Origin of the sequence: Arthrobacter sp. NPDC080073 (assembly GCF_040686575.1) — a bacterium.
Classification (GTDB): domain Bacteria; phylum Actinomycetota; class Actinomycetes; order Actinomycetales; family Micrococcaceae; genus Arthrobacter.
Map to the genome: position 1 here is coordinate 56494 of NZ_JBFBKR010000015.1, position 50956 is coordinate 107449.

A 50956-nucleotide genomic window follows, 5' to 3' on the forward strand; every position below is an offset into this window, starting at 1 on the left:
GGTGTTCACGGGCGTCTCCGGTTCGGGCAAGAGCTCCCTCGTGTTCGCCACGATCGCCGCGGAATCGCAGCGCATGATCAACGAAACGTACAGCACCTTCGTGCAAGGTTTCATGCCGACTATGGCGCGGCCGGACGTGGACCTCCTCGAAGGACTCACGACCGCGATCATCGTCGACCAGGAGCGAATGGGCGCAAACCCCCGTTCCACAGTGGGTACCGCCACCGATGCGAACGCCATGCTGCGCATGCTCTTCAGCCGGCTTGGCCAGCCGCACATCGGATCGCCGCAAGCGTTCTCGTTCAATGTCGCGTCGATCTCCGGCGCGGGCGCGGTCACCGTAGAGCGCGGCGGCACCACGACGAAGGAGCGCCGCAGTTTCAGCATCACGGGCGGCATGTGCCCACGCTGCGAAGGACGCGGCTCCGTCACCGACTTCGATCTGACCGCGCTGTACGACAGCAGCAAGTCGCTCGCAGAGGGCGCGCTCACCATCCCCGGCTACAGCATGGACGGCTGGTTTGGCCGCATCTTCAGCGGCTCCGGCTTCTTCGACATGGACAAGCCGATCAGTAAGTACACCAAAAAGGAACTCCACGACCTGCTCCACAAGGAACCGACCAAGATCAAGGTCGAGGGCATCAACCTGACCTACGAAGGCCTGATCCCGAAGATCCAGAAGTCCATGCTCTCCAAGGACCCGGAGGGAATGCAGCCGCACATCCGTGCCTTCGTGGAGCGGGCGATCACCTTCACCACCTGTCCCGATTGCGGTGGGACCCGGCTCACCGAGGCGGCCCGCTCGTCGAAGATCAAGGGAATCAGCATCGCCGACGCGTGCTCCATGCAGATCAGCGACCTCGCCGAATGGGTGCGGGGTCTGGACGAGCCGTCGGTTGCCCCGCTGCTCAAAGGGCTGCGGCACCTCCTTGATTCGTTCGCTGAGATCGGGCTCGGCTATCTCTCGCTCGACCGGCCGGCAGGAACGCTCTCTGGCGGGGAAGCGCAGCGCACCAAGATGATCCGGCATCTGGGCTCCTCCCTCACGGACGTTACCTACGTCTTCGACGAGCCCACTATCGGCTTGCACCCGCACGACATCCAGCGCATGAACAAGCTGCTGCTGCAACTGCGGGACAAGGGCAACACCGTGCTCGTCGTGGAGCACAAACCGGAGGCGATCGCGATCGCAGACCACGTCGTCGATCTCGGTCCCGGAGCAGGGACCGCCGGTGGCGAAGTGGTCTTCGAGGGCACGCTCGAAGGGCTAAGGTCCAGCGGAACCCTGACCGGGCGTCACCTCGAGGATCGCGCCGCCCTCAAGAAGACGGTGCGGACATCGCGCGGCGCACTCGAGATCCGTGGCGCGAGCGAGAACAACCTGCGCAACGTCGACATCGACATTCCGCTCGGCGTCCTCGTTGTGGTCACGGGTGTCGCCGGTTCGGGGAAGAGTTCGTTGATCCACGGCTCGCTGTCCAAGCGGGACGGCGTCGTTTCGATTGATCAAGGGGCTATCAAGGGCTCCCGGCGGAGCAACCCCGCGACTTACACCGGACTGCTAGAGCCGATCCGCAAGGCGTTCGCGAAAGCCAACGGCGTGAAGCCGGCGCTGTTCAGCGCGAACTCCGAGGGCGCATGCCCCAGCTGCAACGGTGCGGGCGTCATTTACACGGATCTCGGGTTCATGGACACCGTGTCCACCCCCTGCGAAGAGTGCGAAGGCAAACGGTTCCAGGCATCGGTGCTCGAATACCGCCTCGGCGGCCGCAACATCGCTGAGGTGTTGGCGATGTCCGTGAAAGAGGCCGAGGAGTTCTTCTCCGCGGGCGAATCCAGGATCCCGGCGGCCCACGCGATCCTGCAGCGGCTTGCCGACGTCGGGCTCGGCTACCTCAGCCTCGGCCAACCGCTCACGACGCTTTCCGGCGGCGAACGGCAGCGGATCAAGCTGGCCACCCACATGGGCGAAAAGGGCGGTGTGCTCGTTCTCGACGAGCCCACCTCGGGCCTGCACCTCGCCGACGTAGAACAACTGCTCGGCCTGCTCGACCGGCTCGTGGACTCCGGGAAGTCTGTCATCGTCATCGAGCACCACCAGGCGGTCATGGCGCATGCCGACTGGATCATCGATCTCGGCCCGGGAGCAGGTCACGACGGCGGGAAGGTCGTGTTTGAGGGCACGCCCGCCGATCTCGTCGCAGCCCGCTCCACCCTGACCGGCGAGCACCTGGCGGCGTACGTCGGCGGGTGAGCTAGCGGCACGGCTCAGCTCCTGGCAGCGCCCGGTGAATGGATGAAAAGGCTGGCGAGCGCGGTGAGGAGGAGAAGCGACGCCGCGATGATGAAGCTGGTCTGCATCCCGTGGACGAAATCGGCGGGGTCGGCGATGAGCGCGCCGAAGACCGCGATTGCCACCGCGCCGCCCACCTGACGGAACGTGTTGAAGACCGCGCTCGCCGTGCCTGCCTTTTCACTCGGGACGCTCGCGAGCACGACGGCGGTGACCTGCGGCATCGCGATCGATCCGCCCGAACCCGTGAAAACCAGGAAGGTACCGACGAGTAGTGGAGATCCCAGCGGCGCCGCGAGAAGCATCGCGGTGAGTCCCACCACCATGGACGTCAATCCGACGACCACCGGTACCCGCGTCCCGAAGCGGTTCGAGAGGGTACCGCTGACGATGTTGCCGACGATGCTGAACGCCGCGGAAGGAAGGAACGTGAAACCGGCCTGAAGCGGTGTGAGTCCGAGGTGCTGTTGGAGGAAGAGACTGACGACAAAGACGGTACCGAAGTGGCCCACCATGAACGCGAAACCGACCGAGAGCGAGATTCTCATGCCGGTGGAGCGAAACAACTCAAGCGGTATCATCGGGTGCCGGCCGCGTGCCTGGATCACAAGGAAAGTAGCGAGGCTGATTGCCGCGAGGACCAGGCTGCCGATGACGGGCACCGTGCCGAACCCCTCGGTCCCTCCCGTGATGAGGCCGTACATCAACGCCGTCAGGGCAACGATTGCCGCGGCCTGGCCGGCCCAGTCGAACGGAGTTGGCTGTCGAGGGGACGTCGCAACGGAAGCCAGGAGCACCAGCATCGCGACGCACACCGGAAGGTTGATGCCGAACACGAGCCGCCAGTCCAGCGTGGTGAGGAGGCCGCCCACCAAGGGGCCCACTGCTCCGGCCACGGCCCCGCCGACCGCCCAGATCCCGAGGGCATGTGCGCGACGGCGGGGATCGGGAAAGGCTTGCCGAATCAGCGCCATCGACGCCGGCAGCATGATCGATGCCGCACTTCCTTGGAGGAAGCGGGCGGCAATGAGCACTGCCGACGTCGGCGCGAGTGCGCACGCGACCGACGCCACCAGGAACAATGCGATGCCCCATCCCAGCGCCCTTTTAGCACCGATCCGATCCGAGAGGTTCCCTGCGAACAGCAACAACGCGGCGAACATCAGCGTGTAACCGTCGATCACCCATTGCAGGCCCGCCGTTCCGCCCCCGAGTTCCTTGCCGATGCTGGTGAGCGCGATATTGACGATCAGGATGTCGAGGGTAATCAGGAAGAACCCCAGCGAGGCAATGATGAGCGTGAGCCGTGCCCGGGGTGCGTCGCTCATGGCCGAGGGAGGAACCGGAGCCGGCAAAGTGGTTTCGGGACGAGTCATGGTTCAAGGAAACAGCCCTTGCAGAAAACAAGGGAGACTCTGTCCTGAGGGGTACTGGCAGTGACCCCCATCTTTAGCGCCGTTACGGCGAAAGTTGAGCGCCGCCGTCGGGCGTCATGGCGCGTTGCTGCCAGGCCACCGAACCCGAAGCGGCGATCCGCCGGCTACTGTCCGGAGTTCGTCACGATTCACTCGTCCCAAGGCGCTGACACAGCCTCGATGTACTCTTGGTCATCGAGGTGGCGCTCGGCAGCTGCCACGGCGGCAGCCTGCTGGCTTGCTTCAGAGCTTTGTTCGCGCATGCGCTCGCGATACTCGCTGATCCGATCTCTATCTGCCATAGCACTAGGCCACCAGCACCGCGGCAGCACTGTCCATGTGCTCAAGGATGGTCTTGCGCGCCAGCGATGCATCACCGGTCTCGATGGCCGCCACGATGTCGTGGTGCCGCTCGACGCTCATGTTCTTGACGCCCTTTTCCAGTCCGGCGAACATGATGGACATCCGGATGGATCCCTCCAGGGACTCCCAGGAATGGAGCAGGGTCTCGTTGCCCGTGAGACGGCACATCGTACGGTGGAATTCCAGATCGGACTCGATCCGTTCCTCAAGGCTTCCTTTGGCCGCAGCGGCCATGGCGTCGATGGCGGAGCGCAGCGAAGCGATCACCTGTTCGCGGTCGGGCAACTCGCAGAGCGTGCGCGCGGCGAGGGACTCCAGGGCTGCCCGCACGGAGTAGATATCGCGGATTTCCTTGGCATCGAGATGGCGGACGGAGAGCCGTCCGCGCGGACCAGCGGACAGCAGGCCCTCCTGCTCGAGTTGCCGCAAGGCCTCCCTGAGCGTCCCGCGGCTGATCTGGAGCATGTCCGACAGCTCGGTTTCCACGAGGTGCCGGCCGGGCTCCAGCTCGCCACTCGTGATGGCGGTGCGCAGAGCAGAGAGAGCCTGCTCGCGGAGGCTCTTCTTTTCCAGTCCCAGAAGAGGTGCTGTTGCTCCGGCCATCATATCCGTCCTCAATGTCAGTGGTCGACTGTTTACAGTCGGTGTGTTAACTGTTGATCTTACGGCAGGAGCGCGGAACCGGCCCCCGCCCGCTCCGCGCTCCTGCCAACGAATTTGCCAGGCTCAGCCCAGTTCCGCCAGGACCTTCGCGACGATCCGCTGCACCGACAACCCGTAGCGCTCATGTAGGGTGGGCAGCGCACCGGCGTCGAGGAACTCGTCCGGAAGTGCCACGGGAACCACCCGCTTGCCCAGCCCGGCCGTGACCACGGCCGAGGCCACTGTTTCGAACAAGCCGCCCACCACGCTGTGGTTCTCCAGCGTGACGGCCAGGCGGTCGGTGTTCAGTTCCGCCAGGACGGTGGCGGCGTCGAACGGTTTGATGGTGGGGGCGTGCACGACGGCGACATCCACCTTGTGCGCAGCGAGCGCCTCCGCTGCCTGCAGCGCACGCATGGTCATCAACCCGCTGGAGACGAACACGACGTCGTTGCCACCCCGAAGCACCTTCGCCTTGCCGAGTTCGAACGTGTAGTCGTACTCGTCCAGCACGGTGGGGACGTTGCCCCGCAAGAGGCGCAGGTACGTCGGGCCGTCGCTGGCGGCCAGTTGCGGCACCGCTTGTTCGATGTCCACGGAGTCGCATGGATCGACGATGGTCAGATTGGGCATGCCGCGGAAGATCGCCATGTCCTCGGTGGCCTGGTGGCTGGGGCCGTAGCCCGTTGTCAGGCCCGGGAGTCCGCCCACGATGTTCACGTTGAGGTTCGGCTCGGCGATGTCGAGGCACAGGAAATCGTAGGCCCGGCGCGCGGCAAACACGGAATAGGTCGAGGCGAACGGCACCAAGCCGGTCTCGGCGAACCCTGCCGCCGCACCAAAGAGCAACTGCTCAGCCATGCCCATCTGGAAGAACCGCTCCGGGAAGGCCTGCGCGAAGATGTGCATGTCCGTGTATTTGCCCAGGTCGGCGGTGAGTCCGACGATTCGCGGGTCAGCTTCGGCGGCCTTCACCAACGCGTGGCCGAAAGGCGCGGAAGAAGTCTTCTGGCCCGGATCCGCAAAGGACGCGATCATGGCGGACGTTTTCAGCTTGGGTGCGGTGACGGTGCTCATCGGCCGGCCTTCCCGTTGAATCCTGCGGTCAGTTGCGTGCGGCAGAGCTGCCATTCGTGTTCTTCGATGCGCATGAAGTGCGCCTTTTCGCGTTCCTCGAGCAACGGCACGCCGCGCCCCACCTTCGTGTCGCACAGGATCACGGAAGGACGCCCGACGTCGGCCGCCTGGGCGGCTGCGTTGTCGAACGCCGCCAGCAACGCACCGACGTCGTTCCCGTCCACCCGCTGCGTGTACCAGCCGAAGGCTTCCCACTTTTCCGTGACAGGCTCCGTGCGGAGGACCGTGTCTGTCTTTCCGTCCGCCTGCAGGGCGTTGATGTCCACCATGGCGGTCAGCTTCCCCAACTGATGGTGGTGCGCCCCCATGGCGGCTTCCCAAGTGGACCCTTCGTCCAGTTCTCCGTCGGAGAGGAAGTTGTACACCCTCGCACTGGAGCCCTGGTACCGGAGGCCAAGGGCAATGCCGACAGCGATGGAGAGCCCGTGGCCAAGCGACCCCCCGGAGATCTCCATGCCCGGCGTGTACGTCGACATCCCGGACATTGGGAGGCGGGAATCGTCCGAGCCGTAGCTTTCGAGCTCCTCCACGGGAATGATCCCGGCCTCGGCCAGTGCTGCGTAGTGGCCGATTGCGTAATGGCCCGTGGAGAGCAAGAAACGATCCCTGCCCTCCCACTCGGGATCATCGGCGCGGTAGCGGAGCTGGTCCGCATAGACCGCGGCGAGCATGTCCGCAGCGCCGAGCGCCTGGCCGACATAGCCCTGGCCCTGGACTTCGCCCATGTTGAGGGCGTGGTGCCGGATCCGGTTGGCGGCGGCACCCACCCGTTCGATGCGCTCCATCGTGGTCTCTTCGATTCGTCCTGCCGAGCGCTGGTCCTGTGCCACGGTCATTAGACGTTCACCGACTGGGGAGTGCTTTTGGTGGCCTCATCGGCCAATTGGCGCTCCCGCTTGCCCCAGGTTTCGCGGGTGGCCAAAGCTGCCCAGAGACCGATGGCGGCGTACAGGCCGAAGAGCAATGCCGGACCCATCCAGCCCATGGCGACGAAGAGCAGGGTGGTGATGAAAGGGGTAAAACCGGACACCATGGCCGAGATCTGGTAGGCCAACGAAGCGCCCGAGGCCCGGGTCTTCGCGTGGAACAGCTCGGGGAACCAGGCGCCCTGGGCGCCGGCGAGGGAGTTCTGGCATACGCCGTAGGAGACGGCAATCGTGGCAATGATGAAGATGAACAAACCGGTGTTGACCAGCAGGAACATCGGGATGGCAAAGATGACCGCAAAGGCGCAGGACCAGATGTAGACAGGACGCCGTCCGATCCTGTCCGTCAGCCGCGCCCAGGCCTGGGTTGCGAAGATGCCGATGGCCGAAGCGATGCAGAGGGCCACCAGGGTCTGGGTCTTGTCTGCCAGGTGCTGGCCGTTCAGGTACGAAATCATGTAGGTGATGGAGACTGCGTAGCCTGCCGTCTCGGCAATGCGGAGGCCGATTCCCTTGACGATGTTGCGCCAGTCAGTCTTCAGGACCTCCACGATGGGCGACTTCACGATTGCCCCGCTCTCCTTGACCTCGTCGAAGACCGGCGATTCCGGGACCTTGGAACGGATGATCAAGCCCACGACAACCAACACGATGCTGGCGAGGAACGGAATGCGCCAGGCGAGTTCGCCGCCAAGCTGGACGCTGACGAGGAACGTCAGGTTGGCCAGCAGGAGTCCCACGGGGAATCCGGCCTGGACCATGCCCGTGTACTTTCCCTTCTTCTTCCAGGGAGCGTGCTCGTAGCTCATCAGGATGGCGCCGCCCCACTCGGCTCCGAAGGCCAGGCCTTGGACGATGCGGACGAACACGAGCAGAGCCGGCGCCAAGAGACCCACCTGGCTGTACGTGGGAAGAAGGCCGATCAGGAACGTGGCCACGCCCATCAGGATCAACGAGGCTACCAGGACGGGCTTGCGTCCCAGCTTGTCGCCCAGGTGGCCGCCGATGATGCCGCCGATGGGACGGGCAGCGAAGCCGACGCCGAGGGTCGCGAAAGCGGCGAGGGTGCCGGTTACCGGATCGCTTCCCGGGAAGAACGCCGTTCCGAAGTACAGGGCAGCCGCGGTGCCGAAGCCGATGAAGTCATAGGTTTCGATGACCGCGCCGACGCCGGAGCCGATGGCGACGCGCCTTGCGTCTTTGGTGCCGTGGACCGGACCGCGCATGGTCAGAGCTTCTTTGCTCATTGGTGAATCCCTTTCGAAGAGCGACTAAGGCTAGATGCTTCAGCACTGTCGACTGTTAACACATGATATGCCAGTGTGACCGGCATCATCCACCTATGTCAACAGTCAACTTCAAGGGTTGACTGTTGACAGTTAACTTAGCTACCGTGGTTCCCATCACTACGGCCTTCGGGCTCGACTGGAGGAAACGAAGATGTTCAACTCCCGACTCGGTTGCTCGTCCATCAGCTTCCGGCACCAGGATCTACCCACGGCATTGCGCACCATCAATGGCTTGGGCTTTGAGGAAATCGACCTCGGCGCACTGCCGGGCGTCTGCGATCACGTTCCCTACGATCTTGATTCCGACGCCGTCGCCGCCGTGACTGCGGAGGTCGCCGCCTCGGGGTTGCGGGTCCGCTCGGTCAACGGCGACATAGGCGACCTCAACGCGGTGCTCGACGCCGGCCAGCGCGCCGCCCGCCAAAAGCACCTCGATGCGCTCCTCACCCTCACCGCCAACACCCGCGCGAAAGCCCTGGTCCTCCCCTGCGGAGCGCTATCGCACGATCCGGTCCGCAGCCTCGACGAGGACCTGGACACCATCGCGGCCCAGCTCATCGGCGCCGGACAGCGCGCGGCGGAGTTCGGCGTCGAACTCTGGACCGAATCCCTGCACTTCCTCCGGTTCTGCTGGAACCTGGAGCGCGCCGAACAGTTGGCGGCGCGCCTGGCGGACTCCGGCGTCGGGATTGTCATGGACTTCAGCCACATCGTCGCAGCGGCCGAAGAACCACTCGAGTACATCGAACGCCATCAGGGCCGGATCGCCCACGTCCACCTCAGGGACGGGGTTCCGGGCAACATCAACCTCAGCATCGGAAACGGCCAGGCTGACTTCGCTGCCGGACTCAGCTCGCTGGCAGCCATCGGCTACAGCGGCCATTTTTCGCTCGAACTCGAAACCCGCGACGTCACCCACGACGAACGCCCGGCGGCAGCCGCAAAAGCCGCCAGCTTCATCACAGACCTCATCCAGCTACCACCAACGAACAAAATCCAAGGAGCATCATGACCACCACCATCCAGCGAACCGCTGTCCTCACCGGGGCAACCTCGGACCGGGGCATCGGCATCACCACCGCACGCCGCTACGCCAGCAACGGCTGGGCCGTGGTGATCCTGGACCTCGACGGCGAGAAGTCCGCCAAGGTCGCAGCGGAAATCGGCAACCAGTTCAACGTCCCTGCGTTCGGTTACGAGATCGATGTCGCCAACGAAGCTTCCGTCAACGCGGCATACAAGGCAGTCGCCGCCGAGATCAGCTCAGGCAACCTCCCCGCCGTCGGCGCCCTCGCGAACATCGCGGGCATCACGTCCCCTGTCCCGTTCCTCGAGACCACATTGGAACTGTGGCACAAGATCATGGACGTGAACGCCACCGGCACCTACCTCGTGACCAAGGCTTTCCTGCCGGACATGATCGCCAGCGGCTGGGGCCGCATCGTGAACATGTCCTCCGTCTCCGCCCAGCGCGGCGGCGGCGTGTTCGGCAAGGTTCCCTACTCCGCCGCGAAGGCAGCAATCCTCGGCTTCACCAAGGCGTTGGCCCGCGAAATCGGCGCAACCGGCGTCACCGTGAACGCCATTACTCCGGGCGCCGTGGACACCAACATCCGCGTCGGCAGCACCGACGAGCAGGAAGCCGCCATCAACGCGGGCATCCCCTTGGGCCGCAACGCCACCACCGAGGAAATCGCCGCCGTCATCACGTTCCTTTCTTCCGAGGAATCCGCCTACCTCACAGGCACCACCATCGACATCAACGGTGGAAGCCACATCCACTAGCAGTCCCCCGCATCCGTAGCCGAAAGAGCCCACGATGACCAAAATCTTCAACGATCCCGCCGATTTCGCAGACGAAGCCCTCGCCGGTTTCTGCGACCTCCACTCCGGCCTGGTGCGCCAGGTTCCCGGCGGCGCAGTGCGCCGCCACCGTCCCGAGCAGCCCAAGGTCGCGGTCCTGGCCGGCGGCGGATCCGGGCATTACCCGGCATTCGCCGGACTCATCGGCGCGGGACTCGCCGATGGCGCCGTCGTGGGCAACATCTTCACCTCCCCGTCCGCGCAACAGGCCTACTCCGTCGCCAAGGCCGCGGATTCCGGCGCCGGCGTGGTCTTCACTTACGGCAACTACGCCGGGGACGTCCTGAACTTCGGCATGGCAAGCGAGCGCCTGGCTGCGGAAGGCATCGCCGTGGAAAACGTGCTGGTGACAGACGATATTGCGAGCGCGCCGCCGTCGGAATCCGCCAAACGCCGCGGCATCGCGGGTGACTTCACGGTCTTCAAGATCATGGGCGCCGCCGCCGAAGCGGGAGCCGGGCTGGCCGACGTCGTGCGCTTGGGCCGGAAGGCCAATAGCCTGACCCGTACCATCGGCAGCGCCTTCCACGGCTGCACGTTCCCCGGCGCCGAAGCGCCGCTGTTCACGCTCAAGGACAAGCAGATGGGACTTGGCCTGGGCATCCACGGCGAGCCCGGTTTGTTCGACACCGATCTTCCGCCAGCCAGGGAACTCGGCCAGGAACTCGTCGCGCGGCTGTTGGCGGAAACCCCGCACGGGGCGGGCAAACGTGTCGCCGTGATCCTCAACGGACTCGGTTCAACCAAACACGAAGAACTCTTCGTCCTATGGCTGACCGTGGCTCCGTTGCTGCGGGCAGCCGGTTACACCCTGGTCATGCCGGAGGTCGGCGAACTGGTCACGAGCCTGGACATGTCCGGCGTCTCCCTCACCATCACGTGGCTGGACGAGGAACTTGAGCCGCTTTGGACGGCCCCCGCTGAAACGCCAGCGTACCGGCGCGGCAACGCCGCCCTGCTCACCGGGGGCCAGTTTGCGGAGGAAGCGTTCGACGGCGGCCCTGTCGCCATGGAGTTTGCGGCCACCCCGGACTCGCGCAACTATGCCGCGAGCTGCGCGGACGCGCTCGAGGCCGCCCGGAACGCATTGCACGACGCCGAATCGCACCTTGGCGACATGGACGCGGTAGCGGGCGACGGCGACCACGGCCGCGGGATGGTCCGCGGCATCGATGCCGCCACTGCGTCCGCCGCGAAGGCCCTCGGCAACGGCGCCGGAGCCGGCGATATGTTGGGTGCCGCCGGAGACGCCTGGGCGGATAAAGCCGGCGGAACGTCCGGCGTCCTGTGGGGCGCAGGCCTCCGGGCATTCGGCGAATCCCTTGGCAATGAGCAAAGGCCAGGACCTTTGGAGCTTGCCGCTGCTGTGACAGCGTTCGCCGCGCGGATCACCGGACTGGGCAAGGCCGAGATCGGGGACAAAACCATGGTGGATGCCCTGCTCCCCTTCGCCGAAACCTTCAGCAAGCGCGTCTCCGATGGCGTCCTTCCGGATGTTGCCTGGGCCGAAGCTGCCGGGGCGGCCACCTCGGCTGCGCGAGCCACCGCCTCGCTCCGTCCGCTTAAAGGACGGGCCCGGCCGCTCGCCGAAAAAAGCCTAGGCACAGCCGACCCCGGAGCCACTTCGCTGGCAATGATCTTCACAGTCATGGGCCCGCACCTTGTGAGTGCTGGGAAGGTCGCAGCATGACCACGAACGGTTTCCGACTCATCCTGGGCGCCGATGAAGCAGGCGTCGACTACAAAGACCGCATCATGGCGGACCTGCGGGACGATCCGCGGATCAGCGAAATCATCGACATAGGCGTCAACCGCGGTGACGCTTTGGATGATTTCACCAGGCCTTACCCGTACGTCGGCATCAAGGCGGGCGAACTCATCCGGGATGGCCATGCTGACCGGGCAATCCTGTTCTGCGGTACGGGAATCGGCGTGGCCATCGCAGCGAACAAGGTGGACGGCATCCGCGCCACCACGGCCCACGATTCCTTCTCGGTGGAGCGATCCATCCTGTCCAACGATTGCCAGGTCCTCACCATGGGCCAGCGCGTAGTCGGGGTGGAGCTGGCCAGCAGGCTGGCACGGGAATGGCTCGGCTACGCCTTCGACCCGTCCTCGGCGTCGGCCGACAAGGTCAAGGTGCTCACGGATTTCGAGGGCTGCTGAGTCTCGTCGAGAACTTCGGTCGCCGCCACCGGGTGTGATGAGACTCACTAGCAACAAAGGCCGTCTCGGCTTGAGCCGCTTGCGCCTGCCTGTGCACTATGGAAAGGCAGGCTGGGTCACAGTGACCCGGCCTAGTTTTAGCCATCCTGGTGGACGCAATGAGGCCAAACCGGTGAGCTCGTCGAGCCGCCTTGAGTCTCAGGGCGTTCATGGATTGCCCGTACCGCGGCTTTCGCACTGGCGCGATAGCCGGACACCCGGATTCATGAATGGAAGCACTGAACAATGACGTTTGAAACTGCCGACTCCGTAACCCTCAAGATTTGGGACCGCTCGACCACCCACCACACGCTGGACGCGCTGGTGCACGACTTCTCGGTGCGCCACAACACCTCCAAGGCCAGCATCGCGGTCACCTGCAGCGGGCCCAACACCTTCACCGTCAGCCTTAGCGGCAGCGCGGCCAAGGCCACCGCCTTCGACGCGCACTCCCTGTAACAGCGCCCTTTCGGACGCCAAGCGACGACGACGGCGGGAGTCACCTCCCGCCGTCGTTCGCTGTTTTTCTCCTAATCAGGCGCGGGAGTGCTCGGAAAGGAGCGCGTCGATCTGGCCGGCTGCCTCCTGCATCCCCTCTTCCATACCCATGTCGATCATCTTCTTCATCTGCTCTTCTGATTCGAAGGTGGACATGATCGTCATGCGGGTGCGGTCGCCGATCTCTTCGAGGGTCACGGTCGCGTGGCCGGCCCCTATCTCCTCGACGGGAGCTCCGTTTTCGTCGGCAAAGCCGTCGTCGAACTCCAGCCTGTTCGGAGCCTGGATGGCCGTGATGCGCCACCAACCGCCGGCTTTCTCGCCGTCGGGACCGGTCATGTAATAGCTTGCCTTCCCGCCCGGTTCGAACTCGAACTGCTCAAAAGTAGCTGGCCAGCCGGGCGGACCCCACCAGCGCTCAAGCTGGCGTGGGTCTTCCCAGATCTGCCAGACCTGTTCGGGGCTGGCATCGAACTCGGCGACGAGCGTCAAGCTCAACGCTTCGGGATTCTTGGTGGAACTGATAACCGGCATTGCGGAACCCTTCCTATTTTTCGGCAAGGATGTCTGCGATCCGCTCGACGCGCTGCCGCCAGATCGCTTCGTACTCATCGAGCAGCTGGCGGGCTTTCTGCAAGCCATCATGGTTGCCCCGCACGATCTGCTCCCTTCCACGCTTCTCCTTCGTTACAAGGGACGCGCGCTCCAACACCGCCACGTGCTTCTGGACGGCGGCAAAACTCATGGCGTAGAGGGCTGCCAAACCGGAAACCGAATACTCCCCGACCGTCACCCGACGGACGATGTCCCGGCGCGTGGCATCGGAAAACGCCTGGAAGAGGCGGTCGAGTTCGGTTTCACTGAGCTGATCTACAACCATTTGGTTGTAGGATATGCCGATGGCTGAGCGGAGTCAACGGAACTGCAACAGCGAGTGTCACGCGAGGCAGGTTTTTGGCCGCGGCCGGCACGCAGACTCCTGGATTTCCGGGCTTCGCCGTGACCCGAGGCCCCAAAAGGTTGCCCGGCGTGACACAGCTACGCGGCGGGACGGGCTATGTTCCCGCGCCCAAGGACCGCAAGGACCTCCGCAACCATGGTTTCTGGCTCATGGACCACGTCCGAGTAGTAGTAGCGGAGCACCGTATAGCCTTGAACCACGGACGAGTTGTTGCGGCGATGGTCCTTCTTTACCTGCCGCCACTCCGCATGGCTGCGGCCGTCGAGTTCCACCAACAGCCAACCGTCCAGCAACAGGTCCATGTAGCCCACGCCGTCGAGATAGAACTGCGGCTGGACGTGGATTCCGGCCCTCCGGAAGTAGGTCCGGGCCAGCGTCTCCAACATCGATTCAGCCCCGCGATCCACCCAACGTAGAACCTCGCGAGCCTTGCCGTTCCGCTTCCCCGGCAGCCGCTCCCGCAGGAATCCCACCGTCATGTCACCCCGGGCCACAGCACACTCCACCATCACCAAGGAATCCTGCCAGGGCAGGCAGCGCAATGCGTGGATCAGGACATCTGCCAGGGCGGCCACTGGTCTGTGCGGATGCGCGGGAAGCAGCAATCCACCGTGATGCAGGACATCGCAGGCGCTTTGGTTGCGCCTGTGGTGCACGTGCAGCGGGCCGGACTGGTCGATGACCCACAAGCCGTAGAACGGGGCGGCACTGACGCAGGTCCGTATTTGGCGGTTCCGGACCAGGGCCACATCGGCGATGGATGCCGAAGCCAGCGCGTAGACCCCGCGCGCTGGTTGTTCCACGCCACGGCGGACCGCCTTCCTTAGCTGGCCGTCGGTGATGCCAAGACGGGCCAGCACGGGCCTTCGCGCTACGCCCCCGCAGAGATTAAGCGCCTTTTCGACATCCATGTAGCCATCGTGCCGGGCCCGGGCAGGTCTGCGTCACCCCCGGCACACCCTATGTGGAGAAGTAAGCGTCACGCTTGGCACATTTTCAGCAGCCCGCTAGCACCAAGACCCCGGATTCCGGGCTTCTCCCTGACCCAAGGCGCCAAAAAGTTGCCCGGCGTGACAGAGCCCCCTAGACCTCCGCCACCGGCGCCGCGAACTGGGCCTCATACAGCCTTGAGTAGGCCCCACCCGAAGCCAGCAGCTCCGCATGGGTGCCTTGTTCCACGATCTGGCCGGCTTCCATCACCAGGATGACGTTGGCGTCGCGGATCGTGGAGAGGCGGTGCGCGATCACAAAGCTCGTCCGGTCAGAGCGCAGGGCACTCATGGCTTTTTGAACCAGAACCTCGGTCCGGGTGTCCACGGAGCTCGTGGCCTCGTCCAGAATCAAGACTGACGGACGGGCCAAGAACGCACGGGCGATGGTGAGCAGCTGCTTCTCACCGGCGGAAACGTTGCTGCCTTCGTCGTCGAGCACTGTGTCGTACCCCTCGGGGAGGGAGTGCACAAAACGGTCCACGTACGTTGCTTGCGCTGCTTCCAGAATCTCGGCTTCGGTGGCGTCGGGCCGTCCGTAGGCAATGTTGTCCCGGATGGTCCCGCCGAAGAGCCACGTGTCCTGGAGCACCATGCCCATCCGCGAGCGCAGCTCGTAGCGGGACATCGAGGCGACGTCGACGCCGTCGAGCGTTATCCGCCCGGCGTCAAGCTCGTAGAAGCGCATCATGAGGTTCACAAGGGTGGTCTTGCCTGCTCCAGTGGGTCCGACGATCGCAACAGACTGGCCGGGTTCGGCCACCAGGCTCAGATCCTGGATCAGCGGCTTGTCGGGCGAGTAGGAGAAGGAAATGTTCTCGAACGTCAAGCGCCCGCGCGTCACTTCGGGAACAGCCGAGGGCTCAGGATCAGCGCTTTGCTCCTCGGTATCGAGCAGCGCGAAGACGCGTTCAGCGGATGCCACGCCCGATTGGAGCAGATTGGCCATTGAACCGAGCTGGGCCAGGGGCTGCGTGAACTGCCGGGAGTATTGGATGAAGGCTTGGACGTCGCCCAACTGCATGGCACCGGAGGCTACCTGAAGGCCACCCACCACGGCGATCCCGACATAGACCAGGTTGCCGATGAATGTTAGTGCCGGCATGATCAAGCCGCTGATGAACTGGGCGCCGAAGCTGGCCGAGAACAACTCTGCATTCTTCTCGCGGAATCGCTCCTCGACTTCACGCTGGCGGCCGAACACCTTGACGAGCGCGTGGCCGGTGTAGGTTTCTTCGATCTGCCCGTTCAGCTCGCCGGTGTTCTTCCACTGGGCCACGAACAGCTTCTGTGAGCGCTTGGCAATCAGCATGGTGGTCACGAGCGTCAACGGCACGGTGACCAAGGTGATGAACGCCAGGATCGGCGAGAGCAGGAACATCATGAAGATGACCCCCGCCACCGTGAGCAGGGACGTGACCGCCTGGCTGATCGACTGTTGGAGGCTTTGCGAAATGTTGTCGACGTCGTTGGTCACGCGGCTAAGCAGCTCCCCGCGCTGCACCGAATCGAAATAGCGCAACGAGAGCCGGTTGATTTTCGCTTCGATCTGCTCGCGGAGCCGGTACACCGTCCGCTGCACGACGCCGTTGAGCACGTATGCCTGAATCCAGCCGAACGCCGAGGCCAGGACATACAAGACCAGCACCCACAGCAGGATCGAGGACAACGCCCCGAAGTCGATTCCGACGCCGGGAGTCAGGTCCATGCCTTTCAACATGTCCGCTTTGGAGCCCTGGCCGGAAGCGCGCAGTCCCTCGATGACCTGTTCCTTGCTCACCCCGGCGGGAAGTTGCTTGGAGACGACGCCGGCGAAAATCAGGTTGGTGCCCTCGCCCAGAAGCCGGGGACCGATCACGGACAGGGTCACGCTCGCGACGGCGAGGAGGAGAACCAGCGTCAGCCACATGCGCTCGGGCCGCAGCGTGCCCAGGAGCCGCTTGGCCGAGGGCAGGAAGTTCATGGCCTTTTCGGCCGGGATGTTCATTCCCGCGAAGGGTCCGCCGCGGCCTGGCCCCATCGGGGGACGCTGCGGGCGGTTGGCGGTGCTGGGTGCGCTGCTCATGCCGCCTCCTCCGCTGCCAGTTGCGAGGAAACTATCTCGCGGTAGGTCTCGGAGGTCTCCAGCAACTCGTCGTGGGTTCCGCGCCCCACTAGCCGCCCGTCGTCGAGCACCAAAATCTGCTCAGCATCCGCGATGCTGGATACCCGCTGCGCAATGATGACCATGGTGGCGCCCGAAGTGTGGCGCTTGAGGGCCTGGCGGAGCCTGGCGTCGGTGGCGGTGTCCAAGGAGGAGAAGGAGTCGTCGAAGATGTAGAGCTCGGGCTGCTTTACGAGTGCCCGCGCGATGGCGAGTCGCTGGCGTTGTCCGCCGGAAACGTTGGTGCCGCCCTGCGAGATCGGAGCATCCAGGCCGCCCTCCATCTCCTCGACGAAGTCCTGGGCCTGGGCGATGGAAAGCGCCCGCCAGAGTTCTTCCTCCGTGGCGTCGGGCTTGCCGTAGAGGAGGTTGCTGCGCACCGTGCCGGAGAACAGGTAGGGCTTTTGCGGGACCAGTCCGATGTGCCCCCACAAGAGGTCCGGGTGCAGTTCGCGGACGTCGACGTCGTCAATCCGCACCGAGCCGCTGCTCGCGTCGAAGAGCCGTGGCAGCAAGTTCACCAAGGTGGTCTTGCCCGCGCCCGTGCTGCCGATGATCGCCGTCGTCTGCCCCGCGCGTGCCCGGAAGCTGATGCCGCTCAGGACGGGCTGCTCGGCACCCGGGTAGGCGAATCCGACGTCGAGCAATTCCAGCTCACCGCGGCCGGCGGTCTCCGTCACCGGATTCACGGGAGGCCGCACGCTCGATTCGGTCTCCAGCACCTGCCCGATACGGTCCGCCGAAACAGCAGCGCGCGGGATCATGACGGCCATGAACGTCGCCATCATGACGGACATGAGGATCTGCATGAGGTAGCTCAGGAAGGCGATCAACGTGCCTACCTGCATGGAACCGTCGTCGATCCGGAACGACCCGAACCAGATCACGGCCACGCTGGAGACGTTGAGCACCAGCATCACTACCGGAAACATGAGCGCCATGAGCCGCCCGGCGCGCAGCGCCATCTCCGTGACGTCCTGGTTTGCCGAGGCGAAGCGTTCTGTCTCCATGTCCTCGCGCACGAAGGCGCGCACCACTCGGATGCCTGCTAACTGTTCGCGGAGCACGCGGTTCACTGTGTCGATCCGGACCTGCATCTTGCGGAACAGCGGCACCATCCGGCTCACGATGAGGCCCACAGCAACGAGCAACACGGGGACGCTGACGGCAATCAGCCAGGACAACTGGGCATCCTGCCGGACCGCCATGATCACCCCGCCGATGCTGAGCATGGGCGCCGCAACCATGAGCGTGCAGGACATCAGGACGAGTTGCTGGACTTGCTGCACGTCGTTGGTTGAACGCGTGATCAGCGACGGCGCACCGAAGCGGGTGACCTCCTGCTCGGAGAACTCCCCGACCCTCGTGAAAATAGCGCCGCGCAAGTCCCGCCCCAAGCCCATGGCGGCTTTCGCGCCGAAGTACACGGCCGTGATCGAACACGCGATCTGGAGGAGGGTGATGAGCAACATGAGGCTGCCGGTGCCCAGGATGTAGGCGGTATCCCCCTTGGCCACGCCTTCGTCAATGATGTCGGCATTCAGTGTGGGCAGGTACAGGGATGCGATGGATTGCGCCAACTGGAAAATGACGACGGCGATCAGCAGCCGCCGATGGGGCCGCAGGTACCGAACGAGAAGTTTCCAGAGCATCGTTCTCCAACTCACGTAGTGATTCGAAGGCCAGTCTACGACTGGTTGCTGGGGGCAACTAGAGCTTTCCCTCAGGGCGAAGCGTGGCGGGGCCGTGCCACCCTCGCGCCCGACAGTAGGCTGGAAACGCTCGGCAAGATCCGCTACGAAAGGACCGTAGTCATGGCTTACATCACCGTCGGAAATGAAAACAGCACCGAGATCGAGATCTACTACGAGGACCACGGAACCGGCCAGGCAGTGGTCCTTATGCACGGCTATCCCCTGGACGGCTCGTCCTGGGAGAAGCAGACCGCGGCACTGCTCAACGCAGGGTACCGCGTCATCACCTACGACCGCCGCGGCTTCGGCAAGTCCAGCAAACCCACCGTCGGTTACGACTACGACACCTTCGCGGCGGATCTGAACACCCTCCTGGAAGCACTGGATCTCAACGACGCCGTCCTCGTGGGCTTCTCGATGGGAACCGGCGAAGTCGGCCGCTACCTTGGCACATATGGCTCGGCCCGGGTGGCGAAGGCCGTGTTCATTTCGTCCTTGGAGCCGTTCCTCCTTCAGACCGAGGACAACCCCGGAGGCGTCCCGCAGTCCGTGTTCGACGTACTTTCCGAAGCCGCCATATCCGATCGCTACGCCTTCTTCACCGAATTCTTCAACAACTTCTACAACGCCTCGACTTTCCTCGGAACGCGCCGCCTGAGCGATGAAGCAGTCACCGCCAGCTGGAACCTGGCGGCCCAGTCGGGGGCGCACGCCTCAGTGGCGGCGCAGCGCACGTGGCTCACCGATTTCCGCGCCGACATCCCCAAGATCGACGTGCCCGCCTTGATCATGCACGGCACCGCGGACAACATCCTCCCCATCGACGTCACCGGCCGGAGGTTCGCCGAAGCTCTCCCCGGCGCCGAGTATGTAGAGATCGACGGCGCCCCGCACGGCTTGCTGTGGACGCACGGCGCCGAGGTCAACGAGGCCTTGCTCGGCTTCCTTGCAAAGTAGCTCGAGATTTTTGACAAAAAATTAGGACGAAACTAACTAAATATCGCGGGAACCTTAACTCCTTGGGTCCAGTCTTAATGCAAGCACAGGCGGAATCCACCCGCCGGCGAAAGCACCAAAGCTGCAAGGGGAGCAGGACCGGCCATGAAGACAACTACAGCCCTGGACGAGGTTACCGCCATCAATGGCGTGATCACAGATCAGCAACCCGTTGACTTCCATGCCCTGGGGCTCGCGGGCTGCATCGACCGATTGGCCGCACCGCTCCGCCGCCAAGGGACCGAAATCCACTGGGAGACGCCGCACCACGGTGTCGAAATCTCGTCCGGCTCCGCTTCCTTGCTCTATCACGCCGCCAAGGAAGTCCTCAGCAACGCGTTCAAATACGCGCACGCCCACGACGTCACCGTACGGCTCGCCGCCGTTTACCACGGGATCCGGCTGACAGTCACGGACAACGGCGCAGGCTTCGACAGCCAGGCAACGCCCGCCGGCGCACACCACGGATTTGGTCTCCGCCTCATGTCCATCGCTGTCAGCCAAGTGGGCGGGGATGTCTCCGTCGTCTCCAGTCCAGGCAACGGAACCTGCGTAACCGTCACTTTGCCGCTCGACTGATAGGTGTCGATGCCCGACGGCGGCAGGCACCCGCCGTCGTCACGGCACGCACCTTTTTGCTCGCCCGCGCCTCCCTCCGCCCCGGAATTCCGGGCCGATCCAGGTGCCGCGCCGCCAAAAACGTGCTCAGCGTGACACCTGAGCCTTCGTCCGCTTGAGGCTGAAGTAGTGCACATCCCGACCCTCGCTCACCTATGCCGCCGTTTCGGCCGACCCTCGCTCACCTATGCCGCCGCCTGTGGGCCGCACCCGGTCCAAGGTGTTACCAGCCGCGGCTTTCCCAGGCAGCCAAGTCCGGCCGTTCGATGCCCAAGGTCGTGCTCCGGCCGTGACCTGGATGCACCAGCGTGTCGTCTGCCAGTCGCTCGAAGACCCGTTGCACCACGTCGGTGAAGAGCATCCCGAAGCGTTCCGGGTCCTTCTCGGTGTTGCCGATGCCGCCCGGGAAAAGTGAGTCACCGGTGAACAGGTGGGCTGGGCCGTCCGGATCGCGGTAGAGAAAAGCGATAGAACCCGGGGTATGGCCGCGGAGGTGGAGAACTTCCAGGCTAAAGCCCTCAACATTCAGGGTGTCACCGTGCTCGAGCAGGACATCGGTGGGTACATCGATGGCTGGGGCGTCTTCGCTCCCGGCCGCGGTCCGGGCACCAGTGGATTCGACGATCTCGCGAAGGGCACGGACGTGGTCCCAATGGCTGTGTGTAGTGGCCACGTAAACGACACGGGTCCCTGCGCGGGACTCCCCACGGGCTGCCTCAATCATGATCTGAATGGCGGTGGGGTCATCCGCGGCGTCGATAAGCACCTGCTCTCCGGATCTCTTGGAAGTCAGCAGGTAGCTGTTGTTGTCCATCTCACTGACGGAAACGCTGTGGATCGTGATCTCAGTGAGATCGATCATGCGCATTGGCATAGTGTTCATTCCTATCTGGGATCGGTCCTGGTTCCGGCGCCGGGCTTAGTTCGCCAGAAGATGTGTTCCGCGCAGCGCCTTGCCCACTTTGTCTGCTGCGTCTCGCAGCATTCCTGAGACGTTCGTTGCCCTTGCGGCAAAGTCTGCAGGACTCATGGAAACCGCGACTGATCCGATCGTTTGACCTGCCGGATTGGTGACTGGAGCAGCCAGGCAGGACGCTCCCATAAGAAATTCCTCGCGTTCGACGGCGATGCCGCTGTCCCTGACCTCGCACAGTTGAGCTTCCAGCTCTTCTATGGTCTGGATCGTCCGGCTTGTCATTTCGGGCAGGCCATGGCGTGCCAGGTAGGACCGCCGATGCTCCGGCTCCATCGCGGCAAGCAGCACTTTGCCGAAGGCCGTGGCATGTGCTGCATCGTTGAACCCGAAGCCCATGGGTGTGATGCGCGGCCGGGCGGCAGACTCGACTACATGGGCAACGATAATGTCATCACCTCGGTGCACCGCATAATAGGCGGCGGCATCCGACCGGACATGCAGCTCCCTGATGATCCGGGCCACGGCCGGCGGCGTGCCGACCTGGCGCCGCAGCGAAGTGTCCAACGCATGCAGTTTGTAACCTAGCCCGTATCGGCCCTGGTCCTTGAGATGAACCAGATGTTCGGACGCCACCAACGTCTTCAGCAACCGGTACACCGTAGGCAGGGGCATGTCCAAGGCAGCCGCAATGTCTTTGGCGGACACGCCACGGCTGTTGGTTGCGACGACGTCTAGCATGGCAAAGGCTTTGCGGACCGATGCCGTTCCCGTAAGTGCACCATTGCGTCCCATGTAACAAGTTTGTCCTGCCAAGAACGCACAAACAAAGAATCTGGCAGGATTTACCCGACGGTGAGTTCGCCCATGCGGTCCCAGTCACTGCCCTCGATCTGGCGGCTGATGATCTTCGGCGTTTCCACCAAAGCCGCGGCCATGTCCTTCATCGCCTGTCGGAAGTGGTCGCTGTTGACGTGATCTCCTGCGGCGTCGTCCTGGAACGCCTCCACGAGCACGAACTCGTTGGGGATTTCCGTGCTGCGCGACCATTCGAACCACAGGTTCCCGGGTTCGCGGCGTGTGGCCTCGGTAAACTCACGGGTCAGCTCTAGCCAGCGGTCGGACCAGTCAGGCTTGACGTTGAACTTGACGACAATGAAGATCATTGAATGTCCTTCCAGGGATGCCGGTGGCCCCGCGTGAGGCCGGGAGAGAGTGGGATTCTTCTGTCCAAGTCTTGCCCGGCCGCCGGGCCGCATCCAACGGGCTTTCTCGCAGGGTGATAAGGGCGGCAGATTTTCTGACGCAGCCTCCGTACGCTGAGTCACGGTTCGAACTTTGTCTCTGAGGAAAGGCCGTCGATGCTGAGCACCTTTCGCGCTGCGGTTTCTGATCCTGCACGGGTGAAGACCCGCCCGATCGACCTCCACGCCAACGCCCATGATGCCTCGCATTTCCTGCTGATCCCGCAAGCCGTCGTCGTGGCCGAGAATGCGCAGGAAGTCGGCAACTTGCTGCACGCCGCCAGGGCACAAAGAGTGCCGCTGACCTTCCGTTCCGGGGGGACCAGCCTCAGCGGGCAGGCCGTTACCGACGGCATACTAGTGGACGTGCGCCGGAATTTCCGGGATATTGAGGTGCTTGATCAGGGTGCCCGAGTCCGGGTGCAGCCCGGGGTCACCGTGCGCGCTCTGAATATGCGGCTGGCCCGGTACGGGAAGAAGTTCGGGCCGGACCCAGCCAGCGAAGGCGCGTGCACCATCGGCGGCGTGATTGCGAACAATTCCTCCGGCATGAACTGCGGCACCACCGAGAACGCCTACATGACGCTGGAGTCCCTCACCGTTGTCTTGGCCTCCGGGACGGTGGTCGACACCGGCGCTCCAGGCGCCGATGACCGGCTGCGCCAACTGGAACCAGGACTCTATGACGGCCTGATCCGATTGGCTCGCCGGGTCCGGGACGACCCATTGTCAGCTGCAACAATCCGCAGGCAGTTCTCGATGAAGAACACCATGGGCTACGGCCTGAACTCACTGCTCGATTACGAGCGGCCGACAGACATCCTGGCCCACCTGATCGTCGGCAGCGAGGGCACGCTAGGTTTCGTTGCCGAGGCCGTTTTCCGCACAGTTGAGAGCCCCGCCCACACTGCCACCGGCCTCCTGGTCTTCCCCGACCTCGATGCTGCCAACGCTGCCCTGCCCGCCATCGTGGAAACCGGGGCCGCGACGATCGAACTGATGGACTCGCTGTCCCTGAAGGTAGGCCAGACAGTCAAAGGTGCCCCCGGACCCGTTCGCGACCTGTCGGTGCGGGACCACACCGCGCTGCTCATCGAATACTCGGCCGCGGACACGGAGCAGCTGGCGCAGGTGCAAGATCGGGGCGCCGCTGCCTTGGCTGGCCTGCAGCTTTGCTCGCCGTTGGCCTTCACCCGCGACGCCACCGCGCGCGCCGCACTATGGCGCCTGCGCAAGGGACTCTACGCGTCGGTGGCCGGCGCCCGGCCTCAGGGCACCACCGCGTTGCTGGAGGACATCGTTGTTCCCGTGCCGGCGCTGGGCCGAACATGCCGCGAACTGGCCAAGCTCTTCGACAAGTACGCGTACCGGAACAGCGTGATCTTCGGACATGCCAAGGACGGCAACCTGCACTTCATGCTTACGGATGGATTTGCAAGCAGCGAGGAACTCAAACGCTACAGTGCCTTCACGGAGGACATGGTGGGCCTGGTGCTCAACGAAGGCGGGTCGCTGAAGGCCGAGCACGGCACCGGACGCGTCATGGCGCCATTCGTCCGGCGCCAGTATGGTGACGAACTCTACGATGTCATGCGCGGACTCAAGGAACTGTTCGACCCTTCCGGTGTGCTCAATCCCGGCGTGCTGCTCCATGACGACCCGCAGGCCCACCTGCGCCACATCAAGACCGCACCGCCGGTGGCAGAGGAAGTGGACCGCTGCGTGTCCTGCGGTTATTGCGAGCCGGTATGCCCGAGCAAGGACATCACGCTCACCCCGCGACAGCGCATTGTCACTCTCCGGGCAATCGAGAGCGCGCGCCTGGAAGGCAACCATAAGCTAGCAAGGCAACTGAAGGCGGACTACGATTACGAATCCGTCCAGACCTGCGCTGTCGACGGGATGTGCCAGACAGCCTGTCCGGTCGATATCAACACCGGTCTGCTCGTCAAGCGGCTGCGCCGCGAGGACGCGAATGCGGCCGAAAACGCCGTGTGGAATCTTGCCGCCCACCAGTGGGAGACAATGACGCGCGGGGCCGGCGTAGCGCTCGACACCGTGTCACGGCTTCCCGCCGGGATCGTGACACCGGTCAACAAGGCCGCACGGACCATCCTGGGCGCGGACCGAGTGCCGCTGTATTCCCCGGAACTTCCCCGCGGCGGATCCCCTCGGAAGCGGCCGGCGCCTTCGGGAACGCCGGCCGCCGTTTACTTCCCTGCCTGCGTCGGAACAATGTTCGGTCCGGCCGTGTCCGGAGGGAGAAACGACGGCGGCAAACCCGCCGGCCAAGGCGTCCAATACAGCCTTGAGCAGCTCGCCCGGCGTGCCGACATCGAACTGCTGGTTCCATCCGGCATCGACGGGCTGTGCTGCGGCACCCCCTGGTCCTCGAAGGGCATGGTTGCAGGACAGTCCGCCATGCTGGCCAAAACGGTGGCGGTCCTGCGGGAAGCGACCCGGGACGGGGATCTTCCCATCATCTGTGACGCCTCATCCTGCACAGAAGGTCTGCGCCAGGCAATCGAATCAGCTGAGCTGCCGGCCGGGCTGCGGCCGCTGCAGGTCATTGATGCGGTCGACTACGCCGCCGACCGCATCCTGCCCAGGCTCATGGACCACCCAAAGCTATCATCGGTGGTCCTGCACCCCACGTGCTCCTCAACCCGCCTGGGCATCAACCCCTCTTTGATGGCCGTCGCCGAGGCCGTAGCCGAACGCGTCGACGTGCCGGAAAACTGGGGCTGTTGCGCCTTCGCCGGCGACCGGGGCATGCTCCACCCTGAATTGACCGCATCGGCGACCCGCAAGCAGGGCACAGAGGCCACCGCCTTCGAAGCATCTGCTTACGCGTCCTGCAACCGCACATGCGAACTGGGCATGACCCGGGCTACAGGGCAGGAGTATAGACACATCCTGGAACTGCTTGAGGAAACCACATGCGGGTATTCGTGGCAGTTCAGGGGGCGTCGCTGACCTCGAACCGCGGCAGCTTGTCCAACTCAGATTTGGGTGTGTCTTTGTACTCGGCGAAGATCTTGGGCTGCAAGGCCGTGATGCGGGCATTGACCATATCGCTGAGTGCCAGGGCGATGGCCCCGGTTTGGCGTACTGCGAGGTCCTCCACCAGCGGCTGCCGCGCGCTGGTGATGGCGATCCCATTTGCTGCACCGTCCGGATCCTGCGCCAACCCTACCGAGAACAGTTCCCGGGGATTGGTGGTCCGACTGGTGTAGTGGTCCCGCAGCTTGAGCAGAACCTTGTGCCAGTCCGGTAGATCGCCCTTCAAATTGGTCGCCGCCAAGTCATTCTCGGTCAGATTCGCGCCTGCGCGGCCGTAGGAAAAGCATCGCCCGTAAGAGAGGAGAGCTGTCGTCCAGACCGCTTCGATCAGTACATCGTCGGGCGGGTCATCGCCTGGCGTGAGTGCCGACACTAGCCGCTCGCAGCACCGCAGTACGGTCTGCAGATCCTCAAAGGTCGCGCTGAGGTGGACTAGCGTGGCAGCGTTGCTTGTGTCCAGTCGCCGCAAGGTTGCAGGCTGAGCGGTGGGGGCAGAGAGTGTCATCATCGACTTCCTGAGGTTGAGCATGGGGTGTATTCGGCCCTAGCGCATGGCTAAGGTTGGCGAAAGCCGGGGCGGATCCGTCTGCGACCGGCGTTCCCATGAGGTAAATCACACACCAGACGGTCGCCCTGGGCTGTCTCAATGTGAGATCGAGTGATGCCGCGTAAGAGGAGCAGGCCCATCAGTAACATCAGTAACTCGGCGTAAACGGCGTGGTCACTCCAGGGGTCAGGGCCTGACGCGATCCACACCCTTTGTGCTTTAGTAGAGCCATGGCCGCACCCATAGAGGACTATGCGCTCCTGTCGAATCTCTCTACCGGGCCTCTGATCTCTCGGCGGGGCAGCGTCGACTGGCTCTGTTTGCCGCGTTTCGATTCCGCGTCGATCTTCGGCGCGCTGCTGGGAAGCGAAGAACACGGACGGTGGCTGCTTGCTCCCAGTCAGCCGGATGCTGTCGTCGTAGACCGCCACTACCTGGCATCGACCTTCGTCCTTGAGACAACATGGCAAACCTCTAGCGGGCAGGTCCGGATTACCGACTTCATGCCGGTCGAGGAGGGCCGTTCATCCCTTGTCCGTCGAGTCACGGGCGTGAGCGGGACTGTCGGCCTGCACCAGGAGCTGAGGATTCGACCACGTTACGGCTCCGTATTGCCGTGGGTGAGCCGTAGCCGCGAGAGCGGAGCTGACCTATTGCTGGCCATGGCCGGCCCGGATGCCTGGTCCTTGCGGGGGCGCCACCTGCCTCAACCCCACCATCATCTGCATGCAGGGGAATTCGTGGTGGCAGCAGGTGAGAATGTGGACTTCGAGCTGGAATGGTTCCCGTCGTACCGCCAAGTCCCGCCCGCTCTGGACGTGGACACAGCCCTCGATAATGCCGTGCACTACTGGACGCGGTGGGGCGGCCATTGCCGTCAGGACGGGCCATACGGAGGCGCGGTCAAGCGCTCGCTGCTTGTGCTGCGCGCTCTTACGCACTATGAAACAGGCGGCATCGTCGCCGCACCGACAACGTCCTTGCCGGAGGATTTTGGCGGCTCACGCAACTGGGACTACCGCTACTGCTGGCTCCGCGATGCCGCTTTGACGCTGGAGTCCATGTTGACGCATGGCTATGAATCGGAGGCCCTGAAGTGGCGCAACTGGCTGTTGCGTGCCATTGCCGGCGATCCGGAGGACATCCAGATCATGTACGGAATCGCAGGTGAACGGGACCTGCCGGAGAAAGAACTGGGCCACCTGCCCGGCTACCAAGACGCGAGACCGGTCCGGATCGGCAACGCCGCGGTCTCCCAGTACCAGGCCGATGTAGTGGGCGAAGTCATGGTTGCGCTGGAAAGATTGCGCCTGGCCGGCGGCAAGGAAGACCATTTCTCCTGGGCCTTACAGTATGCACTCCTGGGCTTTGTGGAGAAACACTTCGATGACAAGGATTTCGGTCTTTGGGAGATGCGCGGGCGTGCCCAGTACTTTACACATTCCAGAGTCATGATGTGGGCGGCATTCGACTGCGGCGTCAGAGCGGTTCGTGATCACGGTCTCCAGGGCCCCTTGGAGCACTGGAAGGAACTCCGTGAACGGTTGCGGACGGAGATCATGGAGCAGGGCTTCAACCGCGAGCTCAACTCCTTCACCCAGACGTATGGCGGGACGGAGGTCGACGCCGCGCTGCTGGCCCTGCCTCAGGTGGGATTCCTCGCTTACGCTGACGAGCGCATGCTCGGTACCGTTTCCCGGCTGGAAAAAGAGCTCCTGACCGATGACGGGCTGCTCCTTCGGTACCGGACCGAGACCGGCGTCGACGGCCTTAAACCGGGCGAGCATCCTTTTCTTGCGTGTTCCTTCTGGCTGGTGGAGCAATACGCCCGTACCGAGCGCTGGACTGATGCCCGGATACTGATGGACAAGCTCGTCGGGTTCTCCAACGAACTCGGTCTGCTCAGCGAAGAATACGCAGTAAAGGAAGAACGGATGGCGGGCAACTTCCCGCAAGCGTTTTCCCACTTGGCTCTTGTGCGGGCCGCGGATGCAATGCACGGAGTCGACCGGCTCAGTCTGGCGGTTACGGAAACCGCCTGAGATCGATGTCCTGGTCCGCGGATGATTACCTGGACCAGGACATCGGGATCAGGCGAGATCGAAACGATCGAGCATCATTACTTTGTCCCACGCGGCGACAAAGTCTGCGACGAACTTCCCGGAGGCATCATCGCTCGCGTAGACCTCCGCAACGGCCCGCAGCTCCGAGTTCGAGCCGAAGACGAGGTCGGCGCGGCTGCCGGTCCACTTGACTTCTCCGCCGCCATCGCGGGCCTCGAAGTGGTCCTCTTCCTGGGACGTGGCCTTCCACGTGAGCTCCTGGTCGAGCAGGTTGACGAAGAAATCATTGGTCAAGGTTCCGGGCCGCGAGGTCAGGACCCCGTCCGGCGACAGACCCGTACTGACGCCCAGGACACGCAGGCCGCCAACAAGAGCTGTCATCTCGGGCGCACTGAGAGTGAGCAGATTTGCGCGGTCGACCAGGAAATGCTCGGCGGCGGGCCGGTAAGCAGCGCGGGCGTAGTTGCGGAACCCGTCTGCTTTGGGCTCGAGCGGCTCGAAAGATTCGACGTCGGTCTGCTCTTGTGAGGCGTCGGTACGGCCCGGGGTGAATGGCACCTCGATGCTGTGGCCGCCTTTCTCGGCGGCCAGTTCGATGGCAGCACAGCCGCCGAGGACAATGAGGTCCGCGAGCGACACCCCGACGCTGGCACCATGGCTGAAGGCGATCTGGATGCTCTCAAGGGTAGCGAGCACCTTGCAGAGCTGCTCCGGCTCGTTGACTTCCCAGCTCCGCTGGGGTTCCAGGCGGATGCGGGAACCGTTGGCGCCGCCGCGCTTGTCGCTTCCGCGGAAGGTGGAGGCCGACGCCCACGCGGTTGAGACGAGTTCGGCGACCGTCAGGCCGGAGGAGAGGATCTGTTCTTTGAGCATGTCGATGTCCCCGGCATCGATCGTCTCGGCCGGGGAAGCTGGGAGCGGATCCTGCCAGATGAGCTCTTCCCGCGGGACCAGCGGGCCCAGGTAGCGCGTGGAAGGTCCCATGTCCCGGTGGGTCAGCTTGAACCAGGCGCGGGCGTAGGCATCCTCGAACTCCGCCGGGTTCTCGAGGAACCGGCGGGAGATCTTCTCATATTCCGGATCGAGCCGGAGTGAGAGGTCGGTCGTGGCCATCATAGGCGCGTGCCGCTTTGACGGGTGATGGGCGTCCGGCACGGCGTCTGCTCCTGCGCCGTCCCTGGGCTTCCATTGCTGGGCTCCCGCAGGGCTGGTGGTGAGCTCCCACTCGTAGCCGAACAGCGTCTCGAAGAAGCTGTGGTCCCAGGTCGTTGGGGTCGGGGTCCACGCGCCCTCGAGCCCGCTGGAGATGGTGTCGACGCCTTTACCGCTGCCCATGCTGTTGCGCCAGCCCAGGCCCTGTTCCTCCAGGGAAGCGCCCTCCGGCTCAGCGCTGACGTAGTCCGCGCTGCCAGCGCCGTGGCTCTTTCCAAAGGTATGGCCACCTGCAATGAGCGCGACGGTTTCCTCGTCGTTCATCGCCATGCGACGGAACGTCTCACGGATGTCGTGGGCCGCTGCCAAGGGGTCAGGATTGCCGTTCGGGCCTTCGGGGTTGACGTAGATGAGGCCCATCTGGACGGCCGCCAAACGGCTTTCGAGCTGCCGGTCCCCGGTGTAGCGCTCGTTACCACCCAGCCAGGTGTCTTCCGGCCCCCAGTAGACGTCCTCATCGGGCTGCCAGACGTCCTCGCGGCCGCCGCCGAAGCCGAAGGTCTTCAAGCCCATTGACTCCATGGCAACTGTGCCAGCGAGCACCATGAGGTCGGCCCAGGAAATCTTCTGGCCGTACTTCTGCTTGATGGGCCACAGCAGTCGGCGCGCTTTGTCGAGGTTGACGTTGTCGGGCCAGCTGTTCAGGGGCGCGAAGCGCTGCTGGCCGGCTCCCGCGCCACCGCGTCCGTCGTGGATCCGGTAGGTGCCTGCGCTATGCCACGCCATCCGGACAAAAAGGGGGCCGTAGTGGCCGTAGTCGGCCGGCCACCACTCTTGGGACGTGGTCATAGCCTCAACAAGGTCCTTCTTGATCTCGGCAAGGTCCAGGGAGTTGAAGGCGGCCGCATAGTCGAAGCCGGTATCCAAAGGGTTGGCCTTCGCAGGGTTGTTCCGCAGGATCTTCACATTGAGCTGGTTGGGCCACCACTTATGGTTTCCCGCGCCTACGGTCGGGGGCTGGGGGCGTCCAGCTGCGAACGGGCATCGCGCCTCGTTCTCTTCGTTGATTTCGCTCACAACGGCGTCAGCGGTATCAGACACAGGGGATCCTTCCTGGATGAGGGTATTTGCTTCAGGCGGCTGAAGCAGTCAGGCATTCGCGCCCACAAGGACGAGTGAGTTGCCAAAGGGGGGGGCGCCGGCGGGTGTACCGCGGTTTCGAGGAAACTTGACCGGGAAGACAAACCTTCGAAGATGTACTTCGAAGGTCCAAGGTCGTTGGCGCATCTCAAGCTTGACGAAAATTCCAATGCGAATCAAGGAAAAGAGGGATTGGCGCCCTGTCTCAATTTTGGACGGTAACGGCGCCAACCGGCTGCGGTGCGCAGACAAAGAACGGGGGCTGCTCCACCTGGGCGAAGGGCACGACGAGCCACCGACCGGCGTAGAACTCGACATACGACTCCGGGTTGCACTTTGCGAAAGCTTCTTCGCGTGTCATCGTCTTTTCCTTTCACAACTTCTCTTGCATTAGCTGTGCCGGGCAATCTGCCGACAAGCGCCCCGCCTGGTAGGCCACCCACCGGGGCATGTCGGCCCTGGCCGGATGTTGCGTTGTGCAGCGGATTCTGCGTTCGTGGGCTAGTCTGCGGTTCATCATCAGATTCACCCCCCTTTCAGTTCTTCCGGACACTTCCAGAATCAGGGGAGCCGGGGATGACGAGTGTGTCAGTTTGGAACACTCTTTCGGGCTTGGCAGCCCGGGGCGTAGCTGTAGAAGACATCCAACGGTTACGGATCGAACGGGACGCGTCTGCAGGAAGTTCCGACCGCGCAGGAACGGGACATGGCGAACTAATTTGGTGGAAAACCGGGTGTTATTTTACGGCGCGCCGGACCTGCTGACGCCCTTTCGCAAAAGGTGCTAAATGCTGTCCCTAGCTTTCGGCGATGACGTTTTTGCCGATCCTGTGCCGAGGCTGCATGGTGCGTGTCTCAGAGTTGTGACGCGGTGTTTGCCATCGGAGCGACCGCGATCCCATATTCGCGGATCTTGCGGTAGATGGTTGCGCGTGACATACCCAGATGTTCGGCCGCGGCGCTCTTGTTCTCGCGGTGGGTCCTGAGGGCTTCGACGATGGCATCCCGCTCGAGCGACTCCAGGTGCGTGAGTGATCGCCGGACGGTCGACTGGCATTGGGGCGGCAGATCGCCGACGTCGACAAGGCCGGTCCTTTTAGTGCGGACGATTTTGTTGACCACGGACTGAAGCTGGGCGAGGTTCAGGTCCCAGGGTAGGCGGGCGAGCTGGCGTAGCGCCGCAGGTGTGAAGGAGATGTCCTCGCTGTGGGCCGAGCGGTGCAGCAGAGCGGTGGCGAGGGGACCGATATCTTGAGAGCGATGCCGTAGCGGGGGGATCCTGACTGTGCTGTCGAAGCAAGGGACGATCATTGCTTCGACATCGCTTGGCTCCGCGGGCGTGGTCCGGGTCGCCACCAGCCAGCGGACACCGTCGACCTGGGATTCTCCGGTGTGCCCGACGAGCAACTCGGACAAGGCGCCGGCCGCTGCGTTCGGCAGCTGCTCGAGATGTTGGAGCACGAGTGTCCCGGAAGCTTCCTTGAGTTCATCGCGGATCTCGTCCAGCCATGTGTCCTGGTCGTGGGCCGCGCCGCAGTCGATGACGCGCAGGTGCCCGGCATTGCTGTTGGCGTAGTGCGCGGCCTTGAGTAAAGCGAGCTTACCGACACCGTGCTCACCTTCGACGATGACGGAGCGGCCGTGGGCGCGGTCCTCCTGTACCTGCGCGCAGGCGCGAAGCCAATCCGATGATGTTCCGACCAGGCCAGGCAACTTGCCCGCGGCGAGCCGCGGTTGCGCTGGCCGGGCCGCCTCGCGTTCGTCCATGCCGACCTGCACCCGGAAGACGCCGCCGACAATACGGTCGCCGTACATCGTCGGTCGGTAGTGCATGCGAGCGGTCGTGCCGCTGGGCAGGTCGGCAACGACGGTCCGGGAGCTTAGTTCATTCACGGCGTCAGCGGTGTGGGCCAGCAGTGCAGCCCGGTCATCGGGGGCGAGCAGGGCCTGGGCGTGGCGGTTCATCATCACTACTTCACCGTTGAGCGCGAGGACCGGTCCTGTGCTGCGCCGGCATGCGGCCAGATAGTCGCGGAGCAGGGCCAGCTCCCGGGCGCCGATGTGCTCCGTGAGTGCGTCCTGGATCTGTGCGGCCACGCTTTTTGCGGTGGCGAGCAACAGGGGGTTGGCGATCGAGGCGCTGCATGTGAGGTCGACCACGCCGAGGAGGGCGCCGCTTACGGGATGGTGCACCGGTGCGCCTGCGCACGCGAAGACGGACAACTTTTCGTTGAAGTGCTCGCCACCGATGACGAGAGTCGGTTTCGACCCTTCGAGTGTTGTGCCGATCCCATTAGTGCCCACGTCGGACTCGCCGTACCCGAAGCCGGGTGCGAGGAAGACGGATTCGAGGCTGTTGCGAAGCTGGGTGTCGAAGCAGTACCGGTGCATGATCTCTCCGGACGCCGCGGCGAAGATGATGCTGATGGGCTCGTCGGCGAGAATATCTGCGCTGTGTTGAAGGACAGTGGTGATGCCGCGAAGGATCTCGCTCTCCTTCGGTTCCTCATAGCTCGGTACGGCGCCCAGATCCACCGGGTTGATGCCTAGATGGGCGCTGCGGGACCACGAGTCCCTGATGGGAGAGCGCACATCCGCGGTGAGCCTTCCCGAGGTCAAAAACTGTTCGCGGGCGGCCCGGAGCGAGGAGAGCTGCTTTCCGACCGGTCGTTCAAAATATGCCATTGGAATTGTCCGACGATCTGTACTCGCGGCAGGCCTCATTGCCGACCGCTGGTGGTCTGTGATACCCGAAGCCAGACGTGGGGCCGAGGATGTGGCGGGGCGGGGACATAATGTTTAGCCGCACCCGCACGGGTATCGTAAGGCAAATTCTACGAGGGCTGCCTCACGGCAGTCAATCATGCGCGTTGACTCATGGGAAACCTCCGCGTACCTTCCGCAGCCGTTACTGCCGATCCGCGATCTCCCCCTTCTCCCCCGGCCGTGGTGGTCCCCCGCGCCATTCTCAAAGTGAGACAGCTCACAACGACGCGATGGTGTGAAGTTCTATCCACGGGCAAAACGCCCCGCCCGCCTGGCCGGGTCACCGATGTTCCTGCCGTTTCACAGGAGGCACTACACGTATGAGCAGACAGAGCCTGACGAAGGCCCACGAGAAGATTTCTGAACTGACATGGGAACCGACGTTCGCGACCCCAGCGACCCGGTTCGGCACGGATTACACCTTCGAGAAGGCGCCGAAGAAGGATCCGCTGAAACAGATTATGCGTTCCTACTTCCCGATGGAGGAGGAGAAGGACAACCGCGTTTTCGGCGCTATGGACGGCGCGATCCGCGGCAACATGTTCCGCCAGGTCCAGCAGCGCTGGCTGGAGTGGCAGAAGCTATTCCTGTCGATCATCCCGTTCCCGGAGATATCGGCAGCCCGTGCAATGCCGATGGCGATTGACGCGGTTCCAAACCCTGAGATCCACAACGGTCTCGCGGTGCAGATGATCGACGAGGTTCGCCACTCGACGATTCAGATGAACCTCAAGAAGCTTTACATGAACAACTACATCGACCCTGCCGGCTTCGACATGACGGAGAAGGCGTTCGCAAACAACTACGCGGGCACGATCGGTCGGCAGTTCGGTGAGGGGTTCATCACCGGTGACGCGATCACAGCCGCCAACATCTACCTCACCGTCGTCGCAGAGACGGCCTTCACCAACACGCTGTTCGTCGCGATGCCCGACGAAGCCGCCGCTAACGGTGACTATCTGCTGCCGACTGTCTTCCACTCAGTGCAGTCGGACGAGTCGCGGCACATCAGCAACGGATATTCGATCCTTCTGATGGCCCTCGCGGACGAGCGCAACCGTCCCCTGCTGGAGCGCGACCTGCGTTACGCGTGGTGGAACAACCACTGCGTTGTGGACGCGGCCATCGGCACGTTCATCGAGTACGGCACCAAAGACCGTCGCAAGGACCGTGAATCCTACGCCGAAATGTGGCGTCGCTGGATCTACGACGATTACTACCGCAGCTACCTGCTCCCGCTCGAGAAATACGGGCTCGTTATCCCGCACGATCTGGTTGAGGAAGCGTGGAACCGCATCACCAACAAGTTCTACGTACACGAGACCGCGCGATTCTTCGCGACGGGGTGGCCGGTGAACTACTGGCGCATCGACGCGATGACGGATACCGACTTCGAATGGTTCGAAGACAAGTACCCCGGCTGGTACTCCCGGTTCGGCAAGTGGTGGGAGAACTACAACAGGATGGCCTACCCGGGCCGGAACAAGCCGATCGCGTTCGAAGAGGTCGGGTACGAATACCCGCATCGCTGCTGGACCTGCATGGTTCCCGCGCTTATCCGTGAGGACATTGTGGTCGACAAAGTCGACGGACAGTGGCGGACGTACTGCTCAGAGACCTGCGCCTGGACGGACAAGGTGGCGTTCCGCCCCGAATACGAAGGCCGGGACACCCCTAACATGGGCCGGCTCACCGGACACCGCGAGTGGGAGACGCTTCACCACAACAAGGACCTGGCCGACATCATTCAGGACCTCGGCTACGTCCGCGACGACGGCAAGACCCTGATCGGTCAGCCGCACCTCGAGCTCGACGATCCCAAGAAACTCTGGACGCTCGAGGACATGCGCGGCATCCAGTTCATGAGCCCCAATGTTCTCCTGAACGAGATGTCCGACCAGGAACGCGATGCGTGGGTCACGGCCTACCGAGCGAATGACAACATCAGCGTCTAGCTGCCGCGATAGGTGGTGGTGCCGGACTGATTCCAGGCACCACCACCCCGCAAACAGCAGACCATACAAGAAATGGAGGAAGCCATGGCGGACGCCCATCGAATCAGCTTTGAACCCGTGAACATCGAGATGGAGGTGAAGGAGGACGAGAAGATCCTCGATGCGGCCTTCCGGCAGGGAATCCATCTGATGCACGGATGTCGCGAGGGCCGTTGCTCTGCGTGCAAGTCCTACGTCATTGAAGGCGATATCCAGATGGAGGACTATTCGACGTTCGCCTGCAACGATGCGGAAGTCGCCGAAGGATACGTCCTGCTCTGCCGCGCGCATGCCTTCGGCGACTGCACCATCGAGCTCCTCAACTTCGACGAGGAAGAACTTCTGAACTCGATCCCCCTGCAGGAGGTTCGAACCGAGGTGCTCGATATTGTCCAGCACACGCGGGACATTGTCGGCCTCAAGCTACGGCCCGTGGAACCGGCGATGTTCGAGTACAAGGCCGGTCAGTACGCGGACCTTACGATCCCTGGGACAACGGCTTACCGGTCGTTCTCCATGGCCACCACCCCGACGACGACCGACCACATTGAGTTCCTCATCAAGAAGTATCCCGGCGGCAAGTTCTCCGCGTTGCTCGACGACGGCATCCGTGTCGGCGACACGATAAGCCTGCAGGGCCCCTACGGGAACTTCACCCTCAAGAACGGGCACGTCATGCCGATCGTGCTCATCGGCGGCGGCGCGGGAATGGCTCCGGTGCTTTCGCTGCTGAGGCGCCTGAGCGAGACCGGAGACCAACGTAAGGTCCGTTTCTATTACGGGGCCCGCACAGCGCGGGACCTGTTCCACCTCGACGAGATCCGCGCCCTGGGAGAGCAGCTGGCGGACTTCGAGTTCATCGTCTGCCTCTCGGAATCCACCGACGGCATCGACGAACTCGGAGTGCTCGGCTTCCCGGGCAACGTCACTGAAGTCGTCGGGGCGCACGAGCCTGAGCTGAACAAGACCGAAGTGTACCTCTGCGGTCCGCCGCCGATGGTGGACGCGGCCATGGTGCTCGTCGAGCAGCATGGCGTCCCGGCTGACCAGATCTTCTACGACAAGTTCGAAAGCCCCCAGCGCGAGGACTAGTCCTGAAGCGGCACCACGAAATTGCAAGTGACAGACAAAGGCAGTTCCACCAACAGATGGAGTTGAATCACATGGCTGACCGCCCACCGGCTGCGACAAAGACGCGCAGCTTTCCCCGAGTAGAATTCACGGACTCTGAAGCCGGAGCCTTGGAGTTCCCGAGCTCCAGGAGCCGGACCTACAACTATTTCAAGCCGGCCAAACTGCGGGCCACGGTATATGAGGATGTCACGGTCGACGTCCAGCCAGACCCGGACCGGCATCTCACCCAAGGGTGGATCTACGGGTTCGGCAACGGCCCCGGTGGATACCCGAAAGAATGGACCACCGCGAAATCCTCGAACTGGCACGCCTTCCTGGACCCGAACGAGGAGTGGGAACAAACGATCTACCGCAACAATTCCGCCGTCGTCCGTCAGGTTTCGCTGTGTTTGGAAAACGCCAAGCGAGCCAACGCCTATGACCACTGGAACAGCGCCTGGAGCCGGTTCATCTCCCGCAATCTCGGTGCATGGATGCACGCCGAGAACGGCATTGCACTGCACGTGTTCACGTCGATCCAGCGGTCCTGCCCGAGCAATATGATCAACAATGCCGTCGCCATCAACGCTGCCCACAAGATGCGCTTCGCCCAGGATCTGGCCCTGTTCAACCTCGACCTCTCGGAATCGCATCTGGAGTTCGACGGCGCAGCCCACAAGGAGGTCTGGCAGGACGCCGCCGAGTGGCAGCCCGTTCGCAAGGTCGTCGAGGAGCTGACGGCTACAGGCGACTGGGCCGAGCTGCTCTTCGCGACGAACGTGGTCTTCGAGCAGCTGGTGGGACAGCTTTTCCGCAGCGAGCTTGTGATGCAAATTGCCGCGAAGAACGGTGACTACATCACCCCCACGATCGTCGGCACGGGCGAGAACGACTACAACCGTGATCTCTCCTACAGCCGAGTGCTCTTCCAGATGCTCACCCGCGATGAGGAGTTCAGCGCAGAGAACAAGGAGCTCTTCGACGGCTGGCTGGCCAAATGGGTGCCCAGGTGCCTCGAGGCCGCCAACTCGCTGCAGCCGATCTGGTCGCAGCCCGCGGATAAGGTCCGCACCTTTGCGGAGTCGCTCTCGTCCGCGAAAGAGAAATTCAGTCAGCTACTCGGGGAAATTGGCCTCGATGTTCCGAAGGAGTTGAACCAGTGACTATGCAATTCGGTTCCGACGCATCATTTTCGAACATGTGCGGTGTGACCCTGATGAACACACCCATCGGGCGGGTCGTCGCAGACGTCATGGGCGCCAAGGAAGGCGTCGATCTCGTGGAATACCCCTCCATGATCCGTGTAGATGCTGTCCGGCTGCTCGATTTCGACTACGCCGAGCTCAGCGATGCCCTTGGCGAAGAGTTCGATGGCTCGATCTTCGAGGAGATCAGCTCGACCCACTACGGGCGCATGGTCCACCTGGACGACCGGACGATGCTCTTCGCAAGCCCTGAGGACGCAGCACAGTACATCGGCTTCGACCTGACAGCCTCCTGAAGGTGAACCATCGGGGGTGCCGAGTCACGGCACCCCCGATGGACCCTCATTCCAAACAATCTGCAAGAAATAGAAATGAAGTGAAGACGCCATGTATGAAAAAGCTGGAGAGAAGTACTTCATCGTCGACGGCCACGTCCACATCTGGGACGGCCGCGAGTCGAATCTAAAGAACATTCACGGCAAGCAGTTCATTGACTGCTTCTACGACTACCACAAGAACCTCAGCCCCGAGAGCGCGGTGTGGGACTACGACACCTACACCTACTACGGAGGGGAGAGGTTCATGAAAGACCTGTTCCAGGACGGTTACGTCGATCACGCGATCGCCCAGACCACCGTTCTCCGTGACTTCTACAACAACGGTTTCGCCCGGGTGGAGGAAACCTGGGACCTGGCCCAGAAGAATCCCGACCGGCTGACTATGAACCTTGCGTATGACCCGCGCGACGAGCAGGCAGGTCTCGATCGGTTCAAGAAGGCCGCCCAGAAATACCGGCCGAAGGGCGTCAAGCTCTACACGGCCGAGTGGCACGGCGACTCGCGCGGTTACAAGCTGGACGACAAATGGTCCCGGACGTACCTGGAGACGTGCCTTGAACTGGGCATCAAGAACATCCACGTACACAAGGGCCCTACCATCCGGCCACTGGATCGGGATGCGTTCGATGTCGCAGACATCGACATCGTCGCAACGGACTACCTCGACCTCAACTTCATCGTCGAGCACTGCGGCCTTCCCCGTCTGGAGGACTTCTGCTGGATCGCCACGCAGGAGAGCAACGTCTACGGCGGTCTCGCCGTAGCCATCCCGTTCATGCACACACGCCCCCGCTACTTCGCGCAGATCATCGGAGAGCTCCTGTACTGGATCGGAGAGGACAAGATCCTCTTCGGCAGCGACTACGCGCTCTGGACACCGAAGTGGCTGATCGAGACGTTTGTGGACTTCCAATTCCCGGAGGATATGAGCGAGTACGCACCCATCACGACGGATCAGAAGAAGAAAATCCTCGGGCTCAACGCTGCGGCGCTCTACGACCTGGACGTTCCTGCCGAACTCCGCCTGCCCACCAATGCAGGCCAGGCCCAGGCGCAGCCGGCCGTCGGTGCCAAGGAAGGCGCAGGCCTGTCATGACCATCGAAGCCATCTCTCTGGACGCCGAAGTGATGGCGGCACTTGGCTCTGTACTCGATCCGGAACTGGATCAACCCATAACCGGCCTCGGGTTCGTTCGCTCGGTAGCGATCAGCGCTGAAGGGGTGGAAGTTCACCTTCGCCTGCCCACGTCGTTCTGCTCACCGAACTTCGCGTACTTGATGGTCTCAGATGCCCACGACGCCCTCTCGGCGGTGCCGGGCATAGGACGTGTCTCAGTGGAACTGGACGAACATCACGACTCCGAGAAGATCAACGCAGGAATGGCCGCAGGCCTGGGCTACCGCCAGACGTTCGGCGCCGAGGCCGAGGATAGCCTGGAAGGCTTGAGGTCGACGTTCCAGCGCAAGGCACACCTCGCTGCGATGGAGCGCGTCTGTGTCGAGATGCTGCGGCGGGGAACCTGGACCCTTGAGGAGCTGCCGCTGCTCGAGATCTTCGACCTGCCCGAAGACAGCCGCAAACATGCGCTGCAGCGACGGCGGGAAGCAATAGGGCTGCCAAATTCCCCTCACTCCCTGGTGCTTGTCAACGAAAGCGGAGAGTCGCTTTCGGCGGAAGAGGTCCCGTTGCGGCTGCGCTTCGCAAGGACTACACGCATCTCCATCGAGGGGAACGCTCATTTCTGCCGCGGCCTGCTCGCAACCCGATATGCCGACAACGGCGAAGCAGGACCCGACGGCGCGTTCACTACAGTCGTCACCAATACCAGGAGAGCATCATGAAGGCCGTTCGGCTGAGTGCATACGACAAGACGCCCGAACTCGTTGAGGTCCCGGATCCCAAAGTGGAGGGCCCGTTGGACATCGTCGTCAAAATCGGCGGCGCGGGTGTCTGCCGGACTGACCTGCACATCATCGAGGGACAGTGGGCGGAGAAGTCCGGCGTGGCACTGCCCTACACAATCGGTCACGAAAACGCGGGCTGGGTCGAAGCCGTCGGCTCTGCGGTGACCAATGTCAAGCCCGGCGACCCTGTGATCCTGCATCCATTGGTGACCTGCGGCCTATGCAGGGCCTGCCGCTTCGGCGATGACGTGCATTGCGAAAACTCCCGCTTCCCCGGTATCGATTCAGACGGTGGATATGCCGAGTATCTTCGGACAAGCGCGCGTTCCGCCGTGAAGCTGGACCCATCCCTGGTTCCGGCGGACGTGGCTGCCCTTGCAGACGCTGGACTCACCGCGTACCACGCGGCTGCAAAAGCTGCTCGACAACTGCGGCCCGGGGACAAAGTGGTGGTGATCGGCGCCGGTGGGCTGGGGCACATCGGGATCCAGGTGCTCGCCGCGCTGACCCCGGCGGAAATGATCGTCGTCGATGCCAATGACGAAGCGCTCAAGCTCGCTTCGGAGCTGGGGGCGACCCACACCGTACTCGCGGGCGAAGGAGCTGTCGAGCGCGTACAAGAGCTCACAGGGGGACACGGCGCCGAGGCAGTGATCGACTTCGTCGGCGAAGGCGGTGCCGTCGAAGCCGGTGTGAAGATGCTTCGCCGGGCCGGCAACTACTTCGTCGTCGGTTACGGCGGTTCGATCAACGTTCCGACCATCGACATCATCTCGACCGAGATCAACTTCATCGGCAATCTCGTCGGCAGCTACAACGACCTGGTGGAACTCATGGTGCTCGCGGCTCAAGGGAAGGTCCGGCTCCACACGTTCAAGTACTCGCTCGGCGACTACACCAGGGCACTCGATGACCTCAGCCACGGCAACGTGCGTGGCCGGGCCATTCTCATTCCCTGACCCAAAAACCACTGAAAGACAAAGGAAAGTAGGACGCCATGGCCAAGGAACTTCGCTTCAGCAGAGATGCCCGGAGGCAGCTCGAACGCGGCGTGAACGCGCTAGCTGACGCCGTCAAGGTGACTCTGGGGCCCAAGGGCCGCAATGCAGTCCTGGAAAAGCTCACCGGACCTCCGACGATCACCAACGACGGCGTGACGATCGCCCGGGAGATTCAGCTCAGGGAACCCTTCGCCAACATGGGGGCGCAGCTGGTCAAAGAAGTTGCAATGAAGACCAACGGCGTGGTCGGCGACGGGACAACAACCGCCACAGTGCTGGCTCAAGCGATGGTCCGCGAGGGCCTGAAGAGCGTCGATGCCGGCGCCAACCCGATGCACGTGCGCCGGGGCATTGAAACGACCGTCGAGGCGGTAGTCGAGTCACTTCACACATGGGCATCCCCAGTGACGGGGCGCCAGGAGCTGGAGAAGGTCGCGACCCTTGCCGCAAATGACGACGAGCGAATCGGGCGTGTGATCGCGGATGCGCTCGGCGCTGTGGGCCCGGACGGCGTGGTGGAGGTCGAGGAGTTCGATGAGCCCGGACTGCGCGTGGATGTCGTGGACGGAATTGAAATCGACCACGGGTTCATCTCCCCGTACATGGTCACCGATCGGGAGAGAACGGAGGCCAGCCTCGACGAACCGCTCGTGCTGCTGACCAATCGTAAAATCTCCCAGGTGCAGGATCTCATGCCGACCGTGGAGACCGCCCGCCGCGCCAACCGCCCGCTTCTCATCCTGGCCGAGAACGTCGACGGGCCGGCTCTTCAAATGCTCGTGAGCGGAAATGTGCACGGCACCTTCAGGTCGGTAGTCGTTAGGGCCCCCGGGTTCGGCCACCGCCGAGTCGCCGAACTCGAAGACCTTGCCGCGGCACTCGGCGGCAGGGTGGTAAGCGATGACTCAGGGGTACTCCTCGCCGAGGTCACTGAGCAAGACCTCGGCAAATGCGCCGACGTTACGGTAACTGAAAGCACGACAACGATCACTGGCGGCGCCGGAAACTCAGGACTGGTCCAAGCCCGGATCCGTCAACTCGAAAAGCAACTCGAGCGCGCGCGGATCGAGCACGACCAGGACAGCTTGCGTTTGAGGATCGCCCGGCTGTCAGGGACGATCGCCGTCGTCAAAGTCGGTGGACGGACGAGCGTGGAGCTCAAGGAACGGATGCTCCGGGTGGAGGACTCCCTGGCCGCAGCCAAGGCTGCCATCGAGGAGGGCGTCGTTGCAGGCGGAGGCACCGCGCTCGCGCAGGCAGGCGCGGTAGTAGACAAGATCGAGCTGACTGGAGACGCAGCTGCCGGACGCGACATCGTACGGCGGGCGCTCGGTGAGCCGCTGCGGTGGATCGCAATCAATGCAGGCTTCGACGGCGACCAGGTATTGCAGGACGTCATCTCGGGACCAGTCGGCTATGGATTCGACGCGTTGTCGGGACGATACGGTCCGATGACAGAGATCGGGGTCATGGATGCGGTGAAAGTGACCCGGACGGCGTTGGAGAGCGCGGCGTCGATCGCGGCACTCTTGATAACGACCGAGACCGCCATCGTCGAGGAAATCATCGGCAATCCCGGAGCAATCATCGATCCCGAGTTCGGCGATCTCGCAGAAGGTTTGGTGCGGCCCTCAAACATCTACTAATCGCAGCCGGGAGCATCCAAGAACCCTGCACCCGTCCAAAGCCGGCGTCTGCTGCGGACGGGTGCAGGCTAGAAATCCGAACACCCACGCGCATTCTTACGAGAGAAGAGATCATGCCCACACACCGGGTTCTACCCAAACCGCCTGATCAGGGGGTGTGGTCCGGGCAGGTCCCGGGTCCAGTTCCTCACGCAGAGGAAGAACCGCCAACCCGACAGACCATCAACATCGACGAACTTTCCGCATCCCCTTGGGTCGGCCTCCACTACCGCCATGAGTTCATGTTGCACCACCGGCACGAGCTGTTGGTGCAACATCTCAAGGACTAATATGACCCAGCGCTTCTGCCCAGCGTGACACCTGAGTCGTGACACCTGAAGAAGGCGCCCTAGGAGAACTCCTTCAGTGCCTCCATCAACAGCCCGCCCGGAGAACCCAGCCGCACATGGACGCCGTTTGAGGCCACCAGTTCGCCAGCGATCACGACGGCGGTGACGTCGCTCGCCGTCGCGCTGAACGCGAACTGCTGGGGCATGGAACCGGCGGTCCGCACCGAGTCCGGGGCCACGGCCATGAGGTCGCACACTGCACCTACCTCAAGTGCCGACGCAATGGGCGTGGCCATGGAAGCCTTAGCGCCGGCGGTGGCAGCGCGGAGCAGTTCCTGAGGCGAGAACCTGCCTCGCTGGCCGGAGCCGAGGCGTTCGCCGTGTTCCAAGGCACGCATCTCGACCCAGGGATCGATCACGGCGTGTTGGTCGGTGCCCAGCGCAATGGTCGCTCCGGCGTCGGACAAGGCGCGTGCCGGTCCGATCCCGTCGGCGAGATCGGCTTCGGTGCTGGGACACATCACCACGGTGGCTCCCGCGTCCCCGAGGAGCTGGATGTCGTTCGGCGTCAGGTGGGTGGCGTGGACCGCGGAGAGCCGCGGGGACAGCAGTCCGTGCCGGGCAAGAAGTCCGGCGGGGGTGACGCCATAAGCTTGCAGGCAGGCCTCGTTCTCAGCCGGTTGTTCGCTGAGGTGGATATGGAGCGGAATATCGGCAGGCAACTGCCGGGCGACTGTCTTCAGTGCCTCCTCGGGCACTCCGCGGACGGAATGCAGGGCCGCTCCCACGCCAACCATTTCCTGCGGAAAGGTCCGCGCTACCTCGGCGCGCAGCGAAGCGAGCCGGTCCAACCAGGCCTGCGCATCGGCGTCGCCAAACCGTGCCTGTTCCGGGCTCAGCGGTGTCCCGATGCCTCCCGCAAGATACAAGGTGTCCAGCAACGTCAGACGGATCCCTGCCGCCACGGCCGCCCTGGCCAACGCCAGTTCCATCGCATGCGGCTCGGCGTAGGGCGTTCCTTCGGGCTGGTGGTGGACGTAGTGGAACTCGGCCACGCTACTGAAGCCCGACACCACCATCTCAGTGAAGACTGCCGTAGCGAGCTTCTCGTATTTCTCCGGTGTCAGTTCCGCCGCGCTCCGGTACATTTGCTCGCGCCAGACCCAGAAGTCGCCGCGTCCGTCATGTGTCCGTCCGCGCAGGATCCGGTGGAAAGCGTGCGAATGGGCGTTGGCCGCGGCGGGGAAGACCACCCCGTTCAAGATCCGGTCACCCGTTTCGGGCTCGACGCCGGTAGCGATCCCGGAGATCCGGCCCGCGCGCACTTCCAACCGAACCCCGGTGGCCACGACCGCGCTGCCGCCGTCGGCGTTTACCAAGGCGGTTTCGCACCAGAACCCGCTCACAGGAGACCCTCCAGAACGTCGGCAAGGGCGGCCGCGCCGGCTGAGGCGTCCTCGTCGGCCACGTATTCTTCCGGGGAGTGCGAGATCCCGCTCGGGTTGCGGACGAAGAGCATCGCCGAGGGGACATGTCCCGCCAAGACTCCGGCGTCATGCCCGGCGCCGGTTGCCAGCACCGGCGCGCCGGGCAGGAGCTCGCCGATGCGTCGGCTGAGGGCGGAATCAAAATGCACGGTGTCGCTGTAGGACTCCTCGGTGAGGCTGACGGTGCATCCCTCGCTTGCCGCGATTTCCCGGGCCGCGGTGTAGATCCATTCGATCAGTTGTGCCGTCACGGCGTCGTCGGGATGGCGGGCGTCAAGCCACAGATCCACACGCGAGGCAATCACGTTGGTGCCGCCGGGAACCGGGGTCAAGCGCCCCACCGTGGCCCGCGCATCCGGCTGCTTCGCCGCGGTGTCACGCACGGCCACGACGATCTGCGCCGCCGCGACCATCGGATCGGCGCGGTCGGCCATGAGCGTGGTCCCGGCGTGGTTGCCTTGGCCGCTGACGCTCAGCTTCCAGCGGCCATGGCCGAGGATGGAGCTTCCGACGGCGATGGCCGGCCCGCCCTGGCCCAGACCTTTGCCCTGTTCCACATGGAGTTCGACGAAGTCGCCGATTCGTGCCATGGTTTCCGGATCGGGACCGACGTGCCGGGGATCCAGACCGTTGCTCCGGGCGACGTCGGCGAAGGTGTTGCCGTCGACGTCGCGCAGGTTCAGCGCCTTGTCGACGTCGATGGCGCCGGTCAGCAGGCGCGAGCCCAAGCAGGCCACGCCAAAGCGGGAACCTTCCTCTTCCGGGAAGACCGTGATGGCCAGGGAACGCGCCCGCTCAAGACCGCGGGATGTGAGGATATCGACGGCGGCGAGTGCCGAGGCGACGCCGAGCGGCCCGTCGAAGGCCCCTCCTCCGGGGACGGAGTCGAGATGGCTTCCTGTGACGAGCGCGCCGTCCTGGGGCTTTCCCCGCCAGGCCCAGATAATGCCGTTGCGGTCGGTCTCGACCCCGAGGCCCCGCCGTTGGGCTTGCTCGATGAACCACTGCCTGAGGTCGAGCTCGGGCGTCGAATAGACCGCCCTGGAGTATCCTCCGCGGACCGCATCGCGGCCCACGTCCTTGATGGAGTCAAGGAGCTGATTGACGGTTTCCACGTGTTCCTCCGATTAATGAAGACTGCCACCAAGTAAAAACCACATGCCACCTAATGACAAGGCCCCGGACGCAGAATCACGACAATTAACAGGCCCGAAACACCACCGATACGCCCCGACGTCACAGGATGTCTCAAATCCCGGAACTTCAGACAATTTTCAGAAATCTATTGCCATTCGATGAAAGTTGATTTTTACTTAGTGGCAAGACATGGTGATCCGGACCACTTGAAAGTAGGCCAAGCAGTGGCAGCAGATTCCTCCACACGGACGGTCGAAAGGGCCTTGGCCCTCCTGAGCGCGGTCTGCACCGATGGCTCCATCAGCCTGAGCGACGCGGCACGCGTTGTTGACTTGTCAGCCAGCACCGCACTCCGTCTCCTCCGCACCTTGGAAGGCAGCGGATTCGTGAAGCGGGATCCGGGCGGAAACTTCCGTCCTGGCGCCAGTGTGATCCAGTTGGGAGCCCTCGCGTTGGGACAGGAGTCCCTCGTATCGCTTTGCACGCCACACATGAAGCGGCTCGTGGCTGAAACGGGCGAGTCCTGCTATTTGAGCATTCCCGGTCCTGGGGAAACCGGAATCTACATTGCCATCGTCGAAGGTACCCGCTCTGTCCGGCACACCAGCTGGGTCGGCAGGAGCATTCCGCTGGAAGGATCGGCCGCTGGCAAGGTCCTCACCGGCGGGCAGAACGGCCGCGGCTTCGCCATCGTGCGAAGCGGCGTGGAAGACGACATCACGGCCGTCGCCGCACCCATTGTGATCGGCGGCCGCACCGTCGCAGCCCTCAGTATCGTCGCACCGAGCTACCGCTTGGACGAAGCGAAGGCCCAGACATTTGGCGAGGAACTGGCGAGGGTGGCGAACAACATCCTCGTGGAACCCTCCGGAGACCACGAAGCGCCCCAGGAAAGCATGGAAAAGAAATGATCAAGTTCGAAAATGTCACCAAGGCGTACCCGGACGGGACGGTCGCCGTCGACGGCCTGAACCTCGAGGCGCCCACCGGCAAGTTGACCATCCTGGTTGGCCCGTCCGGCTGTGGCAAGACCACTTCGCTGAGGATGATCAACCGCCTCATCGAACCCACCAGCGGCACCATCTACCTCGATGACCAGCCCACGTCCGGCATGGACGCAGCGTTGCTGCGGCGCCGGATCGGCTACGTCATCCAGCACGCAGGCCTCTTCCCGCACCGCACCATCATCGACAACGTGGCAACGATGCCCGTGCTGCTCGGCGAGAGCAGGCAGCAGGCCCGCATGAAAGCCCTCGAACTCATGGAACGCGTCGGACTCCCTGCGAGCTTTGCCAAGCGCTACCCATGGCAGCTCTCCGGCGGACAGCAGCAGCGCGTGGGCGTGGCCCGGGCTTTGGCTTCGGATCCGTCCTTCATGCTCATGGACGAACCCTTCAGCGCGGTTGACCCCGTGGTCCGCGCGCAACTCCAGGACGAGTTCCTCCGGCTCCAGCGCGAGATCGGCAAGACCATCATCATGGTCACCCACGACATCGACGAGGCCCTCAAGCTCGGCGACCAGGTTGCCGTGATGCGCGTCGGCGGAAAACTCGCCCAGATGGCGACGCCGTCTGAGCTGCTGACTTCCCCGGCCGACGAATTCGTGGCCGACTTCGTCGGACGTGACCGCGGCTATCGTTCCCTCGGTTTCACCAACGCGGCCGGCACGGTAGCTATTGCCGAAGAAGCCGTAGTCACCCTTGGCGCCTCTGCCGCCGAGGCACAAAGCAAGGCCACAGGAGCCTGGGTGCTGGTGGTCGACCCGCTGCGGAGGCCGCTCGGGTGGGCACAGGCGGATCTCATTCGCGGCGAGCTCAAGAGGGAGCACCTTAATCTCAGCGGCACCTCCGCATCATCGTCAGGGACCATGCGCCAATTGCTCGACGCCGCACTTTCCTCCCCCAGCCGTCGCGGCGTCGTCGTCAATGAACATGGCGAGCTCATCGGCACAGTGACTGCCACCGACGTCGTCAAGGCGATCGAGGCTGAGCCGCACCTGGAGACGACGCGATGAACTTTGAATGGCTGGGCCGCCAGTCCGACAACATCGTCTTCCTGCTTGGCTGGCACGTGCTGCTCGCCGTCACTCCCCTCATCCTGGGCCTGCTGATCGCGCTCCCGCTTGGCTGGTGGGCACACCGCAGCCGCCGGATCTACCCCCTTCTGGTGGGCGTGGCGGGCCTTCTCTACACGGTCCCTTCCCTCGCCCTGTTCGTCCTGTTGCCGCTGGTCCTTGGCACCAAGATCCTGGACCCGCTCAACATCGTGGCAGCTTTGACCATCTACACCGTGGCCCTGCTGGTCCGCGTAGTGGCTGATGCCCTGGATTCCGTCCCGGAAGACACCGTCCAAGCCGCCAAGGCCATGGGCTACCGCGGATATCAGAGCCTGGTGAAGGTGGAGCTGCCCGTAGGCGTCCCCGTCATCAGTGCCGGACTCCGCGTCGCGGCGGTCTCCAACGTGAGCCTCGTTTCCGTGGCAGCGTTGCTAGGCATCCCGCAGCTCGGCTCGCTCTTCACCCAGGGCTTCCAGTTGCGGTTCTTCACCCCGATCATCGCCGGCATCATCCTCTGCGTGGTCCTGGCCATGGTCCTTGATGGACTGATCATCCTCCTCAACCGGTGGCTGACACCGTGGACCCCCAAGGTGGTGGCATCATGATCAACTACTTGTTCAATCCCGCGCATTGGAGCGGCGCCGACGGCATCCCCACCTTGATCGGTGAGCACCTCCTGTACTCCCTCATTGCCTTGGTGGTCGCGGCCGTCATCGCGGTTCCGCTCGGCATCTACATCGGTGTCACAGGCAAGGGCGTCTTCATGATCGCGGGCCTGGCCAACGCACTCCGGGCCCTGCCCAGCGTGGGCCTGCTGATCCTCTTGGTCCTGCTGATCTCGCCCGCTTTCCCGTCCAAGATGGGCTACATCCTGCCGAGCCTCATCGTCCTGGTACTCCTCGCAGTCCCGCCGATCCTGACCAACACCTATGCCGGCGTCCGCGCAGTGGACGCTGCCGCCGTCGACGCCGCCAAGGGCATGGGCTTCCGCACCATGAAGATCCTCACGGACATCCAGCTCCCTTGCTCGCTCCTGCTCATGCTGTCCGGCGTCCGCAGCGCACTGCTGCAGATCATCTCGACGGCGACCATCGCCGCGTACATTTCGCTCGGCGGCCTCGGACGGCTGCTGATCGACGGCAAAGCCCAGAACGACTACAGCCAGATGGTTGCCGGCGCCGTACTCGTTGCGCTGTTGGCCCTGTTCTTCGACCAATTGCTCGCCTTCATTACCCGCAGGGTCGTCTCACCCGGACTGACCCGGCGCACCGTCAAGGCGGCCGCCCCGGCCGCTGCGGCCGATACCGTGAAAACCCCCGTCACGGTCTAGCTCCGTACCCCGTTCACACTCGTCGGGCGCCCTGCCCGACGGCAGCATTACTCCCCGGCCCACCCCAGCTTGGCCACCGCATGCCCTGCAACGGCCCTCCCCAGAGAGATTGACATGAAAAAGTACCTGACTGGTTTCGCCCTGGCGGCAGCCACCGCCATCGCCCTGAGCGCTTGCGGCGGTGACCCCATGAGTTCCACCAACAACAACTCCCCGGCCGCCGCGGGTTCCACGGACAGCATCATCGTGGGCTCCGCGGACTTCCCGGAAAGCCAGCTCATCGCGAAGATCTACGCCGAGGCCCTCAAAGCCAAGGGAGTCCAGGTCACGGAAAAGCCCAGCATCGGCAGCCGCGAAGTCACCATCCCCGCATTGAAGGACGGTTCCATCGACCTCATGCCGGAATACGGCGGGGCCCTGTTGCAGTACCTTGATGCCTCCACCAAAGCGGTCACTTCGGATGAGGTCACGAAAGAGCTGAGCACCAAGATCCCGTCCGGACTCACCCAGCTGACAGCGTCCAAGGCACAGGACAAGGACGTGTTGGCGGTCAAGAAGGAAACCGCCGATAAGTACAACCTCAAGTCCATCACCGACCTCCAGCCTGCTGCCAAGGATCTCGTTCTGGGCGGCCCGCCGGAGTGGAAGACCCGCATTAACGGTGTCGCCGGCCTGAAGTCGGTCTACAACCTCGACTTCAAGGAATTCTCGGCGCTCGACGCCGGCGGCCCGCTCACGCTGAACGCCCTCCTTTCCGGTCAGGTACAGGTTGCCGACCTTTTCAGCACCGACCCCGCAATCGCTGCCAACAACCTGGTTGCCCTCGAAGACAACAAGAACCTGTTTTTGTCCGAGAACATCGTTCCTGTCATCAACCAGAAGAAGGCCAGCGACACCGTCAAGACCGTGCTGGACAAGGTCTCCGCCGCGTTGACCACCGATGACCTGATCCAGATGAACGGCAGGACCGCGAAGTTCGAGGACATGGGACAAATCGCCCAGGACTGGCTCAAGTCCAAGAACCTGGCCTAGTTCGAGCAAGAAGCAACTAGTCCAGAAGACTAAGGAGTACAAAGAATGGCACCCGCCGATTTCACTACCGGAGCCCGTCCTGTCCGGGCCGCGCGCGGCACCGGGCTGACCGCGAAGAGCTGGCAGACCGAAGCGCCGTTGCGCATGTTGATGAACAACCTGGACCCGGAGGTCGCCGAGCGTCCGGATGACCTGGTCGTGTACGGCGGCACGGGCCGGGCCGCCCGGTCCTGGGCCGCGTTCGACGCGATCACCCGGACCCTGGAGACCCTGGAGAAGGACGAGACCTTGCTGGTGCAGTCCGGCAAGCCGGTCGGGGTGTTCCGCACGAACGAGTGGGCGCCGCGGGTGTTGCTGGCGAACTCGAACCTCGTGGGCGACTGGGCGACCTGGCCCGAGTTCCGCCGCCTCGAGGCCGAGGGCCTGATGATGTACGGGCAGATGACCGCGGGGTCCTGGATCTACATCGGCACCCAGGGCATCCTGCAGGGCACCTACGAGACCTTCGCCGCCGTCGGGAACAAACTCCGTGCCGCACGGCACGATGCTGCCCGTACCCCCGCGGGTGTCTCCTCCACGGAGGGGCCGCTGGCCGGGACCCTGACGCTGACCGGAGGGTGCGGGGGCATGGGCGGGGCCCAGCCGCTCGCGGTGACCCTGAACGACGGGGCCTGCCTGATCGTGGACGTGGACGAGTCCCGGCTGCGCCGCCGTGCCGGCAAACGCTACCTGGACGAGGTCGAAACCGACCTGGACACCGCGATCGCCAAGGTCGCCAAGGCCAAGGCCGAGCGCCGCGGCTGGTCCGTGGGGTACGTCGGCAACGCCGCCGAGGTCTTCCCGGAACTGCTGGCCCGGCACCGGGCCGGGCAGCTCAGCATCGACGTCGTGACCGACCAGACCTCCGCGCACGACCCGCTCTCCTACCTGCCCGAGGGCATCACCGTGGACCAGTGGCACGCCGAGGCCGAAGCCGACCCGGAAGGGTTCACGAAGAAAGCCCAGGCCTCCATGGCCCGGCACGTCCAGGCCATGGTCGAGTTCCAGGACGCCGGCGCGGAGGTCTTCGACTACGGCAACTCGATCCGCGACGAGGCCCGCAAGGGCGGCTACGACCGGGCGTTCGAGTTCCCCGGCTTCGTCCCGGCCTACATCCGTCCGCTGTTCTGCGAGGGCCTGGGCCCGTTCCGCTGGGTCGCGCTCTCCGGTGACCCCGAAGACATCGCCGTGACCGATAAAGCCATCAAGGAACTCTTCCCCGAGAACACCCACCTGCACACATGGCTCGACGCCGCCGCCGAACGCGTCGAATTCGAAGGCCTCCCCGCCCGGATCTGCTGGCTGGGCTACGGCGAACGCGCCAAGGCAGGGCTGCTCTTCAACCAGCTCGTGGCCGAAGGCAAGGTCAAGGCCCCCATCGTGATCGGCCGGGACCACCTGGACTCCGGCTCCGTGGCCTCCCC

Annotated in this window: 44 protein-coding genes (1 of these 44 cut by a window edge); 24 read left to right on the plus strand and 20 right to left on the minus strand. The window is 63.6% G+C overall.

Annotated features, from left to right (window positions below; genetic code table 11):
- A protein-coding gene (locus AB0O52_RS16570) for an excinuclease ABC subunit UvrA (protein WP_364539689.1) crosses the window boundary here: on the plus strand, positions 1 to 2254 show its 3' portion. The gene continues 137 nt to the left of window position 1, outside the view; only the last 2254 of its 2391 coding nucleotides appear in the window; its start codon lies off the left edge, out of view; it ends in the stop codon at positions 2252 to 2254.
- Between the two features lie 14 nt (positions 2255 to 2268).
- On the opposite strand, the gene AB0O52_RS16575 is transcribed toward AB0O52_RS16570, so the two are convergent.
- From AB0O52_RS16575 to AB0O52_RS16600, 6 genes are all read right to left on the minus strand, one after another.
- The gene (locus tag AB0O52_RS16575; protein ID WP_364539575.1) at positions 2269 to 3669 is read right to left on the minus strand and encodes an MFS transporter; all 1401 of its coding nucleotides are present in this window, start codon (positions 3667 to 3669) and stop codon (positions 2269 to 2271) included.
- Positions 3670 to 3857: 188 nt separating this feature from the next.
- Positions 3858 to 4010 (minus strand): hypothetical protein, encoded by a 153-nt coding sequence (locus AB0O52_RS16580; protein WP_364539578.1) that lies wholly within the window; start codon positions 4008 to 4010, stop codon positions 3858 to 3860.
- A gap of 4 nt (positions 4011 to 4014) precedes the next feature.
- A complete protein-coding gene (locus tag AB0O52_RS16585) occupies positions 4015 to 4674 on the minus strand; it encodes a GntR family transcriptional regulator (protein WP_364539580.1) in 660 nt (219 codons plus the stop codon).
- Positions 4675 to 4797: 123 nt separating this feature from the next.
- The gene (locus AB0O52_RS16590) at positions 4798 to 5790 is read right to left on the minus strand and encodes a transketolase C-terminal domain-containing protein (protein WP_364539583.1); all 993 of its coding nucleotides are present in this window, start codon (positions 5788 to 5790) and stop codon (positions 4798 to 4800) included.
- Positions 5787 to 6686, minus strand: a complete 900-nt coding sequence (locus tag AB0O52_RS16595) for a transketolase (RefSeq protein WP_364539585.1) — start codon at positions 6684 to 6686, stop codon at positions 5787 to 5789. The genes AB0O52_RS16590 and AB0O52_RS16595 overlap by 4 nt, the downstream gene beginning before the upstream one ends.
- Complete coding sequence (locus tag AB0O52_RS16600; RefSeq protein ID WP_364539587.1) at positions 6686 to 8023, minus strand: MFS transporter; 1338 nt, start codon at positions 8021 to 8023, stop codon at positions 6686 to 6688. Before AB0O52_RS16600 ends, AB0O52_RS16595 begins: the two co-directional genes overlap by 1 nt.
- A gap of 193 nt (positions 8024 to 8216) precedes the next feature.
- On the opposite strand from AB0O52_RS16600, the gene AB0O52_RS16605 reads away from it, so the two are divergent.
- The 5 genes from AB0O52_RS16605 to AB0O52_RS16625 all read left to right on the plus strand — a co-directional run bounded on the left by AB0O52_RS16605 (position 8217) and on the right by AB0O52_RS16625 (position 12592).
- Positions 8217 to 9077 carry a sugar phosphate isomerase/epimerase gene (locus tag AB0O52_RS16605; RefSeq protein ID WP_364539589.1) on the plus strand — a complete coding sequence of 287 codons (861 nt, stop codon included), beginning with the start codon at positions 8217 to 8219 and terminating at the stop codon, positions 9075 to 9077.
- Positions 9074 to 9850: an SDR family NAD(P)-dependent oxidoreductase gene (locus AB0O52_RS16610; protein WP_364539592.1), complete on the plus strand. Its 777-nt coding sequence runs from the start codon at positions 9074 to 9076 to the stop codon at positions 9848 to 9850. The genes AB0O52_RS16605 and AB0O52_RS16610 overlap by 4 nt, the downstream gene beginning before the upstream one ends.
- A gap of 34 nt (positions 9851 to 9884) precedes the next feature.
- The gene (locus AB0O52_RS16615) at positions 9885 to 11618 is read left to right on the plus strand and encodes a dihydroxyacetone kinase family protein (protein WP_364539595.1); all 1734 of its coding nucleotides are present in this window, start codon (positions 9885 to 9887) and stop codon (positions 11616 to 11618) included.
- A complete protein-coding gene (locus AB0O52_RS16620) occupies positions 11615 to 12094 on the plus strand; it encodes an RpiB/LacA/LacB family sugar-phosphate isomerase (protein ID WP_364539598.1) in 480 nt (159 codons plus the stop codon). Before AB0O52_RS16615 ends, AB0O52_RS16620 begins: the two co-directional genes overlap by 4 nt.
- A gap of 285 nt (positions 12095 to 12379) precedes the next feature.
- A complete protein-coding gene (locus tag AB0O52_RS16625; protein WP_364539601.1) occupies positions 12380 to 12592 on the plus strand; it encodes a hypothetical protein in 213 nt (70 codons plus the stop codon).
- A gap of 75 nt (positions 12593 to 12667) precedes the next feature.
- On the opposite strand, the gene AB0O52_RS16630 is transcribed toward AB0O52_RS16625, so the two are convergent.
- The 5 genes from AB0O52_RS16630 to AB0O52_RS16650 form a co-directional block, all read right to left on the minus strand.
- A complete protein-coding gene (locus AB0O52_RS16630; protein WP_364539604.1) occupies positions 12668 to 13165 on the minus strand; it encodes an SRPBCC domain-containing protein in 498 nt (165 codons plus the stop codon).
- A gap of 13 nt (positions 13166 to 13178) precedes the next feature.
- On the minus strand, positions 13179 to 13511 hold the full coding sequence (locus AB0O52_RS16635; protein ID WP_364539607.1) for a metalloregulator ArsR/SmtB family transcription factor: 333 nt from the start codon (positions 13509 to 13511) through the stop codon (positions 13179 to 13181).
- A gap of 158 nt (positions 13512 to 13669) precedes the next feature.
- Positions 13670 to 14503: a DUF559 domain-containing protein gene (locus AB0O52_RS16640; protein WP_364539610.1), complete on the minus strand. Its 834-nt coding sequence runs from the start codon at positions 14501 to 14503 to the stop codon at positions 13670 to 13672.
- 172 nt (positions 14504 to 14675) lie between these two features.
- On the minus strand, positions 14676 to 16646 hold the full coding sequence (locus AB0O52_RS16645; RefSeq protein WP_364539613.1) for an ABC transporter ATP-binding protein: 1971 nt from the start codon (positions 16644 to 16646) through the stop codon (positions 14676 to 14678).
- Positions 16643 to 18376 carry an ABC transporter ATP-binding protein gene (locus AB0O52_RS16650; protein WP_364539692.1) on the minus strand — a complete coding sequence of 578 codons (1734 nt, stop codon included), beginning with the start codon at positions 18374 to 18376 and terminating at the stop codon, positions 16643 to 16645. The genes AB0O52_RS16645 and AB0O52_RS16650 overlap by 4 nt, the downstream gene beginning before the upstream one ends.
- Before the next feature lie 162 nt (positions 18377 to 18538).
- Between AB0O52_RS16650 and AB0O52_RS16655 the strand changes: the two genes are divergently transcribed.
- The gene (locus tag AB0O52_RS16655) at positions 18539 to 19375 is read left to right on the plus strand and encodes an alpha/beta hydrolase (protein WP_364539615.1); all 837 of its coding nucleotides are present in this window, start codon (positions 18539 to 18541) and stop codon (positions 19373 to 19375) included.
- 144 nt (positions 19376 to 19519) lie between these two features.
- Complete coding sequence (locus AB0O52_RS16660) at positions 19520 to 19993, plus strand: ATP-binding protein (protein WP_364539618.1); 474 nt, start codon at positions 19520 to 19522, stop codon at positions 19991 to 19993.
- 262 nt (positions 19994 to 20255) lie between these two features.
- Here the strand turns inward: AB0O52_RS16660 and AB0O52_RS16665 are convergent, their stop codons facing one another.
- From AB0O52_RS16665 to AB0O52_RS16675, 3 genes are read right to left on the minus strand one after another with little or no spacing between them, the layout of a single operon-like run.
- Complete coding sequence (locus AB0O52_RS16665; RefSeq protein WP_364539621.1) at positions 20256 to 20906, minus strand: MBL fold metallo-hydrolase; 651 nt, start codon at positions 20904 to 20906, stop codon at positions 20256 to 20258.
- Between the two features lie 45 nt (positions 20907 to 20951).
- Positions 20952 to 21740, minus strand: a complete 789-nt coding sequence (locus AB0O52_RS16670) for an IclR family transcriptional regulator (protein WP_364539622.1) — start codon at positions 21738 to 21740, stop codon at positions 20952 to 20954.
- A gap of 50 nt (positions 21741 to 21790) precedes the next feature.
- On the minus strand, positions 21791 to 22111 hold the full coding sequence (locus AB0O52_RS16675; protein WP_364539625.1) for a putative quinol monooxygenase: 321 nt from the start codon (positions 22109 to 22111) through the stop codon (positions 21791 to 21793).
- Between the two features lie 195 nt (positions 22112 to 22306).
- Between AB0O52_RS16675 and AB0O52_RS16680 the strand changes: the two genes are divergently transcribed.
- Positions 22307 to 25165, plus strand: coding sequence for an FAD-binding and (Fe-S)-binding domain-containing protein (locus AB0O52_RS16680; RefSeq protein WP_364539627.1), 2859 nt, complete (start codon positions 22307 to 22309; stop codon positions 25163 to 25165).
- Here AB0O52_RS16680 and AB0O52_RS16685 read toward each other — a convergent pair.
- A complete protein-coding gene (locus AB0O52_RS16685; RefSeq protein ID WP_364539630.1) occupies positions 25149 to 25760 on the minus strand; it encodes a hypothetical protein in 612 nt (203 codons plus the stop codon). The genes AB0O52_RS16680 and AB0O52_RS16685 overlap by 17 nt on opposite strands.
- 269 nt (positions 25761 to 26029) lie before the next feature.
- Between AB0O52_RS16685 and AB0O52_RS16690 the strand changes: the two genes are divergently transcribed.
- On the plus strand, positions 26030 to 27841 hold the full coding sequence (locus AB0O52_RS16690; protein WP_364539633.1) for a glycoside hydrolase family 15 protein: 1812 nt from the start codon (positions 26030 to 26032) through the stop codon (positions 27839 to 27841).
- A 48-nt stretch (positions 27842 to 27889) separates the two neighbouring features.
- Here AB0O52_RS16690 and katG read toward each other — a convergent pair whose 3' ends face one another.
- The 3 genes from katG to AB0O52_RS16705 form a co-directional block, all read right to left on the minus strand.
- A complete protein-coding gene (gene katG / locus AB0O52_RS16695; RefSeq protein ID WP_364539695.1) occupies positions 27890 to 30082 on the minus strand; it encodes a catalase/peroxidase HPI in 2193 nt (730 codons plus the stop codon).
- Between the two features lie 277 nt (positions 30083 to 30359).
- Positions 30360 to 30515, minus strand: a complete 156-nt coding sequence (locus AB0O52_RS16700; protein ID WP_364539636.1) for a hypothetical protein — start codon at positions 30513 to 30515, stop codon at positions 30360 to 30362.
- A gap of 494 nt (positions 30516 to 31009) precedes the next feature.
- Entirely contained in the window at positions 31010 to 32839 is a 1830-nt protein-coding gene (locus AB0O52_RS16705; protein ID WP_364539639.1) for a helix-turn-helix domain-containing protein, read from the minus strand.
- 401 nt (positions 32840 to 33240) lie between these two features.
- On the opposite strand from AB0O52_RS16705, the gene AB0O52_RS16710 reads away from it, so the two are divergent.
- The 8 genes from AB0O52_RS16710 to groL all read left to right on the plus strand — a co-directional run bounded on the left by AB0O52_RS16710 (position 33241) and on the right by groL (position 42122).
- The gene (locus tag AB0O52_RS16710; RefSeq protein WP_364539642.1) at positions 33241 to 34875 is read left to right on the plus strand and encodes a hypothetical protein; all 1635 of its coding nucleotides are present in this window, start codon (positions 33241 to 33243) and stop codon (positions 34873 to 34875) included.
- A gap of 84 nt (positions 34876 to 34959) precedes the next feature.
- Positions 34960 to 36006 (plus strand): FAD-binding oxidoreductase, encoded by a 1047-nt coding sequence (locus AB0O52_RS16715; RefSeq protein ID WP_364539645.1) that lies wholly within the window; start codon positions 34960 to 34962, stop codon positions 36004 to 36006.
- Between the two features lie 71 nt (positions 36007 to 36077).
- A complete protein-coding gene (locus AB0O52_RS16720) occupies positions 36078 to 37190 on the plus strand; it encodes an aromatic/alkene monooxygenase hydroxylase subunit beta (protein ID WP_364539648.1) in 1113 nt (370 codons plus the stop codon).
- A gap of 2 nt (positions 37191 to 37192) precedes the next feature.
- Positions 37193 to 37528 (plus strand): propane 2-monooxygenase effector subunit MimD, encoded by a 336-nt coding sequence (gene mimD / locus AB0O52_RS16725; RefSeq protein ID WP_364539698.1) that lies wholly within the window; start codon positions 37193 to 37195, stop codon positions 37526 to 37528.
- A 91-nt stretch (positions 37529 to 37619) separates the two neighbouring features.
- The gene (locus tag AB0O52_RS16730) at positions 37620 to 38666 is read left to right on the plus strand and encodes an amidohydrolase family protein (RefSeq protein ID WP_364539651.1); all 1047 of its coding nucleotides are present in this window, start codon (positions 37620 to 37622) and stop codon (positions 38664 to 38666) included.
- Positions 38663 to 39412 carry an iron-sulfur cluster assembly protein gene (locus tag AB0O52_RS16735; RefSeq protein WP_364539653.1) on the plus strand — a complete coding sequence of 250 codons (750 nt, stop codon included), beginning with the start codon at positions 38663 to 38665 and terminating at the stop codon, positions 39410 to 39412. Before AB0O52_RS16730 ends, AB0O52_RS16735 begins: the two co-directional genes overlap by 4 nt.
- Positions 39409 to 40434, plus strand: coding sequence for an NAD(P)-dependent alcohol dehydrogenase (locus AB0O52_RS16740; RefSeq protein ID WP_364539656.1), 1026 nt, complete (start codon positions 39409 to 39411; stop codon positions 40432 to 40434). Before AB0O52_RS16735 ends, AB0O52_RS16740 begins: the two co-directional genes overlap by 4 nt.
- Positions 40435 to 40472: 38 nt before the next feature.
- Positions 40473 to 42122, plus strand: coding sequence for a chaperonin GroEL (groL, locus tag AB0O52_RS16745; RefSeq protein WP_364539660.1), 1650 nt, complete (start codon positions 40473 to 40475; stop codon positions 42120 to 42122).
- A 388-nt stretch (positions 42123 to 42510) separates the two neighbouring features.
- Here groL and AB0O52_RS16750 read toward each other — a convergent pair whose 3' ends face one another.
- Together AB0O52_RS16750 and AB0O52_RS16755 are read right to left on the minus strand one after the other, a co-directional pair.
- On the minus strand, positions 42511 to 43857 hold the full coding sequence (locus AB0O52_RS16750; RefSeq protein ID WP_364539663.1) for a formimidoylglutamate deiminase: 1347 nt from the start codon (positions 43855 to 43857) through the stop codon (positions 42511 to 42513).
- Positions 43854 to 45053, minus strand: a complete 1200-nt coding sequence (locus AB0O52_RS16755) for an allantoate amidohydrolase (protein WP_364539666.1) — start codon at positions 45051 to 45053, stop codon at positions 43854 to 43856. Before AB0O52_RS16755 ends, AB0O52_RS16750 begins: the two co-directional genes overlap by 4 nt.
- A 246-nt stretch (positions 45054 to 45299) precedes the next feature.
- On the opposite strand from AB0O52_RS16755, the gene AB0O52_RS16760 reads away from it, so the two are divergent.
- The 6 genes from AB0O52_RS16760 to AB0O52_RS16785 all read left to right on the plus strand — a co-directional run.
- Positions 45300 to 45986, plus strand: a complete 687-nt coding sequence (locus AB0O52_RS16760) for an IclR family transcriptional regulator (RefSeq protein WP_364539669.1) — start codon at positions 45300 to 45302, stop codon at positions 45984 to 45986.
- Positions 45983 to 47089, plus strand: coding sequence for an ATP-binding cassette domain-containing protein (locus AB0O52_RS16765; RefSeq protein ID WP_364539672.1), 1107 nt, complete (start codon positions 45983 to 45985; stop codon positions 47087 to 47089). The genes AB0O52_RS16760 and AB0O52_RS16765 overlap by 4 nt, the downstream gene beginning before the upstream one ends.
- Positions 47086 to 47736 (plus strand): ABC transporter permease, encoded by a 651-nt coding sequence (locus AB0O52_RS16770; protein ID WP_284984092.1) that lies wholly within the window; start codon positions 47086 to 47088, stop codon positions 47734 to 47736. Before AB0O52_RS16765 ends, AB0O52_RS16770 begins: the two co-directional genes overlap by 4 nt.
- Positions 47733 to 48461, plus strand: a complete 729-nt coding sequence (locus tag AB0O52_RS16775) for an ABC transporter permease subunit (RefSeq protein ID WP_364539674.1) — start codon at positions 47733 to 47735, stop codon at positions 48459 to 48461. Before AB0O52_RS16770 ends, AB0O52_RS16775 begins: the two co-directional genes overlap by 4 nt.
- A 114-nt stretch (positions 48462 to 48575) precedes the next feature.
- On the plus strand, positions 48576 to 49493 hold the full coding sequence (locus AB0O52_RS16780; RefSeq protein WP_364539677.1) for an ABC transporter substrate-binding protein: 918 nt from the start codon (positions 48576 to 48578) through the stop codon (positions 49491 to 49493).
- Between the two features lie 45 nt (positions 49494 to 49538).
- A partial coding sequence (locus tag AB0O52_RS16785) for a urocanate hydratase (RefSeq protein WP_364539680.1) occupies positions 49539 to 50956 on the plus strand: 1418 nt, incomplete at its 3' end.

Coding starts and splice junctions, on each gene's coding strand:
- AB0O52_RS16575 (WP_364539575.1), bottom strand. CDS start 3,669: ATGACTCGTCCCGAAACCACTTTGCCGGCTCCGGTTCCTCCCTCGGCC.
- AB0O52_RS16580 (WP_364539578.1), bottom strand. CDS start 4,010: ATGGCAGATAGAGATCGGATCAGCGAGTATCGCGAGCGCATGCGCGAA.
- AB0O52_RS16585 (WP_364539580.1), bottom strand. CDS start 4,674: ATGGCCGGAGCAACAGCACCTCTTCTGGGACTGGAAAAGAAGAGCCTC.
- AB0O52_RS16590 (WP_364539583.1), bottom strand. CDS start 5,790: ATGAGCACCGTCACCGCACCCAAGCTGAAAACGTCCGCCATGATCGCG.
- AB0O52_RS16595 (WP_364539585.1), bottom strand. CDS start 6,686: ATGACCGTGGCACAGGACCAGCGCTCGGCAGGACGAATCGAAGAGACC.
- AB0O52_RS16600 (WP_364539587.1), bottom strand. CDS start 8,023: ATGAGCAAAGAAGCTCTGACCATGCGCGGTCCGGTCCACGGCACCAAA.
- AB0O52_RS16605 (WP_364539589.1), top strand. CDS start 8,217: ATGTTCAACTCCCGACTCGGTTGCTCGTCCATCAGCTTCCGGCACCAG.
- AB0O52_RS16610 (WP_364539592.1), top strand. CDS start 9,074: ATGACCACCACCATCCAGCGAACCGCTGTCCTCACCGGGGCAACCTCG.
- AB0O52_RS16615 (WP_364539595.1), top strand. CDS start 9,885: ATGACCAAAATCTTCAACGATCCCGCCGATTTCGCAGACGAAGCCCTC.
- AB0O52_RS16620 (WP_364539598.1), top strand. CDS start 11,615: ATGACCACGAACGGTTTCCGACTCATCCTGGGCGCCGATGAAGCAGGC.
- AB0O52_RS16625 (WP_364539601.1), top strand. CDS start 12,380: ATGACGTTTGAAACTGCCGACTCCGTAACCCTCAAGATTTGGGACCGC.
- AB0O52_RS16630 (WP_364539604.1), bottom strand. CDS start 13,165: ATGCCGGTTATCAGTTCCACCAAGAATCCCGAAGCGTTGAGCTTGACG.
- AB0O52_RS16635 (WP_364539607.1), bottom strand. CDS start 13,511: ATGGTTGTAGATCAGCTCAGTGAAACCGAACTCGACCGCCTCTTCCAG.
- AB0O52_RS16640 (WP_364539610.1), bottom strand. CDS start 14,503: ATGGATGTCGAAAAGGCGCTTAATCTCTGCGGGGGCGTAGCGCGAAGG.
- AB0O52_RS16645 (WP_364539613.1), bottom strand. CDS start 16,646: ATGAGCAGCGCACCCAGCACCGCCAACCGCCCGCAGCGTCCCCCGATG.
- AB0O52_RS16650 (WP_364539692.1), bottom strand. CDS start 18,376: ATGCTCTGGAAACTTCTCGTTCGGTACCTGCGGCCCCATCGGCGGCTG.
- AB0O52_RS16655 (WP_364539615.1), top strand. CDS start 18,539: ATGGCTTACATCACCGTCGGAAATGAAAACAGCACCGAGATCGAGATC.
- AB0O52_RS16660 (WP_364539618.1), top strand. CDS start 19,520: ATGAAGACAACTACAGCCCTGGACGAGGTTACCGCCATCAATGGCGTG.
- AB0O52_RS16665 (WP_364539621.1), bottom strand. CDS start 20,906: ATGCCAATGCGCATGATCGATCTCACTGAGATCACGATCCACAGCGTT.
- AB0O52_RS16670 (WP_364539622.1), bottom strand. CDS start 21,740: ATGGGACGCAATGGTGCACTTACGGGAACGGCATCGGTCCGCAAAGCC.
- AB0O52_RS16675 (WP_364539625.1), bottom strand. CDS start 22,111: ATGATCTTCATTGTCGTCAAGTTCAACGTCAAGCCTGACTGGTCCGAC.
- AB0O52_RS16680 (WP_364539627.1), top strand. CDS start 22,307: ATGCTGAGCACCTTTCGCGCTGCGGTTTCTGATCCTGCACGGGTGAAG.
- AB0O52_RS16685 (WP_364539630.1), bottom strand. CDS start 25,760: ATGATGACACTCTCTGCCCCCACCGCTCAGCCTGCAACCTTGCGGCGA.
- AB0O52_RS16690 (WP_364539633.1), top strand. CDS start 26,030: ATGGCCGCACCCATAGAGGACTATGCGCTCCTGTCGAATCTCTCTACC.
- AB0O52_RS16700 (WP_364539636.1), bottom strand. CDS start 30,515: ATGACACGCGAAGAAGCTTTCGCAAAGTGCAACCCGGAGTCGTATGTC.
- AB0O52_RS16705 (WP_364539639.1), bottom strand. CDS start 32,839: ATGGCATATTTTGAACGACCGGTCGGAAAGCAGCTCTCCTCGCTCCGG.
- AB0O52_RS16710 (WP_364539642.1), top strand. CDS start 33,241: ATGAGCAGACAGAGCCTGACGAAGGCCCACGAGAAGATTTCTGAACTG.
- AB0O52_RS16715 (WP_364539645.1), top strand. CDS start 34,960: ATGGCGGACGCCCATCGAATCAGCTTTGAACCCGTGAACATCGAGATG.
- AB0O52_RS16720 (WP_364539648.1), top strand. CDS start 36,078: ATGGCTGACCGCCCACCGGCTGCGACAAAGACGCGCAGCTTTCCCCGA.
- mimD (WP_364539698.1), top strand. CDS start 37,193: ATGCAATTCGGTTCCGACGCATCATTTTCGAACATGTGCGGTGTGACC.
- AB0O52_RS16730 (WP_364539651.1), top strand. CDS start 37,620: ATGTATGAAAAAGCTGGAGAGAAGTACTTCATCGTCGACGGCCACGTC.
- AB0O52_RS16735 (WP_364539653.1), top strand. CDS start 38,663: ATGACCATCGAAGCCATCTCTCTGGACGCCGAAGTGATGGCGGCACTT.
- AB0O52_RS16740 (WP_364539656.1), top strand. CDS start 39,409: ATGAAGGCCGTTCGGCTGAGTGCATACGACAAGACGCCCGAACTCGTT.
- groL (WP_364539660.1), top strand. CDS start 40,473: ATGGCCAAGGAACTTCGCTTCAGCAGAGATGCCCGGAGGCAGCTCGAA.
- AB0O52_RS16765 (WP_364539672.1), top strand. CDS start 45,983: ATGATCAAGTTCGAAAATGTCACCAAGGCGTACCCGGACGGGACGGTC.
- AB0O52_RS16770 (WP_284984092.1), top strand. CDS start 47,086: ATGAACTTTGAATGGCTGGGCCGCCAGTCCGACAACATCGTCTTCCTG.
- AB0O52_RS16775 (WP_364539674.1), top strand. CDS start 47,733: ATGATCAACTACTTGTTCAATCCCGCGCATTGGAGCGGCGCCGACGGC.
- AB0O52_RS16780 (WP_364539677.1), top strand. CDS start 48,576: ATGAAAAAGTACCTGACTGGTTTCGCCCTGGCGGCAGCCACCGCCATC.